We start from the raw sequence: 57,671 nt of genomic DNA on the forward strand, positions 1-57,671 counted from the left end.
AGTGATCCGTGGCGCCGCGGCATGTGCCAGTGTTGCGCCTGTTGCAGCTAAAAAATTTCTCCGGTTCATCAAGGCTCGCTTCGTGCTCGAGAGCTTATTCAGGGACGTCTTAGAGTAATAGCGTCTGGGGTTGGGATTGTCCAGTCTGGTTGCGGCGGGGGGTGCTTTGCGTTGGTTCCGACGCTCCTGGGACCTGTTTGAGAACTCTTGTAGCACTGCAGGTCCGTGGCCTGATTTTTGGGGAAACAAGCAACAGCAAAAGCGAAGATGCGGGGGTCTCTCCACTCCGCCATGCGATGAGACCGCACGGCTCCGGTCGAGATGACGCATCTTTTATCTCTTATCTGTGGAGTCTATGGACAGTTTCTTATTTCCAGAGGGAGTCGGCTGGTATGCGAATATAGGATCACATTTCCTACTTTGATGGACAAGGACTACCCCTTGAGATCGATTGCCGCTTGTCTGATTTCTGTTGCTTTGACTTCTGCGCTGTTTGCTCAGCCGAACCAGTTGCCGGTTGCCGATAAGGCGCTCGCGCGTGAGATCTTTCAGCAGCTGATCGAGACGAATACGACGGACTCGGTTGGCAGTACGACGGTGGCGGCTGATGCGATGAAGAAGCGGCTGCTGGATGCCGGGTTTGCGGAGTCGGACGTGGTGGTGATGGGGCCGAATGACAGGAAGGGCAATATGGTGGCGCGGTATCGCGGACGCGCGGGATCTACGCTGAAGCCGGTTTTGATCATCGGGCATATTGATGTGGTCGAGGCGAAGCGGTCGGACTGGACGACGGACCCGTTTCAGTTTGTTGAGAAAGACGGTTATTTTTACGGGCGTGGGACGCAGGATATGAAGGACAGCGATGCTGCTGTGGTTGAGAGTTTTATTCGGATGCGGCGTGAGGGCTTTGTTCCTGATCGCGATATTATTCTTGCTTTGACCGCTGACGAAGAGGGCGGGAGGTCAAATGGAGTGGATTGGCTGCTGAAGAATCATCGCGATCTGATTGATGGTGCGTTTGCGCTGAATCCGGATGCAGGCGGACCTGAGTTGGAGAAGGGTAGAGCTGTCAGCATGGGTGTTGAGGCTACGGAAAAACTTTACGCGGACTATCGAGTGACGGCGACGAACCCTGGCGGGCACAGCTCCCTGCCCCGGCCCGATAATGCGATCTACCATGTCGCTGATGCGTTGGGGCGATTGGAGAAGACGCCGTTTCCACTGGAGGCGAATGAGGTAACGCGAGTTTATTTTGCCAGCGTTGCGAAGACGGAAAAGGGGCAGCTGGCGGAGGATCTGAAGGCTGTGTCTGGAACTGTGCCGAATGCGGAGGCTGCGCAGCGGTTGTCGAAGGACCCGATCTACAACTCACTGCTGCATACGACCTGCGTTGCGACGATGATGTCCGCTGGCCATGCGCCAAATGCATTGCCGGGAAGCGCGGTCGCGAATGTGAATTGCCGCATCTTTCCTGGCCATTCGCAGGAGGAGATTCGGCAGGAGCTGATTCGGATCTTTGCCGATCCGACACTGAAGGTGCAGTATGTCACCAACTCGGGCGAGGTGATGGAGAAGGGGTCCGATCGTAAGTCGATGGCTCCGCCGCCACTGGATCCGGTGGTGTTCAAGCCGCTTGAGGCGACGGTAAATTCGATATGGCCCGGAATTCCAGTGATTGCGGAGATGGAGACGGGCGCTTCTGACAGCGTTTACACGATGGATGCGGGGATTCCGAGTTATGGGTTCTCAGGCATGGGTGTGGATCGCGATGATGTTCGTGCTCACGGGCGGGATGAACGTATTCGTGTCGTCGACTTTTTTGCCGGAGTTGAGTTCGAGTATTTGTATCTGAAGGCACTGACCTCACAGTAGGGCTAGTTGAGGGCGGGCTTCTCGCTGCAAGACTTCTTTATTTTTTTCTGGGGCGTGCGGGAAAGCCGGCGTGCCTGAGCAACCACGCCTCTTGTTGGCGATAGACGGGCGTGGATAAAACCATGCTGGTGGTGGGCATTCCGTAGGGGAGCAGGCGCTCGATGAGTGACTCGAGTTCATCGATGGAGGAAAGGCGAACTTTGATGAGGAAGGCTTCTCCGCCGGTGATGTGATGGCACTCCTGTACGGCGTCGATGGTGGGGAGGAACTTGAGGAAGGGGCGGTAGTGGGTGTTGTCGCAGGTGAGCCGGATGAAGGCCATGACGGAGTAGCCGAAGGCCTTTTCGTCGAGCAGGGCGCGGTATGCCAGGATGACTTTGGCGCTCTCGAGCTGATGGATTCGCTCGGCTACGGCGGAGGGGGAGAGGCCTACCTTGCGGCCTAGCTCCGCGTAGGATGTTCTGGCGTCTTCGGCGAGCATGCGGACGATGTTGTAGTCGATGGGGTCAAGATCTTGTGCCATGGTTTACTCCTGTGTTTCCTAGCAATTAGACATCAGAATGGACAATTTGTTCGTTCTATGTCACGACGGTATCCGGTGTGATACCTGTTGACGATGATTGATTCGTTGGATTTTGATTTGTTTTTTTGGTGTTTCCTCTGATTTTTGGGTGAATTTCCGGATGGTTTCCATGGCTTACTCGACTGCGCTCCTCTATGCTGCTGGTTATGGTTGAACTAGATGGAAGATCGTTGACGATTGATGAAGTTGTTCGTGTCGCGCGGAGTGGCGAGTCCGCTTCGATTGCAGGGGCGGCGCTGGGCCGCATGAAGATCTCGCGCGGCAAAGTGGAGGAGGCGCTTCAGGGTGAGACTGCGGTGTATGCGCTGAACACTGGAGTGGGGCTGCTGGCAAATGTTCGGCTTGAGGCCGATGGGATTGAGCAGATGCAGTTGAACCTGGTGCGCTCGCACTGCTGCGGGGTGGGAGAGCCTCTGGCCGAGGATGTGGTTCGGGCGATGATGTTGATCAGGGCTAATATTCTTGCGATGGGCTTGTCGGGGATTCGGCCGGTGGTTGCGGAGCGGCTGTGCGACCTGCTGAACTGTGGCATCACTCCGGTGGTTCCGATGCGTGGAAGCGTTGGCGCGAGCGGGGATCTGGCACCGCTTGCTCACATGGCTCTAGTGTTGATTGGGGAGGGCGAGGCCTTTTTTGCTGGCGAGCGGCGGCCGGCTGCGGAGTGTTTGCAGGGAGCCGGACTGCAGCCGTTGAAGCTTCAGGCGAAGGAGGGGATCTCGCTGCTGAACGGAACGCAGGCGATGCTCGCGATCGGATGTCTGCAGCTGCGTGACCTTGACGAGTTGTTTCAGTCGGCACAGATTGCCGCGGCTCTGACACTGCAGGCACTGCGAGGCACGGCGGCGGCCTATGATGAGAGGCTTCATGCAGCACGTCCTCATCCGGGGCAGGTTCATAGCGCGGCTTCGCTTCGCGACCTGCTTGAGGGATCGACGCGGCATCGCTCGAGTACGAGCGTTCAGGATGCCTATTGCCTGCGCTGCGTTCCGCAGGTCCATGGGGCAGTGTGGGACTCGTTGCGTCAGGCAGAGCGGGTGTTCGCGATTGAGTTGAATAGCGCGACGGACAATCCTTTGCTGTTTGAGGATGACTTTGTCTCAGGCGGAAACTTTCATGGAGCTCCGCTGGCGCTGGTGCTGGATCAGCTTGCGATTGCTCTCTGCCAGTTGGCAGGCATCTCGGAGCGGCGGACCGAGAGGCTGATGAATCCGAGTCTGAACGAGGGGCTTCCTGCGTTTCTGGCTACGCGGCCGGGGATTGAGTCGGGATTGATGATGGCCCAGGTGACCTCGGCTGCGCTGGTGGCGGAGATGCGGGTTCTGGCTACGCCGGCCTCTGCGTGCTCGATCCCGACGAGTGGGAATCAGGAAGACTTTGTGAGTATGGGGATGACCTCGGCCCTGAAGCTGATGCAGTCGGTGACACACTGCCGGATGGTGCTGGCGATCGAATGGCTGACGGCTACGCGGGCGCTTGACCTTCGCGGGGATCGTTCCGTCTCGTTGTTGCTGGATGCGGCTCGCGATGCTTTTCGAGTTGATTGCCCCGCCTGGGAGGGAGATCGCGTTCTGTCCGGGATAATGGCTGCGGCGGATGCGTTTCTTGCGAAGATCCATTGGGCGTCGACGTTGAACACGCAGGAGGTCGCTCACGCATGAGCGCTTACACCCCTATTCGTGCACCGCGTGGAAATGTACGCACTGCGCAGGGCTGGATTCAGGAAGCGGCCAAGCGCATGCTGATGAACAACCTCGATTCGGAGGTGGCTGAAAAGCCGGAGGAGTTGATCGTCTATGGAGGGCGCGGGAAGGCGGCGCGCAACTGGGAGGCCTACCATACGCTGGTTCAGACGCTCGATCGTCTGAAGAACCACGAGACGATGCTGGTGCAATCCGGGAAGGCGGTGGCGGTACTGGAGACGCATCCGCTGGCTCCGCGGGTGCTGATTGCCAATTCGAACCTGGTGCCGCACTGGGCTAACTGGGACGAGTTCGACAAGCTGGATCGTGCGGGCTTGATGATGTACGGGCAGATGACGGCGGGCTCGTGGATCTATATCGGGACGCAGGGGATTCTTCAGGGGACCTACGAGACTTTTCTTGGCGCGGCGCAAAAGTACTTCAACGGCTCACTGAAGGGAACGATTACTGTGACAGCCGGCCTGGGGGGCATGGGAGGCGCGCAGCCTCTGGCGGTAAAGCTGGCTGGCGGAGTGAGTATCTGCATTGAGGTGGACGAGAGCCGTATTCAGCGCCGCATTGCTACGCGGTATCTTGATGAGGTAGCGAGCTCGCTGGAAGATGCGATTGCGCGGGCAACGGTGGCACGCAAGGAGGGCCGTGCGGTTTCGATCGGACTGCTCGGGAATGCCGCTGCCATTTTGCCGCAGATCGTGCGGTCTGGTTTTGTGCCTGATGTTGTTACAGATCAGACGAGCGCGCATGATCCGCTCTATGGCTACTGGCCGATTGCCAAAGAAGATGAAGATTTGACGGCACAGCGTAGTCGAGAGCCGGAGCGTTATCTTGAGCGTGTGCGCGCCGATATTGCACTGCATGTTCAGGCGATTCTGGAGCTGCAGCGCAGGGGCGCGATCTGTTTTGACTACGGCAACAATCTGCGGGCGCAGGCGAAGATCGCCGGCGTGAACGATGCGTTCGACTATCCGGGATTCGTACCTGCGTTTATTCGTGACTCTTTCTGCGAGGGACGAGGACCGTTCCGGTGGGTTGCCTTGTCGGGTGATCCGGCTGATATCGCGGCTACTGACGCGGCGCTGCTGAAACTTTTTCCTGACGATGCGCGGTTGAATCAGTGGCTTCCGTGGGCCGGAGAGCATGTCGCTTATCAGGGTCTGCCTGCGCGCATATGCTGGTTGGGGTATCGGGAGCGGGATAAGGCCGGCCTGCTGTTCAACCAGATGGTGCGGGATGGCCGACTGAAGGCTCCGATTGTGATCGGTCGCGATCATCTGGATGCCGGGTCGGTTGCGAGTCCGTACCGCGAGACCGAGGCTATGCTGGATGGTTCGGACGCTGTCTCCGATTGGGCGTTGCTGAACTTTGCGACAGGAATCGCCAGCGGGGCCGGGTGGATGAGCTTTCACCATGGGGGCGGTGTCGGCATGGGATACAGTCAGCATGCCGGACTGGTTGCTGTGGCTGATGGCAGCGAGGAGGCGGATCAGCGGTTGCGGCTCTGCCTTACCAACGATCCGGCGATGGGCGTGATTCGCCATGCCGATGCGGGGTATGAGAAGGCTCACAGGATCGCGGCTGAGCGTGGCCTCGATAGGCCGGGTGTGCAAAGTGCAGATGTCGTCAGTGCAGATGGCGTCGGGGCGAAATGAGCGAGTTGCTTTTGACTGGGATCTCGCAGGTGGTTACTCCGTTTGGACACGGGCCGAAGCGTGGGGCAGCGATGGGGCAACTGCGGATCATTCCAGAGGCGGCAGTTGCTGTTGATGCGGGCGTGATCTCATGGATTGGGCCGGAGCGTGAGTGGCGCGGCTCTGCTGAGTCGGTGATTGATCTTGGCGGTCACGCGGTTGTTCCAGGACTTGTCGATCCACATACGCATGCGGTGTGGGCGGGCGATCGTCTTGCTGACTTTGAAGCGCGGAGTACCGGAGCGACCTACGAAGAGATTCTCGCGGCGGGCGGCGGGATATGGCATACGATTCGTGAGACCGCGGAGAAGAGCAGCGAGGAGATGGCGGCGCTTGCGTTGCCTCGCATCGAGGCGCTACAGCGTTCGGGCGCTACGACGATCGAGGTGAAGTCTGGATATGGGTACACGCTCGAAGCTGAGTTGCGGATGCTTGAAGCTGTTCGCTTACTTCAGGAGCGTACGCAAAGCCGCTTGGTACCTACTTTGCTGATCCACATTTGTCCCGAAGGACTTGCGGAACGAGAGACCTATCGCGAGATGGTTTGCAAGGAGTTGATACCGGAGGTTGCGAGGCGGCGTCTTGCTTCTGCGGTGGACATCTTTGTTGAGCATCATGCGTGGAGCGCGGAAGATGCGAGGATTGTGCTCGCTTGTGCGCAGGCGGCCGGGTTGAGTATCAAGCTGCATACGGAACAGTTTCAGCAGGTGGGTGGCCTGGAGTTGGGAGTGAAGATGGGAGCTCTGAGTGTCGACCATCTTGAAGTGTGTTCGGTCGAGCAGTGTGGGTTGGTCGCGAGGTCGAAGACGATTGCGACGATTCTGCCCGGCGTGAGTCTTCACCTCGGACTTGCTGCTGCGCCGGGAAGGAAGTTGATCGATGCTGGCGCTGCGGTGGCGATCGGCACTGACCTGAATCCGGGGTCCAGTCCGCTGTTCTCTGCGGCGGCGGCAATGGGCCTGGCGGTGCGGTTGAATGGACTGACGGCGCCGGAGGCTCTGACCGCGTGCACGGTGAATGCTGCGGCGGCGCTTGGGCTTGCAAATGTTGGGAGGCTGGAGGTTGGGATGCAAGCAGATCTGGTGGTGCTGGAGAGCTCCGATTGGCGAGACCTGCCTTATACTCTCGGACAAAATATCGTGCGTGAGATCTGGGTTGCCGGACGAAAGCAGGCAGCATGAGCGTGTCTTACCAGCCGGATCTTGTTTATGTCGACGGACGATTTCGGAGCGGCTATGAAGTTGTTGTCGCGGATGACGGAACGATCTTCTCGGTTGGTCCGACGAAGACGGACGGTGGCCCCGATGTTCGGCGCTTGCCGGGTCGGGCGCTGTTGCCGGGAATGATCGATATCCATTCGCACTCGTTTCAGCGTGCGTTGCGCGGCAAGGCGGAGTCGAGGCGCAGGAGTGGGCCTGACTTCTGGTCGTGGCGGAACATCATGTATCGCTGTGCGCTTGCGCTGACTCCGGAGGAGATTTACCACGTTGCCCGTATGGCGTTTCTTGAGATGACGCTTGCGGGGATCACTACGGTTGGGGAGTTTCACTATCTTCATCGCACGCCGGCGGGGGAAGCGTATGCCGATCCGAATTTGCTGGCGAAGCAGGTGATTCGCGGTGCGGAGAGCGTGGGGATACGGATTGTTCTGCTTCGGTGCGCTTATGCTCGTGCGGGCTTCAAGCTTCCGCCGGACTCTGGCCAGATCCGCTTTATTGAGCCGGATATGGAGAGATTTTTGCGTGATTCGGAGACGTTGCGGAATGAGATTGCTGTGATGGCTTCGACCATTAGCTTTGGGCTTGCTCCGCATAGTGTCCGGGCTGTTCCGCGTGATTATCTCAAGGCTATTTCGGGCTGGGCGCAGACACATGGTTTGCCGCTGCATATGCACGTTGCGGAACAGCCTGCGGAGATTGAGGCTTGTGTTGCTGAGTATGGAGCGACTCCTTTTGAGTTTCTCGATGGGCTTGGGCTGATGACTCCGGACTTTACCGCGATCCATGCGATCCATCTGCAGGCTGGCGAGATGGAGCGGATGGGGCGTGGAAAGATTACGGTGGGGGCTTGTCCTACGACGGAGCGAAATCTTGGAGATGGGATTCTTGATGCAGATGCTTTGATCGATGCGGGGGTTTCGATTGCGCTCGGAACGGACAGCCATACGCAGACGGATGCGCTGGAGAATGCTCGCGAGCTGGAATCGAACTTGCGCCTGCGACACCTGCAGCGCGCGGTTCTCGATGGTCGACAGGGTGAGGCTTTGCCGGTTCTGCTCTTCGACTTTGCGACGCGTGCTGGTGCTCGGTCGCTGCATGTCGAGGCTGGGTCGCTGGAGGCAGGTAAGGCTGCCGACTTCTTTACGGTCGATCTCTCCGAGGCTTCGATTGCGGGAAGTCTGCCCGATGAGTTGCTGACGAATATTGTCTTCAGTATGTCTCCGAGAGCGATCCGAGATGTGGTCGTCGATGGTCGGGTCGTCGTCGACGATGGGCGGCATGCGATGCAGGGTGAGATCGTGGAGGCCTTTCGCAGCGTGCAGAGGCGGCTGGGGACTGAGCTATGACTCGTCCGCAGGTACTGCTGCAGGAGTTGGTGGCGATCCCTAGCGTGTCCTGCATGAGCAACCGCCCGGTGGTGGAGTGGATTCAGAGGTTTCTTGAGCCGCTGGGGTGGCATTCTCGACTGTTTTGCTATGACGATGCAGCGGGCGTCGAGAAGGTGAATCTTGTTGTCTCGCCTCAGCCAATGGGAGACGGGCGGATCGAGACGGAGCTTGCCATTGTCTGCCATACGGATACGGTTCCCTTCGGCGCTGAGTGGGTGGACGCAACGACGCTGCATGAGCGGGATGGGATGCTGCACGGCTGCGGCGCTTGTGATGTGAAGGGTTTTCTTGCGTGTGTGCTCGCCGCGGCTTCCACGGTGGATGCTGGGGAGATGAAGAAACGGCTATGCCTGGTGTTTACGGCGGATGAAGAGGTCGGTTGCCGGGGGGCTCGCTTTCTTCTTGAGCGAGACGCGATTCGTGCGCGGTACGCGATCGTTGGGGAGCCTACGTCGCTTACTCCTGCGCGTGCGGGGAAGGGCTATTGTCTTGCTTCGATCAAGGTAACGGGGCGCGCTGCACACAGTGCTTTTCCTGAGGCTGGCCGGTCGGCCATCTTTGCTGCGGCGCGGTTGCTGCGAGAGATCGAGGCGCTAGCGCAGGAGTTGATGGTGGACCGCAATGATGCTTTCTCTCCGCCGTGGACGACGTTGAACGTTGGTGAGATTCGCGGGGGGACGGCCAAGAATGTTGTTCCAGCTGAGTGCTCTTTCTTGTTGGAGTGGAGACCTGTTCCGACGCAACGACCAGAGGTTGTTCTTGAGCGGCTGCGTGAGGTTGTTCGTCGTTTCGAGGAGGAGAGCCGGGACGGGTTTGAGATACAGGTTGAGGCTCTGAGGATGGAAGGCGGGTTCGAGACTCGAATCGATAGTGCTGTGATTCAGGCTGTGATGAAAGAGGCTGACTCGAAGATCCAGACAATCGCCTTTGGCACGGAGGCACCGTGGATGGCTCGGATGGGCGCTGAGGCGGTGGTGATTGGGCCGGGATCCATGCTGACGGCGCATAGCCCGCGCGAGTGTGTGCCGATTGCGGAGCTCGAGGAGTGCGTTGCGATTCTGCGCCGGGCGATCAAGGAGCTTTGCGGCTAGTCGCGGATTGAGCGCGTTCGTTTGTTTGATCGCTTCGTCGAGTGTTCTCTATGTGGTGGGTTAGCGGGCTGCCTGGACTAACGCAGGACGGGTCGTGGCTAGGTTGGCGACGAGTTCGCCAAATAGCGAGTTGGCCCAGGCGAACCAGCTTCTCGTGAACTTTGTGGCGTCGTTGCGATTGAAGCTCTCGTGCATGAAGCCTGATCCGGCGCTGGCATGTTTCAGCATGGCGAGGGCGTGGGCGATCTCGTTGTCCGATTGACTGGTGAGGGCGTAGGTGGTGATGGCCATGGGCCAGATCATGTCTTTGCCTTCGTGGGGTCCACCGATTCCCTCGCCTGCACTTCCCTGAAAGAACCATGGATTGCGATCGCTCCAGACGAAGCTGCGAGTGCGGGCGTAGAGCGCTGCGTCAGGCGAGCTGTTAATGTACGGAAGCGCGAGGAGGCTCGGTACGTTGGCGTCGTCCATGAGCAGTTGGCTATCGTAGCCGTCCACCTCGTACGCCCAGATAGTTCCCTCGGCGGTCTGCGCCACGGCATGTTGTTGGAGCGCCTTCTTTACCTCGCCTGATAGTGCGTCGGCCTGGTTGGCGAGAGCTGAGTCATGCAGGATCTCGTTGGCCATCTGTGCGAGATAGCCGAGGGCTGTGACGGCGAAGAGATTCGACGGGACGAGGAATGGAAAGGTGCAGGCGTCGTCCGATGGGCGAAAGCCGGATGCGATGAGGCCGACTGGGCGCACCGGAGCGCCGTATCCGTCGCCAGGCAGGGTTTCGGTGGGGGTCTTTGAGGTGCGTTGAAAGTGATAGGGGCCGGGACTTTGCCTGCGCTGCTGAACGCGCATCGTCTCAACGACCAGCTTCATCGCGGCGCGCCAGGTTTTGTCGAAGGGAGAGGTGTCGCCGGTTGCGCGCCAGTATCTGTGGGAGAGACGGATCGGATAACAGAGCGAGTCGAGTTCCCACTTGCGCTCGCCGACGCCGCGCTTCATCTCGGTCGCATCGGTTCTACTCCACTCGAGCGGGGGCGCGTCGAGGTTCGCCATGAACGCATTCGCATAGGGGTCGATGAGGATGCATCGGGCCTGTCGACGGATGATGCCCTCGAGCATCTGACGGAGGTGCGCGTCGTTCGCAGCCAGAGGGAGATAGGGCCACACCTGGGCGGAGGAGTCGCGCAGCCACATCGCGGGGATGTCTCCTGTGATGACGGCTGTATCCGGCTTGCCTTCGAAGGTGCCGAACTCAACGGTCGTGTCGAGTGTGTTGGGATAACAGTTTTCAAAGAGCCATGCCAGCTCGGGATCGCCGATTTTGCTGCTTATGTTCGTAAGGTAGGCTTCGACGGCTGTGCTTTGAAATTTTCTGTCCTGGAGGGCTGGGCGTTTGGAGGGAGATGAGAAAGGCGTTGCGCCTGCGAAGACGGTGGAAGGGCGAAGCGTGATCGCTACTGCGGCTCCTGCTGTCATTCGCAGCATCTCTCGGCGGCTGGTTTTCCCGTTTGTCATCTTTGGTCTGGTCTGGGGTTCCGGATGTGAGGTTTTTTGACGGCTTAATGAAAGCAAAAACTCAATTTTGCCAGAGATATTTCAGTATGGTGACTTTTTGAGAGAAGATCAGTCAATATTTTGATCGAAATTATCTCTCTATTCAGTTTAGTCTACGTCAATAGAGTAGGTGTCTGCGCGACACTTGTCTTTGAGGTTCGACTTTCAGATTTTGTATCAACTTAATATCAATGGAGCATCAGTGATTTCCAGAAGAAGATTCCTTGGCGGTGTCTCGGCTGTGTGTGCGGTGGGTGCGTCTGAGAGCAGCGCATTCGGCAAAGTGATCCACGAGTCCACAAAGACGGATGCGACCTTCGACGCCGCATCGCTGGTTGATATAAGGATTGGCACGGGTGGACATGGGCATACGTTTCCCGGAGCTACAGTACCTTTTGGTGCGGTCCAGCTCAGTCCGGATACCTTCAACGATCAATGGGATTGGTGTTCGGGCTATCACATCTCCGACACGTCGATCATGGGCTTCAGCCATACTCACCTGAGCGGCACGGGCTGCGGCGATCTGCTCGACTTTCTGGTGATGCCCGGCACCGGCGAGTCGAAGATAGTTCCGGGGCCGCGCAGTAATCCGGATGCAGGCTATCGCTCGCGCTTCGACCATGCAGACGAACATGCCGAACCGGGTTTTTATTCTGTTCTGCTGAAGGACTATGGAGTTCGCGCGGAGCTGACCGCGACGGAGCGTACCGGGCTGCATCGCTACAGCTTTCCTACGGGCAAGGATGCTCCGAAGTCGGGTCATATCATCGTCGACCTTGAGCATAGCTACGCGTACAACGGGCAGTCGGCTGTGGTCACCTCTTCGCTCGAACGTACGGCACCGGATACACTCGCGGGAGGGCGTACTACCAAAGCGTGGGGCGATGGGCGGCAGATCTACTTCACGATGAAGTTCTCGCAGCAGCCGACTCGGATTGTCTTCTATCAGGAGGGGACGGAGGTTCCGGCGGGGACGCAGCCGTTGACTGATAAGTCCTTGAAGTGCGTATTGTTCTTTGATACGGCGAAGGATCCGGTGATTCTGGTGAAGACCGGGATCTCTGGTGTCAGCTCGGAGTCTGCTGCGAATAACCTGAAGGCTGAGCTGCCGGGATGGGACTTTGAGAAGGTTCGCCGTAGCGCACGAGAGAAATGGAATCAGCAGCTCTCGCGCATCAGGATCAAGACTGAGAATGAGACTCATCAGCGGATTTTTTATGCTGCGCTGTACCACGCTTGTGTTGGGCCTTCGCTGTTCGATGATGTGGATGGCCGCTATCGAGGGATGGATAAGCAGATTCATCAGCTTCGTGATGGGCAGCGAAACTACACTGCATTTTCACTGTGGGATACCTATCGCGCTACTCATCCTCTGTACACGCTGATGTCGGCGGATCGCGTGCCGGACTTTGCGAACGCGCTGATTCGTATGGCGGAGGAGAGCCCCGCGGGAATGCCGGTGTGGCCGCTGCAGGGTTGTGAGACCGGGACGATGACCGGCTATCACTCCGCTGCCGTGATCGCGGAGGCGTGCAACAAGGGCATTGCAGGTGTGGACTATGGACGCGCTTACAAGGTGATGATGAAACGCGCCATGGTGGATGACTATCGTGGGCTTGGGTATTACCGCTCGAAAGGGTATATTCCTTGCGATCTTGAAGAGGAGTCGGTCAGCAAGACGTTTGAATATTGCTACGACGACTGGTCGATCGCACACGTGGCGAAGAAGCTTGGCCACTCGGACGATGCAACAATGCTGGTGGAGCGTTCGCGCAACTATCGCAACTACTACGACCGCTCGATGAACTTTGCACGGCCCAAGCTGGCGAACGGGGAGTGGGCTGCGCCGTTTGATCCGATCGAGATGGGCACCTCGAAGAAGTGGCGCGACTTTACCGAGTCGAACTCGTGGCAGACTACGTTTGGGATTCAGCACGATGCCGCGGGGTTGATTGAGATTCTTGGCGGACAGAAGCAGTTTCTCGAGAAGCTCGATGAGTTATTCGATCAACCTTCGACGCTGCCTGCCGACGCACCGCCGGATATCGCCGGGCTGGTGGGTCAGTATGCGCATGGCAACGAGCCGTCGCATCACATCGCTTATCTTTATGCCTATGCAGGCCAGCCTTACAAGACACAGGCGCGGGTGCGCATGCTGATGGAGAAGATGTACGCTGCGCTTCCGGATGGTTTGCAAGGCAACGAAGACGTGGGCCAGATGTCGTCGTGGTACATCCTGAGTTCGCTGGGTTTTTATTCGGTTGACCCTGTGAGTGGCAACTACATCTTTGGGACGCCCTTGTTCGATCAGGTCAGCGTGCAACTAGGCAACGGCAGGCAGCTTGAGATTATTGCGCATCGTCACTTGGCGAGCGATCAGTATATTCAGTCGGTCAGCTTCAATGGAAAGCCGTACACGAAGTCCTGGTTCAATCATCGGGATATTGCGAATGGTGCGCGCATCGTCTTTGAGATGGGAGACAAACCGAATCTTGAGTTTGGATCTCAACCTGCGGACGTGCCGCCTTCTTTGACCCTTGAGAGCGCCTAAATACCCGACTTATCGATCTTGCTTTCAGCCATGTGAGGGGTCTTAATGACGAAGCTTCTGCTCTGCCTTCTCTTTGTTGTGCCAACGGTCTTCGCGCAGACGAAGACGCTGTTCTATATGAGCGATCATCCGGATTCGGTGCGCGACTTCATGGAGCACCAGACCAAGATCGATATCATCGTTCCGACCTGGTACGGCGTTGATTCGAACGGACTGGTGTACGGTGAGCCGGACCCGAGCGTGATGCGTGTGGTGAAGCAGCGACACATCTCTCTGTTTCCCATCATCGCTATCTTTGACAAGACCGGCGTGCATTCGTTGCTTACCAGCGATCAGGCGCAGACGGCGTTGATTGGTTCGCTAATCTCTGAGTGCAAGCAGAATGGTTATGACGGCTTTCAGCTCGACTTCGAGAATATCTCGTGGACCGATCGAGATACTCTCTCGGCTGCTGCAAAGCGCATCGCCGATGCCATGCACCGAGAGCATCTGCAACTGCAGATCGCGGTGGTTCCTAATGCGCCGGGACATCCGGGCCATAGCGCCTTCAGTAAGTGGATCTTCGCGGACTGGCGTGGTGTCTTCGATCTGAAGGCGCTTAGTGAGTCGGTCGATCTGATCTGTCTGATGACCTACGACCAGCACACGCGATGGACTACGCCTGGGCCGGTCGGGGGATGGGTGTGGATGAATGAGAATCTGGATTATGCGCTGAAGGTAGTTCCCAGGGAGAAGCTATCACTCGGCGTTGCACTCTATGGATACCACTGGTACGCCGGCGATCCGGGGCTGAACGACAAGGAACAGAAGCCAAACATCACGGCAGATTACATCAGCGCTGTAGACGCACAGACTCTGCGCGATACCTACGACGGCCACGAGCAGTGGGACCCGCAGGATCACAGCGCTTATTTTTTCTTTTATCGGGATCAGATGCGTGAGTGGATCTTTTATACCGAGAAGCGTGGATTTGCTGATCGCTACAATCTGGCCAAGGAACAACACCTGCAGGGGATTTGCGCCTGGGTTCTTGGTCAAGAAGATGATGCTATCTGGAGCGTTTTGCCAGAGCGGCGATAGCGGTGAGGATCGGCGTCGGTTCGATACCTTGTGAACCGACGCCTTTGTGGTAGAACTCCTGAGTTTTTGTAGCCGTTGATGGAGCGGATTAGTGATCCGCCCTAGTTGGGGGGAAGTTGAACGGAGTTCCAGCCTCCTCCGAGCGCCATCTGCAACTGGGTGCTTGCTACAATTCGCCGAGCAACCAAGGATGCAGCAGCTCTTTCATCGGTCAGTTCTATTGTCTGATTGGTGAGCACTTCGAGATACGGGGCGAGGCCTCGTTTGTAGCGAAGCGTTGAGAGCTCAGTGCTCTTCTGCGCTGCACTCACTGCCTTATCCTGTACTGAAGCCTCTTGCTCCAATACTCTCAATGCAGAGAGTTGGTCTTCTACATCGCGAAATGCGGAGAGCACCTGCTCGCGATAGAGAGCGGTGGCCTGCTTACGCTGCGCCACGGCAAAGTCCATCTGTGCTCTTCTGCGACCCGCATCGAAGAGAACCTCGCTGGCGGAAGGCCCCGCGCTCCATTGCGTGCTGGACGAGTTGAAGAGGTTGCTGATGGTGGAGCTTTGCACGCCGGCCCCTGCGCCGAGGAGGATCGTGGGATAGTAGGCAGACTTAGCGACGCCAATCAAGGCATTCGCAGATGCGACGCGACGTTCGGCGGCCGCGATGTCGGGGCGCCGCTCGAGCAACTCCGACGGAACGCCCGTGGGGATGCTGGGGGGATCGCCTGCGATGGGACGCTCGGCGATGTGAAAGCCAGTTGCGGATTCTCCGACGAGCACGGCAATCGCATGCTCGAACTGCTCGCGCTGCACCCCGAGATCGATGAGCTGGGCCCGGGTTTCTTCTAACTGCGCCTTCGCCTGCTGAACATCGCTGTCAGAACTCAAGCCACCTGTCAGCCGGTCTTCTGTGAGTTGAAGTGTTTCGGTATATGCGTCGAGCGTCGATCGAAGGAGCTGCGCCTGAAGGTCAAGTCCTCGCAGTTGAAAGAAAGTGACCGCGAGAAGACCTTGCAGGCTTAGTCTCGTGTTGGCCAGATCCGCAGAGGTAGCCTGCGCATTGGCTGCGCTCGACTCAATCTGTCTGCGAATGCCACCCCACAGATCCGGCTCCCAGGAGATGTTTAGCGGAATGAGAAAGTCCCAGTAGGATGAGGCTACGTTTGATGGTCTCAAGGGTGCATTGTTTGAGGCACGGTTGCGCGATGCCGATCCACCGAGCGAGACGGTTGGGTACAGAGATGATTTATTCTCGCGAACGAGATCGTGGGCTTGCTCGTAGGCATGAAGAGCGGCGGCGATGTTCTGATTTGCAGCCGCACATCGCTGCTCCAGATTGTTTAGCTCGTCGTCCTGATAGATCGACCACCATAGCCCGCGGTCTACTCCATCGGCTGGCTTGGCCGTGGACCAGTCGCCGTTGTGGCCGTCGTCCGTGTAAGCGGGAGGAGCCGGCATGGCAGGAGCCTTGTAGTTCGGTCCAACTTTGCATCCGCTCAGCAACGAGGCGCCGAGCAGGGCTCCTGTAAGCGATAAGACGCGAGCCTTCATCGCTTCCCCTCCGGCGCCTGGCTCTGATTGTTGCCGTTATTGATGACGCGGACTTCCTCTCCGTCAGTGAGTGAATCGGGCGGGTTGCCGATGATGGATTCTCCTGGCTTGAGGCCGGCTAAGATTTCGACAGTTGTACCATAGTCACGCCCGGGCGTTACACGCGCCATGTGAACGCGATGATTGGCATCCACCGTTGCAATCCGCAAGCCGTCCGGCTCCAGGATCAGAGCACTCACCGGCACGATCAGAACAGGTACAGCGCTCGACACACTAAGGTGAACTTCGGTGTAGCTGCCCGGAAGCAGCTCGCCGGAGCGGTTGTCTACATCCACTTCTGCGAGCAGGGTTCGCGTTGCAGGATCGACGGAGTCCGACGAGCGAACAAGCTTGCCTTGAAAGGTGCGACCTGGGTACTGCGGCAAGACCAGCTTCGCAATCATTCCGTTTTTGGCATCCGGCGAATAGATCTGCGGCACATTAATAAAGACGCGGAGAGTGCGGATGGCAGAGATATCGAAGATCTCCTTGTTTCCCGAGATTGCTCCGCCGGAGGTCGAGGTGCTTCCCGTAGCCGTGATGAGCTGTCCGATGTCGAGGTTGCGCGCGGTAACAATACCATCAAAAGGCGCTACGATGCGTTCGAATGAGACCAGCTCCTCCAACCGCTGTACATTCGCTTGAGCCGAAGCAATCTCTGTATTCCTCGCCTCCAATGCCTGTACGGCGTTGTCGGTGTCCTGTTGCGAGACGGCATTGCGGCCTATCAGATCGTTGTAACGATCCGCCGTTATCTTCGCGATACTGGCGTTGCTCTTTGCTGTTGCAAGGTCCGCCTTCGCGGAGGCGAGTTGTTGATCGAGCTCAGGCGTTTCGATTACGGCAAGCAGCTCGCCCTTGCGTACAGGTGTTCCAATGTCGTGATACCAGGCCTTGACGTAGCCGGTCGTTCGCGCATAGATCGGCGCCAGGGTGAAGGCCTGAATGTTGCCTGGAAGCACGACCTCCCGGGCATTCTGCTGCATGACCGGTTGCTCCAGCGTCACGGGAGGAGCAGAGGTATTCTCCGTGTACTTCGCCAGTTCCGCGCTTGCATGTTTGCGCGAGACGATGCCAAAGACCGCAACAATCACAGCCGCTACCAGCACGATCACGACAACAGACAGCAAGGATCCGCGCGAAACCTTCGGCGGCTCAGGCCTTGCCTGCTGAGCGTCATGCTTGGCTGGCTGCTCTCCAGCTACGTCTCGACCTCGATTTACTTCTGATGTCTTCTGCGCGTCGGGGTTCTCGGGGTTCATTGCCATCTCTCCAAATGCGCTGTGGGCGCGGCGTTCCATAGGTTGAACGATCCTGAATGACTCATAGTGATTCTTCCGAATCTTGTGCGACGGGAGGAGGATCGTTTCGATGCATAAACGAAAAGAAGACCGGAACGAAGGTTAGCGTTCCAAAGGTAGCCAGTAGAAGTCCTCCAATGACAGCACGGCCGAGTGGCGCGTTCTGTTCGCCACCGTCGCCGAGTCCGAGGGCCATTGGCACCATACCGATGATCATTGCGAGGGCCGTCATGATGACTGGACGGAAGCGAGTGAAACCGGCTGAGAGGGCGGCATCAAGAGCGTTCAATCCCAGGTCCATCTGCTCTTTCGCGAAGCTAACTACGAGAATCGAGTTCGCCGTCGCTACCCCCACGCACATGATTGCGCCTGTCAGCGCAGGGACGCTGATGTGAGTGCCGGTTAGAAACAGCAGCCAGACGATTCCGGCCAAAGCCCCGGGTAGTGCGGCGATGATGATGAATGGGTCGAGCCAACTCTGGAAGTTCACTACGATGAGCGCGTAGACGAGCACGATCGAAAACAGGAGTCCATAGACGAGCCCTGTGAAGGAGGTGTGCATCGTCTGAATCTGGCCGCGAACGTAGATCTCTGTTCCACGAGGCAACTTGCCTTTGCTGTCTTTGACCATCTGCTCAATTCTGGTCGAAACGCTTGCGAGATCTGTCCCTTCAACCGCACCATAGATGTCGATTACCGGCCGTGCGTTGTAGTGGCTTACCGTGCCCTGTTCGGCTCCTCTTCGAATTGACGCTAGATTCCCAAGAATTTGAGGTTGCTGCGTCGAGCCATTCGTCGCGATCGGGAAGTTTTCCAGCTGCTGCAGGCTCTGCACGTTGTACTGCGGCGTCTGAACGGCGACGTTGTAGCTGACGTGATTCTGAGGATTGAGATAGAACGTGGGGTTGGTCTGGAAGCTGCCGCTGAGGCTGGTGAGCACGCTGACTGCTACATCGCGCTGGCTGTAACCAACCTGCTGCGCGCGCGTGCGGTCGACGTCGATGGTCCATGTCGGAAGATTGAAGGGTTGTTGAATTCGCAGGTCGGTCGTCCCGGAGATGTGACTGATCTGCTGCATCAGCTGTTCGGCCAGGATGCGATTCTGTGCGACCTGCTGCCCTACAACCTGGATGTCAATCTGTGCCGGCAGACCGAAGTTCAGGATCTGGCTGACCATGTCGGTCGGCAGATAGTAGAACTCTGTGCCTGGAAACTGCTGGGTGAGCTTGTCGCGCAGTTCGTGGGTGTACTCGGCTGTTGGGCGATGCTTCTCGTCGAGCGAGACCAGAATGTCTGCGTCCGCGGTACCGACAGGAGCGGAGTTCGAGTAAGAGAGATTCAGGCCGGAGTATGGGATACCGATGTTGTCGATGACCGAGATCAGCTCTGCGGCGGGGATCTCGCGGCGGATCACACCTTCGATCTGATCGCATAGTCTCGCTGTATCTTCGATGCGGGTTCCAGTGTGTGCGCGAACATGCAGCTTGAACTGCCCTCCATCCACCGAGGGAAAAAAGTCCTGTCCCAGCCATGGATAGAGAAGCACCACGGACGCGATCCAGAAGGCACCAATCGAAAGAAGAAACGTAACGCGATACTCCAGGCAGAAGCTCAACAGACCGTGGTACCAGTTGCGAAGTTTTTCGAAGTAGCGTTCAAAGGTAAGTTGAAAACGAACCAGCGGATTGCGGCTGACATGCGTCGTGTGCTCCTGCTGATGCGGCTTCAGGAGATATTTCGCCATGGTCGGAACGATGGTTCGCGACAGGAAGTATGAGGCGAGCATTGCAAAGACCACCGCCTCGGCCAGCGGGACGAACAGATATCTCGCCACGCCCCCAAGAAAAAACATGGGGACGAAGACGATGCATATCGAGATCGTCGAGACAAAAGCCGGAACTGCGATCTGAGCAGCACCGTCTAGAATCGCCTGTTCGACCTCCTTGCCCTCTTCAAGATTTCGATTGATATTCTCAATCTCGACGGTTGCATCATCGACAAGGATACCGACCGCCAACGCCAATCCGCCAAGCGTCATGATGTTGATCGTCTCGCCCAGAGCGGCCAGCATCAGCAAAGAACAGATGACGGACAAAGGAATGGAGACGGCGATAATGATGGTGGAACGCCAGCTTCCAAGGAATATCAGGATCATCGCCGCGGTGAGACAGGCAGCGATCAGGGCTTCGCGAACGACACCGCTGATTGCTCCACGTACAAAGACGGACTGGTCGGCGATAGGTTGCATCTTCAACGCGGGCGGCAGCTGCGCAGCGATGAGCGGAAGTTGAGCACGCACGTCCGAAATGATGTTCAGCGTCGAAGCGTTCCCAGTCTTCTGAATGGTCATCAACGAGGCACGCTGTCCATCCACACGCACGATGTTTGTTTGAGGAGGAAAGCCATCGCGAACATTGCCTATATCGCGGAGGTAGGTGGTTGAACCGTTTACGGTCTTGATCGGCAGATTATTCAACTCAGCAATTGAGCTTGGAGCGCTGTTGGTCTCTACCTGGTAATCGACGTGCCCCATCTTCATATCGCCGGCCGGCAAGATGATGTTTTGAGTCGATATGGTGTTTACGATGTCCGAGGCAGAGAGCCCATAGGCCTGCAGCTTCTGCGTATCGACATCCACCTGTATCTGGCGCTGCTTTCCTCCATAGGGGAAGGGCATGGAGGCGCCCTGAACGGTCGCCAGTTGGGTGCGGATAAAGTTGGTTCCAAAGTCGTAGAGCTGCTGTTCACTCAGGCCGTTTCCGGACAAGCCAAGCTGCAGGATGGGGACACTCGACGCGCTGTACTGGATGACCAGGGGTGGCTGCGTACCCTGAGGATACTGGCGAAGCGCTGTCTGGGAGATAGCTGTTACCTGTGCCACCGCCTGGGAGATATTTACCGACGGGCGGAAGAAGATTTTGACTACCGAGACGCCGTTGAGTGTCTGGGACTCCGTGTGCTCGATGTCGTTGACCACGGTCGTCAGGTTTCGCTCGAAGGGCAGGACAATTCGATCGCTCAGTTGTTCGGGCGACAGTCCCGCGTAGTTCCATACGACCGAAACGACCGGGATATCAATGTTCGGAAAGATATCGACCGGCGTCCGCAGCATGACTACGGGCCCGATAATGAACAAGAGTAGCGACAAGACGACAAAGGTGTAAGGTCTCCTAAGCGCGAGACGAACGATCCACATCAAAGCTCCTTGGAACGATACTTTCTTATTTTGCTAATGCACCAGAGGCTCTATGGGTGCCAGTGTAAAAACAGCTTCGTTGGAGTCATGTAAAACGATACGTTTAGAAATAAGATGCTGTGACTGTGGAACAAGACTCATCGTTGCCCATTTCGGCGTTTTACGAGAGAGCCGGCCTTCTTCCTAGGGCGCTGATAATCAAGTCGCCTTAAACCTCCGAACGCAGCTTCCACCATTGCCTCAGACTCTGAGTTGTTGAGTGAGCCGTGGCCGGCGAGCAATCGAAAGATGGTGGGCCCATAGATCAGGTCGAGAACGATCTCCCCGTCGACAGCGCTGCGAATCTCGCCACGGTCTACGCCGCGGCGCCACATGACACGCGCAGCATCTCTGCGGGCATAGAGGAAACGTTCTCGAAACGAGGCCAGAAATCCCGGATCACTCTGCCCTTCCGCAATAAACTGGCAGAAGAGCCGCCCTAGCGTAGAGGTATAGAAAGCGGTCAATGACTTCAGCTGCTCGGTAAAATCTTCTTCGGCCGACCCCGTATCGGGCGTTGGAACCCTGTCCGTCATTCCGGCCAGATAAGCGTCCAGGGCCACCATGCTCTTGTTCGGCCACCACTTGTAGATCGTGGCCTTGCTGACACCAGCCCGTCTTGCGATTGCATCCGCGGTCACTTTGCGCAGCGACTCGCGCTCCAGCAACTGAAGTGTCGCTTTCAGAATGGCTGTCTTTGCCTCGAGGCTGCGGTGTCTCCCGCGTTTCCTCGGCTTCTCCGCGAGTTCCGGGGTTTGCTGTTTTCTCATACGTCGGTTCTCAACAAAATCATTGTAAACTAGACGTTCAGTATAGATAATCGACTGCCGATTCGTCGACTAACAAATCTTGCCACCACGACTCTTCAAATCACCGATGACTTGCATTATTTTACGAACCAATTTCAGCAACGACCTCGCCGCAACGTTCGAGAATTAGAGTTTTCGGTGCTACAAAGGGCTCTTGCCCGGAGTAAGGATCTTGCCTAAACTGTGAGTTTTTTCATGTAGTCGGCGTCGATCTTAAGCGCCTCCAGGGGCGGGATGTCATATGCTTCCTGCTCGACAAAGTAATGTCTCAGGTTTGCTTTCTTCGCCGCCTCAAAGACTGGACGGTAATCCAGGGTTCCCTTCCCCAATTCAGCCGCGGGAGGCGGTTCCATGACAGACACCGACTTATCGGTGTGCTTGAAGTCTTTGACATGAAGCATGGAGATTCGAGAAGGATAGCGCTGAAGATAGTCCACCGGATTGGCACCGCCAACGATGACCCACCCGCAGTCCAATTCGAAGGTCACCAACTCAGGATCGGTCAGGCGGATCATCTCGTCGAGTGGAACGACACCACCCTGTTTGCCAAACTCCATAGTGTGGTTGTGATAACCGAACTTCATGCCGGCGGCCTTCACCTTTTCGCCAAACTTGTTGAACTGATCGGCGTTCCATCGATAGTCCTCCAGGGTGAAAGAGCGAATCATTGTGGGATAAGACGTGTCTTTCAACCGCGATGGGTCTTTGATACCAGGGAAGGCGCAGATGATGTACCGCACGCCCAGCTCTCTGTTGAAGGCGACGATCTTATCGAAGTCTTTGCTCAGACTCGAGTAGGAGTAGTGAGCGCTGACGCACTTGAGACCGGCTGCCGACATCGCGCTCTTGACCTGCTCGGGCGAGCGGTCGAAGTAGCCTGCCGCCTCAACCTCCTGATAGCCAAGCGCGGCGATCTGTTTGAGCGTTCCCTCGTAGTCTTTTGCGAGCATCTCGCGGACGGAATAGAGCTGGAGGCCGATCGGCAGGCCAAAGGGGGAAGCCCATAATCGATCACTCTTCAGAAAAGAGGAACTATAGACGATCGCGGCGGTGGCAGACTGGAGGAAGTTTCTACGTGTATGACAGGTCATCCGGATCCTCTTCTCCTCGACGAACTAAGGGTTAGGTCAAATAGTCTCTATTGTTGGACCGCAGCGTGGCTCCTCTGCGGCCACGCGTGAATCAACAACGACCAAAGTGCATCACTAAGCGACTCCCTGATAATACTTGCCGGAGTGACGACGGCGAATCGATTCGATCAGATTCCGTCAGGAGAGAAAGGCGCGAGCCAGTTTTTCCGCTGCGAGAACAAGCTCCTCTTCGCTGCGAGCCGCGAAGGTAAAGACGAATTGGACGTGGCCGGGGCGCTCTACCTCGGAACATGCCGGCCAATAGACGCGCTCTAACCGCACCCCGGCGGCGAGTGCGCGGTCGAAGGCCTCCGTTTCGGAGAGGTCGATCTGGAAGTCAGCCAGGAAGTGCATCCCTGCATGGTCTCCGTAGATTGTGACTCTGCGGCCGAAGTGTTTCTGCAAGGATTCGACCAGCACGGCGCGGCGGTTGCCGTAGATGATCCGCATCTTTCTGACATAGGGTTCGAGATGTCCCTCAGTGAGAAAGTCTGTGAGGATGCGCTGGTCGATCGAAGAGCTTTGAAGATCGCAGAGCAGTTTGGCCCCTGTAAATACATTCTGAAAGGCACGGGGCACGACGAGATAACCCAGCCTCAAGGTGGGGAACAGCAGTTTCGAAAAGGTACCGACGTAGAGTACCGGAGCATCGGGCACCATCCCCTGAATGGAGGGGAGCGGCCTCTCGTTGTATCGATACTCGCTGTCGTAGTCGTCCTCGAGGATCAGAGCGCCTGCTTGTTTTGCCCATGCCAGCAGGTCCATACGGCGTGGGATCGAGAGTGAAACTCCTCGGGGGTACTGATGCGAAGGGGTGACATAGACGAGCTTCACCGTCTTGTCGGCGTGCCTTTTGAGTTGCGAGACCTGCATACCGTTGCGGTCGACTGGAATCGGCAGGAGGGTGGCTCCCTGGGAGGAGAAGATTCGTCCGGCGAAGCGGTATCCCGGCGCTTCGATCGCGGCGAAGTCGGAGGGATCGAGAAAGATTCTTGCGGCTAGGTAGATGGCCTGCTGGGATCCGCTGGTGATGATGATCTGACTCGGATCGCAGACGACGGCGCGGGACATGCGCAGATAGTGGGCCACGGCTACGCGCAGGTCGGTGTTGCCGCTGAACTCCTGGGTATATTGCAGGAGGTTTAGGCCGTCCTCCTGCATGCGTCGAACCAGGAGCCGGGTCCAAAGCTTTCGCGGAAAGGAGGCTACGTCCGGTCCGTGCGAGTCGAGGCGAATGATACCGGGGGGGATGGGCGGTCGGATCGGCGCGTTGATGAGGTCGCCATAGGCGGAGAGCCGGATGGGTGCAGAACTCTGGGGCTCTGGATCGATCTCTACGGTCACGCTGGAGGCGTACATATCCGTTTCGGGCAGCAAGGAACAGACGAAGGTTCCCGAACCGCGACGGGTTTCGAGATATCCCTCCGAGATCAGGCGGTCGTAACACTCGGTGACTGTGATTCGCGAGACACCGAGCGAGGTTGCGAGAGCTCGTGAGGCAGGCAGTTTGGCGCCAGCCTCGAACCTTCCTCCGACGATTCCGCCGCGCAGGCCATCGTAGATCTGGCGATAGAGAGCTATCCGGGAGATGGGATCGAGATTTAAGGCTACTTCCATGGCATCGGATGAGAGGACTTACGTTCTGGACCGGGCCCTTGTTCCCTTACTCTTGTTCCCTTACTTGTTCCCTGCTTGTTTCGTTAGACGTCGGCCGGCCTCGGTGGTCTGGTTCCATGGTGCGGAGCCTTGCCCGGATTGGCAAGGCTCTTCGGTTTTTTTCGGCAGGCTACTAGGCTACGGGGCTACTACTTGGTTATTGGGCTACTACTGGGCAATTACTGATCGACGGCTAGGTCCCGGCCCGATCTGGTTCGGGCGAGGGTGCGTACGATGGAGGCGGCGGTGGGTTCGATGGTGACCGAGCGGGCGTTGGTGGAGGCGAGCTGGAGGCCATAGAGAAGGACCGCTGCCCGTTTAGAATCAATGCGATTGCGGGCGAGGGCGGCGACGAGCAGGGAGATGGAGACCTGGATGGACTCGACATCTTCCAGCGGCGGGAGGTCGAGCTCTAAGGGGACGGCTTCGGGCAGATACTGGGGCGCTCCAGTGGCCGTGGGCGGGGTGTCCGGCTGGCTTGCGGGCAGGGAGGGCGCGGTTGCGAGAAGAGTTCTGTGGCGGCGGAGGAGGCGGGAGTGGAAGTAGCAGAAGGCGGAGAGGCCGAGAGAGGGTGATTTGCAGCGGCGTCCGTTGGTCTTGATGTGACGGCAGATGGCGGTTTCCATTTTTTTGGCTCCTTGGTGGTGCGGTTGGTACCCCCCTCCCCCCTGGGGGGTATTTTAGGGGTAAGTGAAATGGATGCAATGGTTTAGCGGCAGTGTGTGTCGCTAAACCATTGCATCCATGTGGGTTGTGCCTAAAATATTTATTTTGTTTCAGTTAGCTGGCTTTTTGGTGCGGGTCCTCCTCCTTTCGTGGTTCTTTGGGTTGCGTGATCGATGTTGCGTTCCATGGTGTCTCGGTGGTTCTTTCGTGGTGCGTTGGTGGTGATTTGGGTACGGGTTAAAGGTGAAGGGCTGCCGCAGCTTTCGCCGCAGGCAGCCCTTGGGTTTGATCTCTTATTTAATTGTAGCGAATTGGATATAACTCATACGCCAAATTTGGCGAAGATTTTTTGAATTATTTTTTCGATGTTGATCGAAGCTCTGTCCTGCCGGACGGGCGCCCTGCGCGGGCAGCGGTCACTTCGTGACTTGTATACCCCTTCGGTTGGCGCTCCCGTTGGTCGCGAGCCGGAGTTCGTGCCGACCAACGGGAGGACCGTGGATGTTAGGTGCTGCCTAGACCGGTATACGCGTCACGAAGTGACCGCTGCCCACGCAGGGCGCCCGTCCGGCAGGACACGAGCGGGGAGCGGTGAAAGAAGAATGGCTTTGGAGCGGTTTCGGGTGCGATGATTGGGGACCACAGCTTCAGGTCATCTTTTATTTTCTCTGCGGGTGAGAGCGATCTCGCGCAGAGCCTGGCTGCCGAGGTAGTCCATGCTGCTAAATCTGAGTTCGCGCTTTGTTGGAAACGTCTACCTGGTTCAGTGCAAGGGCCGTATTGTTCTGGGCGAGGAGGTGAAGGCGCTGGAGGCTGCGCTGGACGAGGGGGCGCGTGAGTTCTCGCAGCTGGTGGTGGAGCTGAGCGAGGTGAGCCGGCTGGACAGCATTGGGCTGGGGCTGCTGGTGCGATTCTCCGAACGGATGCGCCGACGCGGGGGCGATCTTCGGCTGGCTGGTCCGCCGAAGTTTCTTACGGACCTGCTGAAGTCGACGAAGGTCTCCGCTTTGCTCGGGAGCTATGCGACCGAGGAGGAGGCGATTCAGTCGTATTTGAAGGAGCAGCCGACGGGGGCGGCGCAGAAGCAGCAGGGCCCGCGAGTGCTGGTGGTGGATGAGTCGGCCGACCTTTGCGTGTTTGTGAGGACGGTGCTGACGCAGCATGGATATGACGTGAGATCGACCTGCTCGTTCCGCGATGCGAAGACGCTGCTGCAGGTGGAAGGGATGGAGTATCTGGTGGTGGGGCCGAGCACTCCGCGTCTGTCTGCGGAGACGGTGATGCGGTCGCTGACGGCGCTGGCTCCGCGGGCGAAGGCGCTGCAGCTTGATCCTGAGTTCAAGATCCGGGATGTGCAGGAGGCTAGTGCTGCTTTGTTGCAGTTGTTTGCGAATGGTGGGTAGTAGTGGTGGGGTCTCTCCGCTGCGCTGTTGGTGGTGAGGCCGTGGACAGCTTCGGTTGAGATGGCGATTTTTGTGGGTGTTGGGTTGGAAGGTTCGAATGGTATGGGTGGGTGTAAGGTGTCGGGATCCTTCCCCATTCGAGTTCGCTCAGGTCAGGATGACGGCGAAGACAACTGTAAAAGCAAAAGCAACTGCAACTGCAACTGCAACTGCAAAGACAAATACGGGGATCCTTCGGCTGCGTTGCTCACAAAAAGCCGTGAGCAACTTCGCTCAGGATGACGTGGTTTTTGTTTGCAAGATGAGAAGAGACACGCGAAGACAACAACAAAAGCAAGAGCGACAGCAACGGCGAACTTTGGGTTAGAAGCGGTAGCCGAGGGAGAACTGTAGCTGGCGGCCTGCGAGGGCGGCGGTGGGGTGCTCGAAGAGAGACGAGCTGAGAGAGCCGATGTAGCTGGTGTAGTTGGTGCGGTTGAGGACGTTGAAGGCGGAGATGCCGGCGGAGAGAAACTTGGCGTTGTCCCCCTTTTCTTTGGTGAGACGGAAGTCGTGGTTGTAGAGGAGGTCGAGCGAGGCGACGCCGCCTGCCTGGAGGGTGTTGCGTCCTACGCCGGCGGGACGGGCGTTGCCGAGGCCGGTGTGGAAGTCGTCGTTGCCGGTGGTCTCGGTGTAGGGCGTGCCGGAGTAGAGGGTGGCGATGACGCCGAGCGAGAGCCAGTGGTCGGGGTTGATGTTGCCTACAAGGTTGAAGCGCTGACGGCGATCGAGATCGGCGCGACCCCACTCGTTATTGGGGTTGTACTGATTTTGCGGGAAGGCGTTGATGCCTCCCGTGTTGTTGTCGAAGCGGGAGAGGGTGTACTGGGCCTGACCGGAGAACCAGCGCCCGGCCTGTCCGCGGAAGGAGAGGTCGAGGGCGTTGAGAAGATTGCGGCCGCCGGATTCGACCTGCTGAATCTGTCCGTAGTTGAGATCGGGGCGCGGGTAGTTGTCGGAGAGGTTGGGGTCGGGCGGGAGGATGGGGGCGTTGGCGTCGCGGGAGCGGAAGGACTTTACGCCGACCTGTCCGCGATAGGCTGCGGTGACGGTGACGGTCTTGTGGATCTGGCGTTCGACACCGAAGCTGTATTGGATGGCGTAGGGCGTGCGGCTGTGGGGGGCGAAGCGGACGAGGTTGGTGGGGATGGTGCCGAAGTCGAAGCCGGGCGGGATGGGGTAGGTGGGGTTCTGGATCTGGATGGAGTGGAGGACGACGCCGTCGTGGAGGACAACGTTGGCGGGAAAGTCGCCGCCAGTGCGGTCGTAGAAGATGCCGGTGCCGGTGCGGAAGATGGTCTTGCCTTTGCCGGGGGCGTAGGCGAGGGAGATGCGAGGGGAGAGGTTGTTGTTGTCGTGGAGGAAGGTCTGCCAGTCGTAGCGGAGGCCGAGTGAGGCCTGGAGATGCGGGGTGAGCTTGACCTGATCCTGAATGAATGAGCCGAGCTCGTTGATCCAGTAGAGGCCGCGCCCGATGCCCTGCTGCGCGGTGAAGACGTAGGGCTTGTCTGCGGCGTAGTTGGCGAGGGAGGCGAATTTGGCGGTGCCGAGGCGGTTGGTGTGGTCGTCGACGGCGCGGCGGCTGAACTGCGGGAGTTGAACGCCGACGCGGAGGTAGTGCTTGCCGTGGCTCCAGGTGAGGATTTCGTTGACGTGGATGGTGTTTTCGGTGCGTGCGATGTCGGCCTGCGCGCCGCCGCCGATGAAGGAGCCGCTGATCTGGAGGGAGGGGGCGTCGGTGACGGATTTGGTGACGTCCTCATCCTTCTCGAAGGTGACGAGGAGCTGGTTGATGAGGTTGGGGGTGAGGATGAGGCGGTCGTTGAAGATGGCGTCGTCTTCGCGGGAGTTGAGGTTGTAGCCGGCCTCGGGGAGGGTGATGCCGCCGACTCCGGCGTTGGTGCTGGCGGAGCTCTCGAAGTTGTAGCCGATGGAGAGGCGATGGGCGGGGGAGAAGTCGTGGGTGAGGCGCATCGAGTACTGCGAGTTGCGGTTGGGGGTGAGGACGTTCTCGCTGATGGGGCCGCTGGGGCCGATGGCGTTGACGACGGAGGCGGTGTTCTGCTGGCGGTAGGATGCGGAGGCGATGAAGCTGGTGTGTCCACCGTGTCCGAGGGGACCGCCGAGGTGGCCTTCGTAGATGCGGCGGGTCTCGGGCGGGCGGACGGGAGAGAAGTAATTCTTGGCGTTGAAGACGGAGTCGCGAAAGATGAAGTTGGCCTCGCCGTGGAAGGTGGGGGAGCCGGGCTTGGTGGTGATCTCGATGCGGCCGCGGCCGGGGCGGGTGAACTCGGCGGAGTAGGGGTCGTTGTTGATGCGGACCTCCTGGATGGCGGAGGCAGAGACGCCGACGGACTTCATCTCGACGCCGTCGACGATGATGGTGGTGCCGCCGGAGGAGCCCGCGGAGGAGTCGAGGAAGGGAGTGAGGGTGGCGACGATGTCCTGATCGAAGACGGGGAGTTTGCGGAGGTCGTCGCCGGAGACTGCGACGGTGTCTCTGTTGGCGGAGGAGTCGGTGGAGAGGGACTGGTCGCTGTCGCCGACGTTGACCTCCTGATTGACGGACTGAGTGAAGAGGGTGATCTTTACGTTGGCGATGCTGGTGGTGAGGTGGAGCGGGGTAGCGTGTGCAGCGAAGCCGGAGTAGGCGGGGACGCTGAGGGAGTAGGTGCCGGGGGAGAGATTGCTGAGGATGAAGTTTCCTCGGTCGTCGGATGCGGATTGGGCGGCGAGAGTGCCGGAGGTGGTTTCGAGTTGCACCGTGGCGCCGGGGATGGCTGCGCCTGTGGGATCGAGGATAGAACCGCGGACAGAGAGCAGAGTCTGCGCGAAGGAAGAGCAGGAGAGTGTGAGCAGCAGAAAAAGCAACAGGTGACGCGGCGACATGCGCTTATGTTAACGAGTGAAGCTTAAGACATGCTGAACGGGTTTCTTGAGGTGAGTTCGAGGACGTCAGAGCTTTTCTTAAGGTCCACTTAATCCTCGATTTGTAAGCTCTTCTTCATGGCAGATGCCCGCGGCTCCCTTTATCGAATCAACCGGGCTCTTCTCTTCTCGGTACTGAGTGTTGGGCTGGGATTCTATGGCACGAGCTTGCGGGCGCAGAGCAACGAAAGTCTTTCGAATGTGGTGAGGTCGGTTGTCAGCGCAGAGCGAGAGGCTTCCTCGCAGCGGCCGCCGTTTCTCTACACTTCGATCGAGACCTCGGACCGGACGAAGGGCCATGTGTGGACAGAGCGTGTCGCGGATATCTGGGAGGGGAGGCTGCGATACCTGATTGCGGAGGATGGTCATCCGCTCTCTGCCAGCCGGCGCGCGGAGGAGATCGCACGGATCAGGTCGATTGCAGCTGATCCGAGTTCACTTCGCAACAGCAGACAGGAGCAGCAGAGCGACGAGAACCGCGCGCGCCAGATGATTGATCTGCTGCCTCGAGCTTTCGTGTTCGAGGACGGCGGCCGCGAGGGGGATTGGGTTCGCATCAACTACAAGCCCAACCCGAACTACGTTCCGCAGACCTTCGAGGAGCGGGCGCTTCATGGCATGAAGGGGACGCTGATCGCTGACAGCCGATCCCGGAGACTGCATCAGCTCAGCGGCGCCCTCGACGACGACGTTTCGTTTGGATACGGTTTGCTGGGCACCATTCATCGGGGGACGAACTTTACGACGACGCGCGATCTTGTCGGGCCGAATGTCTGGAAGACTACTGTGCTGGACGTAAAGATCGACGGACGGATCGCATTTTTTAAAACGATAGGGCGGCGACAGCATTCCATCCATCGAGACTTTCAGGCGCTGCCTCTGGACATCTCGCTTCCGCAGGCGGTCGCTCTGCTCCTGCAGTGAAGAGTTTGAGTTAGTTTCAATATTTCAATCGGAACGCTTCGCCTGCGGCGTTACTCAGGATGCGCTAGTTGCTTTCCTGTGGGGCCGACTTGAACTTCGCCTTTTTGATGTCCTTCAGGGTTGCTGCTTCGTAGGCGACGAGAGTGCCTTGTTTGGTTAAGGATTCCACCTTGGTGATGACTGCGCCTGTTGCTTTTTTTCGCAATGCTGCTTGAACTTCGGGAGGAAGAGAGTCTATGGCGACTTCTTCTTCGATCTCGTTGAGAGTTCCATCCTTTGCGATCTGGATGTCTTTTGTATGGCCGTCCACTGTCATCTCGGCTTCGTAGACGGTCTTTCCGTTTTCCCGTTCCGTGACAAATCTTTTGATGGTGGCTCCCTGGGATTGGGCCTGAACGGTCTTCTCGACGGCGGGTGGAAGTTGCGAACGGCTCAAGGTCTTCTCTTGTCCAAACCCGATCAAAGAGGAGCTGCTTAGCAGAAGCGTGGTGGTTAAGAGTGGCAGATTTTTTTTCATGGCTTGCTCCTGTGGTCTTCTAAGACCGCCGACAGGATGCCATCCAATTCTTAAATGGGCATGAAGGTAGAAACACTGCGACAATTTGGTCCCTGTGTGCGCCTTTGACCCCAACGTCTTTGCGATCCGTGCGTCTTAATGTTCAGTTAAGTTTTGAAGTTCATCATGGAGTATGGATTTGCGAAGACTCCCCTTGTGTTCCATGGCGTTTTTCGCCAGTATCTGCACAGCTCAAAGCTTTACCGTTCCCGCAGGTACACCCTTCCCGGTCCAGATTGAAGATCATCTCCCTATGCGGGTCGGCCAGGCGATAAACGCAGAGCTTATTTACCCGATCTATGTTGACAGCACGGAAGTCCTTCCAGCCAAGACCGTTGTCTCCGGTACAGTCGTAGGTCTGCACGCGAACCACTCCCGCCGTGTTAGCGCTCGGCTGCGGGGAGACTTTACTCCGTTTCGAACTCCTGTGGTTCGCTTTACGAGCGTCACGCTGGCCGATGGGACGACGGTCCCTCTTGTGACCGGGGTCGCCACCGATGGCGCGCCGATCTATCGTCTGGTTGCGCCGCCACCACGTAAAGGGGGTTTCGTCCATCAGCAGTGGGACAATGGTGTCCAGATTTTGAAGGACAAGCTCACGATTGTGACCGGGCCGGATAAGGGCGACCGCCTGAAGCAGTTTCTTTACACGCAGCTTCCGTATCACCCTCAGCGGATTGAAAAGAAGACGGCCTGGACGGTTGAAACCTCCGAGCCACTGTCTCTTTCGCAGACAGTTGTGGACACGGTGGCAAAGGCGCAGCCCGTCGCCGTGCCCCCTGCGCCGCCAGAGACGGACAGCAAAACGTGGATCATCCAGGCTTATCTTGGCGAAGCACTGAGCTCCGCTACCTCAAAGTCCGGTGAGGCGATCAAGGCGACGGTGGCTGAACCTATCTACAACCCGGACCACACGATCGCCGTGCCCGAAGGCGCCACCATCGTCGGAGCGGTGACCGAGGCGAAGCCTGCCCGCAGCTTCGGTCGTGGCGGAACGCTGCACTTCGACTTTAAGAAGCTGATTCTTCCCAGCGGTATGACGCAGAATGTTCAGGCGTCGCTTACCGGAGCCGATTCGGCCGCACCAGACAAGCTTGCGCTCGATTCAGAGGGCCAGGTGAAACCAAAGCCGCAGGATAAACTTCTGGTTCCCTTCACGCTGCTGGTGCTGGCTGCGCGGCCACTCGATGTAGACAAGGGCGAGGGAGGGGGCGGCGGATTTGGCAAAGACGCAGTTGCCTCCAACAGCCTTGGCGTTATCGGCTTTATCATCGGAACGGCTTTGCAGGAGCGAAATGTCGCTGCAGGAATCGGCTATTATGGAGCGGCGATTTCGATCTATGAGCGATGGATCAAGCGCGGACGGGATGTTACCTTCGCTCGCGATACTCGTCTGGTGCTTCAGACGACTCCACGCAACTCGACGGTGTTGCCCTCTCCGAAGCTTTAGGGGCAGGAGCAAGTCAGCGAGTCAGCAAGTCAGGGAGTCAGCAAATTGCGGTGAAGTAAGTTAGCAAAAAGCGGATCTTTGCAACTGCAAAGGCGAAATACAGGGATCTCTCCACTGCGCCGTGCGATAAGACCGCACGGCTCCGGTCGAGATGACGCGTCAATAATAGGGATGCTTGACATCTTAAATGACACATCAATAAAGATGCTTGGCATTCATAAAGACGCATCTTTGAGAATGTTTAGCATCCATAACGACGCATCTATGAGCATTCATAACGATGCATCCGTGAAGATGGTTAGTTGACGAAGTTCATTCGCTGAAGGAGGTTTTGAAACTTCGGGTCGTTTCTCAGGTTATCGAATCGGGGATCGACGTCGGTGAAGACCATGCTGTTGGAGCGGTCCGCGTAGGCTCTCTCGAGCCACTCCATCGTGTGATTTTCATCTTTCAATCCTGCGTAGACGAGGGCGATGTAAAAAGGAGAGACGTAGCCAGTGCGTGACTCGGACTGGAGCTCGTCGAGAATCTTGTGGGCATCAGCTGGTCTGCCTGCGACGGCGTAGACGTGACCGAGAGCTGCGATGACCGGGGTACTCCGGTGCGACATGATCGCAGTCTTCTCCAACTCGGCTATCGCCTTCGCATAGTCTCCCATCTGTTCGTAGGTCTGCCCCAGCACGATGTGAGGAAGGACGAAGGATGGATCCATCTCGATGGCATCGTTCAACTGCACGAGGGCTCGATCGTACTCACGCGCCATATACAGTCGCCATCCGAGGCTGAAGTTCATACTGACGGAGAGGGGGTCAAGGGAGCGAGCGCGCTCCATCTCCTGCAAGCTTTCGCTGCGACGTCCCATGGCGGTGAGGTAGAGGGAGTATCGCTGATGGGCGGTCGCGTAGTTTGGGTTCAACTCGATGGCCCTGCGGAAGCCTCTTTCGGCGGCCTTCCAGTCCCACTTGTAGTTGAACTGGACGGTTGCGAGGGCGGTCTGGGTCTCGGCGAGAGAGTCATCGAGCTCGACGGCCTTCATGGCAGCGGCTTCAGCCTTCGGTGCGACCTCAATCGTAGGAACGGTGCCTACGATAGCTGCGCCGAGAATGCCGTAGCAATCGGCCAGGCCGGCGTAGGCCAGGGCATACTGCGGGTCTTTGACGATGGCCGATTGAAAGTAGTCGATGGCCTTGAGGAGATCTTCCCTGGATCGCTTGTTCCAGTAGAACAACCCTTTCAGGAAGTCCTCGTACGCGTCGGGCTTGACGAGACGCCTGCTGGCGAGGCGAGTTTTGTCCTGCGGGGTGAGTTGGATGCGGATCTGATCGACGATTGCCGAAGCGACGCGGTTTTGCAGGGTGAGCACGTCATCGAGGGGGCTCTCGTAGGTGTCGGCCCAGAGATGCCTGTCGGTGGAGACTTGAATGAGCTCTGCGGTGATCCTGACACGATCGCCAGAGCGAAGAACGGTGCCTTCGACGACTGCATCGACGCCGAGGTCACGTGCGATCTTTCCAAGCGACTCATGCGAGTCTTTGTACTCCATCGCTGTGGTTCGAGAGAGAACGCGGATGGAGCTGATTCTTGCCAGGCTTGCGATGAGCTCGTCGGTCATGCCGTCGGCGAAGTACTCCTGGCTCTTGTCGCCGGAGAGATTCTCCATGGGCAGCACGACTAAAGACGTGATGGGCTTCGATGACGCGCTCGAAAAGATGCTATTGGGTCGGAGTCTGAAGAAGATCGACGAGAGGATCGCTGTCAATAGAACCAGAGCCGCGACAAGAGCCAGCGCGTGAAACAACGAGATCTGAAGGTTTTTCCTGACCCAGGTGGCAGGAGCGGAGGTCTCGTCAGTGGCGATCGGATAGAGGTCCTTCGATTCGTTACCGGGCGGTAGACCAGCGTGATTCACGTCCTGAGTGACGACGACGATGGAGTCTGCTGCGGTGTCGGGTCTGACGTGGTGGACCGGGGCGACGAACCGGTATCCCTTCCGTGGGACGGTCTCGATGAAGCGGGGATTCTCGGAGGAGTCGCCCAGAACCTCTCTGAGCCGCATCATCGCGGTATTGAGGCTGTGGTCGAAGTCGACGAAGGTGTCTGGCTGCCAGAGTCGATGACGCAGCTCTTCGCGGCTTACGATCTCTCCGGGACGTTCGATCAGCACTCTTAAGATATGCAGCGGCTGATCCTGAAGCTTGATGCGCAGACCCTTCTTTCGCAGCTCGCAGGCTTCCAGATCGACCTCGAAAAGGCCGAATCGTACGATGCGGAAGGGGGTTTCGACTTGCTCCGAGATCATGAGAGATAAGCCCGCGTTTGGAAAGACTTGAGGATAGCGTCGAACTATAAGCCCCCGTTCTGTGTCGTGTCAATTAGAAAGGCGCGGGCTGGGGGCTGTTACCCGCCGCCGAAACTCCTTCAATTCAAAGGAGTAGTAGCGTTATCTCCAAATGTTTCGCAACTGATACGCAAGCTATTGCCTGTGTGATGGCCAGAGTGGAATATTCACGCACTTGCAGAGTCCTAAACTGTGCCACGAGCACAGAAAATTATTTTCTCACTGAGGCAGTTGGAGGCGCTATGACGGTTGGAATCGACTTTAGAAAGCTTGGGTCACGTTTGCTGGTTGGCACGTTGAGTGCGCTACTCGCCTGTGGAGTTTTTGCGAAGCCGGCCGCGGGACAGGTATCGGGTGCGACACTTTCGGGGGAGATCTCTGACAACTCAGGCGCCGTGGTGGCGGGAGCACTGGTGACCGCGCAGAATATATCGAACGGGTCGAGCCGATCCGCCACGACCAACGATGCCGGGTTCTATGTCATCCCGAATCTTCTTCCCGGGAACTATAACGTCAAGGTCGAGGCGAACGGCTTTAGCACAGTGCTGCAAAAGGGGCTGGTGCTGACCGTGGGCGCACAACAGACCTACGATGGAAAGCTGTCGGTCGGCAAGGTCTCGCAGACGGTGATTGTGACGACGATTCCGCCGTCGATTCAATCCTCGTCGTCTGGGCTGAGCGCGACGGTGGATTCGAGGACGGTGCGGGAGCTGCCGCTGAACGGTCGAGACTGGACCTCGCTGGCGACGCTGGAGCCGGGAGTTGTCAGCATTCCGAACCAGGCGACTACCGGCTTTAGCGCCAACAAGGGAAATCGTGGGTTTGGCAATCAGTTGAGCGACGGCGGTCATCGTGCCAACGAAAATACCTATCGGGTGAACGGCATGGTGACCAATGACTACTCGAACGCGGCGCCGGGCGGGGCAACGGGAGTGAACCTTGGCGTTGACGGGATCGGCGAGTTCTCCGTGCTGACGGCCAACTACACGGCGGAGTATGGGCGTACCTCTGGCGCAGTGATCAATGCGATTACGAAGTCGGGCACGAACGAGATTCATGGGACGGCGTACTTCTTCGATCGCGACAGCATCTTCGATGCCCGCAACTACTTTGATGGACCTAAGATTCCGCCGTTCCGCCGCATACAGTTTGGCGGTTCCGCGGGCGCGCCGATCGTCAAAGACCATTCTTTTATCTTCGTAGACTACGAAGGGATTCGGCAGAGCCAGTCGAGCTCCGGCACGATCCACGTTCCGGACGCTGCCTCGAGAGCACTCGCGGTGCCTGCGATTGTTCCTTACCTTGCGTTGTGGCCGGTTGCTCCTGCGGGCGCGCCCGACCTGAACGGGATTCAATCGATCAATGTGTCAACGCCTACGCATGCCTCGGAGAACTATGTCATCACCCGCTTCGATCAGAAGATCTCGAACCGGGACAATCTTGATGCGACTTATTTCTTCGATTCCGGGCCGCAGACTCAGGCCGATCCGCTCAATAATGCGGTCCACAGTGTCTTCTCTCGGAGGCAACTCTATTCCGCGGAAGAGACCCACGTCTTCAACCCTTCGTTCGCCAACACGGTGCGAGGCGGCGTCAGCCGAATTATCGGTAAGATCAATACGCCCGTCTCCGGCAACGCTGTAGCGACGGATGCGGCGCTTGCGATTGCGCCGGGGGCGAAAGCGCCGCCGCAGCTACCGGTCGCCGGCCTTACGACGGCTTATGGGCTCAATGGATTTAATAAGTTCAACCACGCCTGGACTTCGGGTCAGATCTATGACGACGCCTTTCTGACGAAGGGCACCCACTCGATCAAGCTGGGCTTCGGGTTTGAGCGGATGCGCTACAACGTTCTCGAGCAGCTTAGTCCAAATGGAAGAATGAACACGTATTCCACGCTTGCGAAGTTTTTGAGCAATCAAGCCGATCAGTTGAATGCGCTTGCTCCGGGTGGGTCGACCGAGGTGGGCCTGCGGGAGAGTCTCTTCGCGGGCTATGTTCAGGACGACTGGACCGTGAGTAAAAACTTCACTCTGAACCTGGGGCTGCGTTACGAGGCGACGACCAAACCGACCGATGCGAATAAAGTCCCCGGTTATACGGTGAATGGTTACACGGTGGCAGCCGCTGGCTTCCAGGAGATTACGACGCTGGTCAACTGCGGGGCCAGCAGCACGGCATGCGGACCGGTGGGCGTGGACAGTCCCATCTCGTCGAACCCGACGACCAAAAACTTCGAACCGCGCGTGGGATTTTCCTGGGATCCGTTTCACGATGGAAAGACCGCTGTACGCGGAGCCGCTGGGATGTTCGACGTGCTTCCTCTGCCTTATGAGTTTGGGTTGAACACGGCTGCGACCGCTCCATTCCAGATTATTGGCGCCGATCCTAACGCAACCTTGGGGACCGGTGTGATCGACGGCAACGTTAATTTCAATCGTCAGAAGATTCGGAACCGTTATATCGATATCCACCCGAAGCGCGCAGCTGTTTATAACTGGAACCTCAACGTTCAGCGAGACTTGGGAGAGGGTTTCATGGTGACCCTCGGCTATGTTGGCTCTCGCTCGCTCCACCTGTCAGCGGCAGCGGACGATGTCAATCTTGTGCCGGGGACCGTGGTGAGCGGGGTCGGCATCGTCTTCCCCTGTGACCCGTCTTCGCTTGGCGCAGGACACACTTGCTCCGACACCCAGACTGGGACGCGGGTCGACTCCAACTGGGGCGGCGGCGCTGGGATTCGTCCTGTGTTGTTCGATGGGGCGGCTACTTATGAGGCGTTCCAATCTCAACTGAAGCGAACGCTGGATCATGGCATTCAGGGGCAGTTGTCTTACACCTTCAGCAAATGCCGCGACCTTAGCTCCTCTCCGGTTACGGGTGACACCTATTTGAATTCGATTGCTGTTCCTCTTCTGTCCTTCAAGCAGGCGAGGGTTGGGGCTTGCGACTTCGACATTAGACAGGTGTTGACCGGCAACTTCATCTGGGAGATTCCAGCTCCGAACTTCTCTTCTTCGTTTGCAAACGTCGCACTCCACGGGTGGGAGATTGGAAGCATCGTTACCGCGGAGACGGGCGCTCCTTTCACAGTGACGACGGGAGGAGGAAATGATCCGCTCGGCACGGGCTTCAACGGCGACTTCTCCATGGACTTTGCAGACTTGCTTCCTGGTTGCAAGCCCACCGGGGGGAAGGGATTGGCCTACATCAATACGAATTGCTTTACGCCACCAACGGCGCCACTATCGCTTGGCATCGCGAGTGCGGCGAATCCGCTGGGATGTGCGCCGAACTCTTTCCTGAACTACTCGGGACCTCCGGCTCCTTCGGGGCGTCAATTCTGCTCTAACGTTGTCGGCAACTCGGGACGCAACAGCTTCTATGGTCCGCATCTGACGACTGTAGATTTTTCCATCTTCAAGAACACCAAGGTGCCGCGAATATCGGACGCCTTCAACGTGCAGTTCCGGGCGGAGTTCTTCAACATCCTCAACCACACCAACTATCTTTCGCCAGGCTTTCTGAACACCTTCGGCCAAAACAACTCTGTCTACGATTTTGACGGCAGCGCTCTTCCCACTGCTCTCAATCAGACCTCGTCGTCATCCCGGCAGATCCAACTTGGAGCGAAGTTTGTCTTCTAACCTGAGCGTGATGGCGGGCAGCAGACGGCATCGCGCTTTGCTCCTCTATGCTTCTTCTCCCCACCTTCTGTTGAGAGTAGAAACGCAGTTTTAGCTCAGAAGTCTGCTGGGGTACTGCAGATGCCTGCAACATCCATGCCAGCGAGGGCCTTGCATGCATATTGAAGACGAATTGACCTCTTTACAAGAGGAGCAGAACACGCCCGGCTGGCAGTTCGCGGTAGCCTCCGGTCTTCTGGGCTGGGTTCTGGACGCGTTCGACTTTTTTGTCATCGTCTTTCTCTTCGACACTCTGGCGAGCCACTTCCAAGTGGAGAAGCGAGCCATCGTCTGGACGATCTCCATCACGCTGGCGATGCGCCCGGTTGGCGCGCTGATCTTTGGAGCGCTGGCTGACCGGTTTGGACGCAGGAAGCCGCTGATGTTGTGCGTCGTCTACTTTTCGATTGTCACGGTTTTGAGCGGCTTCTCTCCTAACTATGGATTCTTCGTCGCGATGCGGGCTCTGTATGGGATTGGCATGGGCGGCTATTGGGGTATCGGGGCTTCGTTCGCGATGGAGAATGCGCCAAGAAAGTTGCGCGGCTTGCTCTCCGGGATGATGCAGGGAGGCTATCCGTTCGGATATCTTCTGGCCGCGGTGGGGATGTTGACGATCATGCCGCGTCTGGGTTGGCATGCTATGTTCCTGGTGGGGACCTTGATGGCGGCGGTGATCGTCGTCCTAACCACGCTGTCGCCGGAGTCTGAGGCATGGAAGCTGCACCGCATGGGCTCGGTTACAACGATCTTCAAGACTCTTTTTCAGCACATGGGGAGTTTCTCGTACCTGTTGCTGGTGATGGTCGTGATGTCTTGTCTGTCGCATGGGACGCAGGACCTTTACCCCGACTTTCTGAAGAGTGTTCCCTCGATCGGGAGCTCTCTGGTGCTGGGCATGAAGCCGCTGTACGGGATTCCGATTATCTATAACATCGGGGCCATCACGGGAGCCGTCTTCTTTGGATATATCTCCGAAAGAGTGGGAAGGCGATATGCGATTATGATGGCGCTGGTGTTGAGCCTTGCGGCGATTCCGGCGTGGGCGTTTGGCGGGACGATTCTGGTGCTGGTGGTTGGATCGTATCTGATGCAGACCGGGGTGCAGGGAGCCTTTGGAGTGATCCCGGCACACCTGAACGAACTCTCACCGGATTCGGTGCGCAGTCTGTTCCCCGGCTTTGTGTATCAGCTTGGGGTGCTGATCGCGTCGCCAGCGGTCTCGATCGAGTTTCTCCTGCGCGACCACCTGGGGTATCCTTTAGCACTTACGATCTTTGAAGTTGTGGTGATTGTGATGCTGCTGTTCATCTTTGCACTTGGGCCGGAGAGACGTGGAAGAAGCTTTCGAGCCAAGGCCGGTTGATCGGCCTCCAGGCTGTCAAGAACCATTCGGCCGACAGGCGGCTTAAGGCTGACTTAAGCTTTGTATGTTGAGATCTATACATGCGCGTACTACTGGTTGAAGACGAGATTCGCCTGGCTGAAAACGTGGCGCACGCGCTGCGCGATGGGCCGGGCTTCGCGGTGGACCATGCCGAGGATGGGCAGACGGGGCTGGATCTGGCTGAAAATCTTTGCTACGACCTGATCATTCTCGATCTGATGCTGCCGAAACTGGATGGCTTGACGGTTCTTCGCCGGCTGCGCGAACGAGGCGATAACACTGCGGTACTGATCCTGACGGCGCTGAGTGAACGATCTTCCATTATTCAACTGCTGAACAGCGGCGCGGATGACTATTTGAGCAAGCCCTTCGATCTGGGAGAGGTGATTGCGAGGGCGAAGGCGCTGATTCGCCGGGGCAAGGGTATGGCGAGTCCGGCGCTGCGACTGGGCGATCTGGAGCTGCACACTGGGGACCAGAGCGTCTTCCGCGCGGGCAATCCGATTGTGCTTTCGCCGATGGAGTATCGGATTCTCGAGTACCTGATGCATCGCCCACGCGCCATCGTCTCCAAGCGAGAGTTGCTGGAGCATATGTACGACTTCAACTGGGTGCATCACTCTAATGTGATCGAGGCGCATGTTTCGAATTTGCGACGGAAGCTGGGGGAGGGGACGAATCCGCCGACGATCGAGAATCTGCGCAATCGGGGTTACAGACTTGTGCTGGAGTACGGCAACTACAAGGATGCCGGGGACGAATCGGGATGAAGACCTACTCCCTGACGCGGCGCCTGATCACGGCTGTACTTCTGGTGGAGCTCTGCTCCTTGCTGGCCTTGATTGGGATCGCCAGTGTTTATGAGGGGATTTCACACTTTCGAGCTTTTGATGTGATGCTTCGCGGCCGGGCAGATTCAGTTCTTGGTGCTGTGCAGGACGCAGAAGACCCAGAAGACAACTTGATGCTTTATGGCACCGAGGGGCTCGCTCCACGGCGAGACATTTATGTCGTGCGCGACGACCGTGGCCGCGTGATCGGATCGCAGGGGTGGCCGGGCGGCGAACAAGCGTTGGCCAGCAGTGATGCGAGGGAGTTTCGCAATCTGACGGTTGGAGGGATTCGGTATCGAGTGATTCGCAGGCCCGGTCTGCGGATCGTCGATCCGGGGGATGCGAAGGGCGGCGTTGCCCGGCATGTCATTATTCTTTACGGCTCGCGTACTCATCCGGTGTGGGAGCGAGTCAGGAACGCCATTGCTTTCTATGCGCTCTCGGGTCTTCTCCTTCTCGTGGTAACCGGCGTGGTTCTTCGACATCTGTTGCGTCGTGGGCTTCAACCTCTATATGAACTGGCCGAGCAGGCAGGGGGGATCTCTGTCACGTCGTGGAACCTGGGTCCTTCCAGTCAGGCGCGTTATGTGCGAGAGCTTGAACCGCTGGTCTCGGCGATTGAGTCGGCGCTGCTGAGGCTCGAGCAGTCGTTCGCGCAACAAAAGCAGTTTGTCAGCGATGCGGCCCACGAACTGAAGACCTCGGTGGCGGTGGTGAAGTCTTCTCTGCAGCTTTTGACGATGCGGACGAGGTCTGCGAAGGAGTATGAAGAGGGGCTGGAGCGAGTGACGATCGACTCGGAGCGCATGGAGGAGCTTGTCGCGAAGATGCTTACTCTGGCGCGGCTTGAGGATGGCGCGGAACAGCCAGAGTCGTATCGAACGGTCGAACTTGGCGATGTTCTCCGTGACGTGGCGGAGCACTTTCGGACGCTGGCGAGCTTCCACCGGATCAGCCTGGTGATCAACGCGGAGAGTCCGGCCTTCGTCTTTTGCGATCCCGACCAGCTTCGCCTGCTTTGCTCGAACCTGATTCACAATGCGATTCAACATAGCGCAGCCGGCGCCGAGGTTCGCGCGATCGTCAGCAGCCGGGACAAGGTGGCGCGATTGGTTATTGAGGACGATGGGGAGGGGATTCAGGAAGACGTGCTTCTTCACGTCTTCGATCGGTTCTATCGAGGAGACCCGTCGCGCAGCCGGCGAACGGGTGGCACGGGCCTGGGACTGGCGATCTCAAAGGCGATCGTCTTGCGATACCACGGCGCGATTCGCCTGGAGAGTAGACCTGGGCACGGCACGAGCGCCATCGTTACTCTGCCCTTGGTCGAGACCACCTCAGAAAGAACGGATCTTGGGGTCGCAAGGAACCTTGAAAAAGGAGTTGTGAGCTCTTAAGCGTACGTTAAGCGAGTTCTGCGATATTTGTAGGGAACAAATTTCTTCAACTCTGGAGTGTTTTTGACATGCCGAATACAAGCAGACGAGTCGTCTCTTCTCTCCTCTTTGCCGCATCGACGCTGGTTCCCTTCTTTACGACAGCGTCTGCTACGGCTCAAAAGCCATTTCAGATTGAACAGCGATGGACCATCGGAGGCACGGGTGGTTGGGACTACCTGACGGCCGATCCGACGACACACCGCCTTTACATCGCCCACCTGACGCGGGTCGACGTCGTCGATACCACGACCGGAAAAGTGATCGGAGCCGTTGAAGGATTGACTCGATGCCACGGCGTCGTCATCGCTCCCGATGGCAAGACCGGCTTTGCTTCCGATGGCGGATCCAACAACGTCGTGGTCTTCGATACTTCCAACTTTGCTACGCTGACGAAGATTCCGACCGGAACGAATCCCGACGGCATGGCTTACGAAGGCTCCACCAATACGCTCTGGGCGTTCAATGGAACAAGCAAGAACGCCACGGTGATCGATGTAGCCAGTCGTAAAGCGATTGGCACGGTTGCGCTACCCGGCAGACCGGAGTTCCCTCAGAGCGATGATCAGGGAACGGTTTTCGTGAATATCGAAGATAAAAACACTCTCGTCCGACTCGACGCCAAGGCTCAAAAAGTTACAGCCGACTGGCCGCTGCCCGGGTGCGACTCGCCGTCGGGGCTGGCCTTCGATAAGGAGGGCGGACGTCTGTTTTCGGTCTGCGACGGCAAGAAGATGGCCGTCACCGATTCGCACACCGGCAAGTCGCTGGCTATGCCGACCATTGGCGATGGGCCTGATGCCGCGGGATATGACGCGAGCAAGAAGTTGGCGTTCTCTTCCAATGGCGACGGTACGTTGAGCGTCGTCGATGCCAGCAAAGCAACGTATCCGGTGATACAGACGCTTCCGACGATGAAGGGCGCGAGAACGATGGCGTTCGATCCGTCTACCGGAAAGATCTACACCGTAACGGCCAAGTTCGGTGCGACCCCGCCTGCAACCGCCGCGACTCCTCGCCCGCGACCCTCTATCCTGCCCGACAGCTTTACCGTGCTGGTGATCGGCCAAGACTAGCCGCGGGATATTCCGCGCAATGGGCGTGTGTAAAGCAGACCATGAAACGAACCTTTCCACTCAATACGATCTTCGCGTTTGGCTGGGTGATGGCGCTTGTCATCGCGCCATCACCGGCTGAAGCGTGGCAGACAACCACTTCCGGGATAGCTGCGCCGGAGCTACCTGGGCCGTCGCAGAGTGCTGCCCCGCCGATCGATGCTGCAGCCACGCAAGCGAACGGTGGAGTAGCGGCGCAAGGAGTCGTGCAAGGTGCGAACCAGGCTGGTCAGGAAATTACGCTAGACCAGGCGCTGTCGCTGGCAAGAACGAATGAGCCCGCATTTGCCGCGGCGGTGGCAGCGAGCAAGACGGCACAGCTTGACCGCTCGATCGCCCGAGCGGCTTTGCTCCCGTCCGTGGTTTACCACAATCAGTATCTCTACACTCAGCCGAATGGCCAGACTGGCTCGATCGGGTCACAGCCTGCGCCCAGATTCATCGCCAACAATACGGTGCACGAGTACATCAGCCAGGGCGTCGTTACCGAGACGATTGGACTTGCACAGTACACGGCTCTGGCTCGCGCGGGCGCGGCTGCTGCGATCGCCAGTGCGGAGATGGAGATCAGTCGAAGGGGTTTGACCTCGACGGTCATTGGACTTTTTTACAATTCAACCGCTGCGCAGGAACGGATTGTCATTCAACAGCGCGCCACCAATGAGGCTGCTGACTTTGAGAAACAGACGGAGCAGCGCGAAACTGCAAGAGAAGTGGCCCATGCGGATGTCATCAAGGCACAACTGACGCTGCAACAGCGGCAGCGAGATCTTGGGGACGCTCAACTGCAGGCGCAGAAGGCTCGTCTTGATCTTGGCGTGTTGTTGTTTCCCGATCCGCGCTCGCCGTACAGTGTGACGCTTCCTGCAGCAACTCCGCTTCCGGAGCGAGCTGTGGTGGAGACGCAGGCGGCCGCGAATAATCCCGAGTTGAAGAGCGCCCTGGCAACGCTGCGAGCGAAGGATCTCGACATTACTACGGCACGGGCTGCTTACCTGCCTGACCTGGTGCTCAACTACTCGTATGGTATCGATGCCCCGCAGTTCGCCAGAAACGGCCCTGACGGTGTTCGCAACCTTGGCTACTCCGCTTCGGCGACGCTCGACATTCCGGTGTGGGACTGGTTTGCGACGCAGCACAAGATTAAGCAGACCCACATCCTTCGCGATGCTGCCAAGGTGGCGCTGACTTCTACGCAGCGCACACTGATCGCTCAGCTTGATGAGTTCTATGGAGAGGCTTCGCTCGCTCACGATCAGCTTGCTTCGCTTGAGCTGAGCGTACAGACGGCGCGGGAGAGCCTTCGCCTGACCAGGATGCGCTACTCCGCCGGCGAGGCAACTGTTCTCGAGGTTGTTGATGCACAGAACTCTTTGACCAGTGCAGAGCTTGCTCATCAGGACGGCACCATTCGCTATCAGCTTGCGCTGGCAAATCTTCAACTACTTACGGGGACGATTTAACCGTGGCCAACAAAATGGTAACTACGACGACTCAACGTGCTGGAACACCGGCATTGGCCGCATCTTTGATGTTCCTGTCCGCTTCCATGCTGCTTCAGAACGGCTGCAAGAAAGCGGACGATACGGCCGATAAACCCGTGGTCACAGTGCAAGCCGTCCATCCCGGAAGCGGCTCGATCACCGAGGAGATTGACGCAGACGCTACTCTTGCCCCGGTTGCACAGGCCGCGATTTTACCTAAGGTGACGGCGCCGGTGCGTAAGTTTTATGTGCAACGGGGCGACCATGTGAAGGCCGACCAACTCGTGGCAACGCTTGAAAACGAAGATCTCGCCGCGGCCGCGATGGATAACAAAGGGGCCTTCGATGCAGCGCAAGGGGCCTATGCGACGGCAACGCAGTCTGCGGTCCCCGAAGAGCAAACTCGATCCCGGCTTGATCTCGAACAGGCCAAGGCCACCCTCGATCTCGACAACAGCATTCTCGAAGCCCGCAAGCAGCTGCTGTCTCAAGGAGCGATCCCGGGCCGGGATTACGATACTGCGCGAACGACTGCACTGCAGGCACAGGCAGCTTACGATATTGCGAAACAGAGGTACGAGGCTCTTAGCAAGGTTGGCACCAGCGCTTCGCTGGAATCGGCCAAGGGGACACTCGCCTCTGCGAAGGGAAAGTACCTGGGTGCGCAGGCGCAACTTAGCTACACCAACATTAGAACTCCGATCTCTGGCGTTGTAACGGATCGACCACTCTTCGCAGGGGAGACCGCCGCTGCGGGAACTCCTGTCGTGACGGTGATGGATACCTCCGCCATGATCGCGAAGCTGCACATCGCTCAGATTCAGGCGCAGCGGCTTAGCGTGGGTTCTGCCGCAACGATTACTGTACCGGGAATAGAGGAGCCGATAGACGCCAAGGTTTCGCTGATCAGTCCGGCGCTCGACCCTGGCAGCACCACGGTTGAAGTATGGCTCCGAGTACCGAATCCGAAGGGCAAACTGAAGGCCGGTACTACGGTGCACGCCACTCTGAAGGGAAGAACTGTAGAGAACGCGCTGTTGATTCCGACGGAGGCGGTTCAGCGGTCGCCAGAGGGCGCGGGCAAGATCGTCATGGTGGTCGGCGCGGACGGCGCGGCTGCGAAGCGGGCTGTCACTGTCGGCATACAGACGGATGAGTCAGCGCAGATACTTAGCGGACTCAAGCCGAGCGATATGGTGATTACGACTGGCGGCTATGGGCTGGACGAAGGCACGAAGGTGAAGGTGGGACCGGCAGAGGAGAAAGGTTCGGCGGGCAAGAGCGACGACGACGCGGGAGGCAAAGAGTGAGTCTGCCGAATCCCCCAGCAGTCGACGAAAAGCGCTTCTGGCTTTCGCGTACGGCCAAGCCGATCTTCTTCTTCCTGATCGTGCTCACGATTGCCGGCATCTACGCGGCATTCCAGGTGCCCATCTCGGTCTTTCCGGATACGAACTTTCCGCGTGTGGTGATCGGCGTCGATAACGGTGTGATGCCGGTTGAGCAGATGCAGGTCACGATCACGAAGCCCATTGAAGATGCCGTCAACAGCGTCCCCGGACTTGTGACGGTTCGCAGCACGACCAGTCGTGGGTCCGCTGAGGTGAGTCTGTTCTTCGACTGGAACGTGGACATGTTCCGCACGCTGCAGCTCACTGACTCCGCCCTGGCGAAGATACAGTCGAGCCTGCCCAGCACGGCAAAGATCACGACGAATCGCCTGACCTTCGCGACCTTTCCTATTGTGGCGTATGCGCTGACGGCTGATGATCGTGGGCCTAACACCGTATCGCCCACGGCTCTATGGCAGATCGCGACCTATGATCTCAAACCTCCTTTGAATCGCGTCACTGGTGTGAGCACGGTTGTGGTGCAGGGCGGTAAGGTTCCCGAGTTTCACATCGTCCCCGATCCTGCGCGTCTGCAGACTGCGGGCATCACCGTTCTCGATCTTGTGAACGCGGTGCAGACGTCGAATATCATTGATTCTCCCGGACTGTACGAGGCCGATCACCAGCTGATTCTTGGGCTGGTGGGTGCGCAGGCGCATGATGTCGAATCGCTCGGACGCCTCGTCGTCAAGACTACGGCTGCCGGTGTTCCGATTCGCATCTCGGATGTAGCGACCCTGGGGCCGGCTACTCTTCCCGTCTACACCACCGTCGACGCCAACGGCATACCGTCTGTGTTGCTCAACATAACGCGGCAGCCTTCCAGCAACACGGTTGCCGTGGCTGCTGCGGTCGCCTTCGAGATCGCACAGCTGAGCAAGACTCTACCCCCGGGGGTTCATCTCACACCTTTCTATGATCAGTCGGAGCTCGTTCGCGAGAGCATCGCCAGCGTTCGAGATGCCATTCTCATTGGTCTGTTGCTTGCGTGCGTCATTCTGTTTCTATTTCTGCACGACTGGACTTCCTCGCTGATCGCGGGCATGGTGATACCTGTCACCGTCGCAGTTACAATTCTTTTTCTCTGGATTATTGGGCAGAGCTTTAACCTGATGACGCTTGGCGGTCTTGCCGCCGCTATCGGACTGGTGATCGACGACGCCATTGTGGTCGTGGAAAATATCGTCGTGCATCGGGATCGTGGACAGTCCCGTGTCGATGCGGTGCGCACCGCTCTGCACGAGATCACGATTCCTCTCATCGGGTCTACCGTCACGCCTGTGGTCGTCTTTCTTCCTCTGATTGCCGTCACAGGGGTGACCGGCAGTTTCTTCCGGGCGCTGGCCGTGACCATGACTGCGGCGCTTCTCACATCGCTCCTGTTGGCTTTGACCTTCACGCCCGCACTCTCACTTTCGCTTCTGCGCGAGCGTCGCGACGATGCACCCTCGAAGCCGTCTGCGGATAACTCTATCGCGGACCATGACGAGAACGGCCCTTTCATGCGCCGGGTCCTCAGCTTTCACAGCCGCGTGCTCGGCTGGACGATTCGTCGAAGCTGGGCGCTGGTAGCTATCTCCGGAGTTCTCATCGTAGTTGGCTACTTTGCCTACAGCGCACTCGGGTCGAATCTGTTGCCAGCGATGGATGAAGGAAGCTTTATCCTTGACTACATCATGCCCGCGGGCAGCTCTCTTGCGACGACGAATAAAGCGCTCGATCGAGTGGAAAAGATTCTCCGCGATACGCCGGAGGTTTCGATTACAACGCGCCGCACCGGTCTTCAGCTTGGTCTCGCTGCCGTCACAGAGGCCAATACCGGCGATATCTCGGTTCGCCTGAAGACGAAGCGATCACGCGCTATCGATGAGATTATTTCGGACGTGCGACAGAAGATCAAGGAGCAGGAGCCTGAGCTTGATGTCGAGTTTGTGCAGGTTCTTGAGGATATGATCAACGATCTCTCGAACTCTCCCGAACCGATTCAGATTAAACTCTTCTCGAACGACACCACACTTCTGCATGATCTGGGGCCGAAGGTACAGGCGGCCATCTCGGCGATTCCGGGGGTTGTCGATACACAGAACGGTGTCGACAACACACTGAGTGGGCCTGCGACGACCTTCCAGGTGGATCCAGGACTGGCGAGCCGCCTCGGCTTTACGGTTCAGGAGGTAGCAGAAGACGCAACCTCGCTGCTGGATGGTCTGCCTTCGACTGATCCGGTGATTGTGGCAGGCCGGCCTTACACCGTCCGCGTGCGCATGTCAGACGAGCATCGCGCGTCGTTGAGCGCGATCCAGAACACGGTCTTCAACTCTGCGACGGGGCACACCGCGACGCTGGGTGCACTTGCCGAGATAAAAGAACTGCCTCCGCAGAATGAGATCCGCCGCGAAAATCTAGAGCAGGTTGTGCTGGTAAGCGGGCGACTGGAGGGTTCCAACCTGGGCGGCGCCATGGTCAAGGTGAAAGATGCTGTGGCTAAGCTGAATCTTCCGGCGAGTGTTCGGGTCGAGTACGGCGGCACGTATCAGGAGCAGCAAAAATCTTTTCATGAACTCGTCCAGGTTCTCATACTTGCGCTTGCGCTGGTCTTCGGCGTGCTGCTTGCTGAATTTCGAAACTTCTCCGCGCCGATTGCAATTCTTACGAGCTCAGTTCTTTCCATGGCGGGAGTCGTTCTGGCGCTGCTGATCACGCGAACAGACTTCAACGTCGCAAGCTTTATGGGCTTGATTATGGTGATCGGGATCGTAGCCAAAAATGGCATCCTGCTGCTGGATGCGGATGAACGTGCGCGGACCGACGGCGCAGAGGCGCTGGATGCGATGATGCATGCGGCGCAGAGGCGGCTGCGGCCGATCGTGATGACTGCGACGGCGGCGATGTGTGGCATGCTGCCACTGGCGTTTGCGCTAGGCGCCGGGTCGCAGATGCTGCAGCCACTGGCGATTGCCGTGATTGGCGGCCTCTTGATCTCGGTGGTTCTGAGCCTGATCGTTACGCCTGCGATGTATTACCATCTGACTTCCAAAGGCGAGCGGGCAGGGGTGGAAGAGCCACAAGCGACTGTCTGAGGAATTGATTGCAGCCGCAAGGTTCTCACGAACTTTTTAATTTGATGGTAGTTGTTGTCTTTTTTGCGTGCAGGCTTGTGTGTTTGCGGACGACGGTCGCGGAAGAGATTGCATCTTGACTCTGGGTTTGATGGATGGGTGCCGGAGGGCATGATTAGCGCTCTCCGGCACCCTTTCCTGGCTATCTTTCGCGGGTTGGAGACCATCGGAGGCCGCCGCCGAAGGTCTGTTTGTAGAACTCACGCTGGATCGGATTCACCGTGCTGCCATTGTAGAAACCGAAGACCTCGTTGTTCAGGTTCAACGCATAGGCCACCGCGGTGAAGCCCTTCGGCAGCCTGTAGGTTCCCTGTAGATCGACCTGCAGGTGCCCGTACAGATACGTGTCCCCATTCGGCCCTTTGATGCCGCCGCCCGAAGCGATGTAACCGGTGTTTGTTGTAGGGTCTCCTCCTGCGAACACAATCGGACCGGCATTGCTGTCGCTGTACTGATAGGAGAAGATGTTCGCCGCGTTGTAGCTCAAGCCCAGCCGAACCGACAGATTCCGCTTGTCATACGTGGGGCTGATGTTCCAGGTATGCGGAGCCTGTCGCAGCAGGTCGGGCTTATCGGTCCGCGAAATCCCGGTCGGAGTACCATCCGGATAGAGCAGTCCCGGGAAGGTGATCTGCGACGCAGAGTAGCCGTAGTTCGCCGACAACCCTGTGCCATTGAGCAACCCCGGAAGATACGTGAAGTGCTGTTGGAACGAGATCTCGAACCCGTACACATAAGCGCTTCCTGCGTTCTGCGGCTGGGTCTGAAAGGTTCCATCCGACAGCCTCGTAGTCAGCGGAATGATCGGGTCCGACAGGTGCTTGTAATAAACACCCGCCTGCAGCAGTCCGATAGGAGTGAGGCTGCGCTCATACAGCAGGTCCACGTTATCCGCATGCTCCGGCTTCAGGTTAGGGTTGCCGACACTCGAGGTCGTCCGCACACCGCCTGGGGAGATGGACGCAAACGAGACGAGGTCTGAGAAGTTAGGTCTCGACAGACCGCGTCCGTACACCAGCCGGATGCCGCTCGACGGCGTAAGCGAGTAGCGCACCGACCCACTCGGCAGCACATCGAGATACGACCCGTTCCGAGCCACGGGAGGCGAATCCGGCGTAACGTTGCCCTTGTCGGCGTCGCTCGTGTTTTCAAATCGCACTCCCACAATGATCCGGAACTTGTTCAAAGTTACCGAATCCATGAGATACCCGGCCGAGACCTTCTCTATCAAGTTGAAGTTGTTGGTCTGAACGTTCAAGTGTTTTGGATTAGAATCGGGCAGCTGGGGCGCCGACGCAACGTACGCCTGCACTTTTTGGTAGTCCACTGCCGGCCCAAATTGATACGTCTTCCCGTAGTAGTTCGGGTCTTTGAAGTCGTTCAGGAAGTTCGTCATCTGGAGAGATGGGTCGTTGGCGGCCGCCGCCGGAACTGTGTAATTCACATCCTCATTGGCGAACTTGTGCACGTTCCGGAATCGGCCTCCAAACTCGAAGGTCGACGCATGGCCGAAGAGCGTATAGGACGTTGCCAGGTCCGCACCGAAGCCCAGATCCACCTCAGGGTTGTAGTAGTGGTCCACCCTCTGGCCCGCATAGTAATACTGCGTCGGATCGTAGATATTCACGTCACTTGGGGCCACCAGCTTGGGCGTTAGAGGTTTGGAGTTATCGAGCGTGAACTGGATATTTCCATTGAGCACCGAGTCAGCTCCGGGATTGAACGTCGCATCCGAGTAGCCCTCGTCGCGCGTCCGTCCCACCGAACTCTCCACATCCCACGCCAGCAGCGACCGCCGGATCACGTGCCGCCCTCCAAACTGGACACTGCCAAGGTCCTGCACAGGGCGACGGATCTCCGCGCCGAACGCAGTATTACCCGTACCGTCCGGCTGTCCATCCGCTGTATACGTGGTCCCCACGTTGTAGTCCCAGCGATTGCCGAAGTTGTGAAACAGCGAGTACAGGCCCTTCAGATAGATACTCGATGTTTCATTGAACCGATAGTCCACCGTGCCCGCGTAGCCTGTGCGGTTGCGGTAGTACTGGTAGTCCCGGATATCATATCCGCCCAGCAGGACAGGCCCGGGCTCGACATCGTTGATGCCGCGTCCGTTCCAGTCGTACGATCCGCCGAACAACAGACCCAGCTTGTTTCCCTCCAGAAAGCGCTTTCCCAGCGTGCCATCGAACTGGTACACCGGCCGCCCACCGATGATGGGCGTGTACCCTCCGGTCGACTCCAGCGCCACGGTCGGCCGGTCGCCCGCACTCTTTGTGCGCAGGTCGACCGACCCACCGATACCGTCCCCAGGCATGCTCGCCTCGAGCGTCTTGTTGATCTGAACGGACTCGACGAGATCGGCGGGGATAATATCCAGCTTGATCTGGCGGACCGTCTCCGCCGAGGCGATGTTGACCCCATCGACCGTCACATTGGTCAGCCGCGGCTCGGTGCCGCGCACCTGCACGTACTTGCCCTCGCCCTCGTCCCGCTCGAGCGTCACGCTCGCCAGCCGCCCGATCGCATCCGCCACGTTCGCATTCGGCAGGCTCTTGATCACGTCCGCAGGCAGCACGTTGATGATGTTATCCGCGTTGAAGGTGCGGTTGATCGACTCGATCTCTCCGCCCTCGCGACCCGCATACACCTGCACATCCTGTTTGTTTGAGGCCACAACGAGCGACGCCTCCAGCCGCAGGACCTGCCCGGAAACCACGGTCACCTTTTTGGTGAAGAGCGAAAATCCTGCATACGAGACTGTCACCTCATGGTCGCCAGCACTTACACCATTCAACGTGAACTGCCCCTGTGCATCGGAGAGCGTCGAGGCCGCCCCCGGATTGATTTCTACCTTCGCGCCCTGTAGAGCGCCTCCCTGGCTATCGACTACCGAACCTGATATCAGTCCGATTCCGGTCTGCGCCGCTGCCGGGAGCGCGCAGACGAGGACGAGCATGAACATAGACACCGCGAATTGCTTCGCATAATTTCCAAGAGACATCGCCAACTCCGTTTCTTAGTGACTGGGAAGATCGCGCCCGAGGATGTGCTTTGGTTTGACGCACTGCTGTAGGAGGCACATTGCACTTTAGGGCTTCCAGTCAAACTAGGGGGAGGGTTTTGCGGAGGTGTGAACGTAGCGTAACAAGCGCGTAAAGCGGTCTTAAGGGTGGCTTAATCTTTGATAATCCAGGATTTTTGAGCGTGGACTACGGTGCCACTGAAATCTTCGGCGCCTGAGTCATTCCGCATTGTCCGCTGAGATCAGGGCCATCGTTGAAGGCTAAGACATCGCCGCCGGAGTTGACTGAAGGAAATCCCGCGTGCGAGCCATTACTATCTGCAAGTTCATACTTGAAAGACACAACGCTAACGATCCCGCAATAGGTTTAAAGCGGGACCGTTATGGCTGGCCTATCGTTCTACCGTTATCACTCTTTGGAGTGTCATGCGTAGCTGCTACGGGGCGGCTTTGAGATTTCGATCGAGCCACGGAAGGATGACCTGCTTGAAGATGCGAGGATCAGGCCAGACTCCTACCTGTCGGCCGAGATGTCCGCCCTGGGGATTGATCCACGCGTCCTTCGGGACATCGCCGCTGTCGAGGAGCTTATAGACATCGGCGATCGGGACCTGGGTGTCTTTGGTGCCAGCGAGAATCAGCATGGGCGCGGTTGGCTTGCCCAGCAGATGCTGATTGACCAGAGACATCTTCGAAAACTCGTCGATCACCTGATCCAATGTAGTTACATTTTCGAAGATGGACATCAGGGCGGGCATCTGATCGAAGAGATACTCGCGGTTGCCTACCAGAGAGTTCACGATAAAGTCTCTCTGGAAGAAGAGGTCGGTGGGTGGGGATTGGACGCTGACGCACTTGAGGCGATCTTTCTCGAGGATTGCCATCTTGGTGCCCCAGTAGGCTCCCCAGCTGACGCCGTGCATGGCGATGCGGTGGGGATCGACTTCGGGCCGGGTGTCGAGGTAGTCGATGACTTTGGAGAGGGCGCGGCCTGCGGTGGGGCTGGCTTTGACGGGAGATTGCCCGGTGCCAGGGCCGTCGACAGCGATGTAGCCGATGCCGTAGGGGAGGATGGCGGAGAAGCTCTCAGTGAGGTCTTCCTTGCGGCTATCGAGTCCGTTGACGGCGATGACCATGGGGATGCGGCCGGTGGCGCCTTTGGGTAGCCTCAGGTAGCCGATGATCTCCTTGCCTTCGAAGGGGATGTGAACCACCTCGACCGGTGGATCCATCATGCGGGCATGAGCAAGAAACGCTTCGATGCCTTTGGCGTAGGAGATTTTTTTCTTCGGTGACGAGTCGGTGGGCCAGCGGCCGAAGAAGTAGAGATGCCAGGCGCGGATGTAGTCTGCGTTGGCCTTGGCAGGATCGGTCTTTTCGAGGCTTTTGCCTTCGGCCATGTAGCGATCGGCGACTCCCATGAAGCCTTCGGCCCACTCATCCTTGTCACGGGTGTGGATGGACTTGAAGGCTTCGCGGACGTCGTTGGGATCGAGGCCGATGAGAGGATATCCGCCGACCTCTGCACGATGGACGGCCTCAACCTTGATCTCGTCTAGAGTGCGCTCCGGCGCTCCCTGGGCCAGGAGGCCGGTTGAAGAGAGCCCGGCGCAAACCGTGAGTAAAGATACGATGGTCTTGAAGTCCCTGAATGCCGAGTGCCTGGTCTTAAAGTTCCTGGTTGCCGAATGCCTGGTCTTGAAGCTCCTGGTTGCCGAGTGCATGGTTGCCACGATAGAAATTCCTCTCTTCCACAGTTTTCAAAGCAGTTGAATTTCGATGTTCGCCCTTGAGCCGAGGCCGAACGCTAGAAGGAAAGCTTGAGACCGAGCTGCACAGCGCGACTGCCCCCTGAGCCGATGACAGGATTTGAGGCAGCTACGTCTGGCGTCGCGCAACCGCAGCCGTACTGACCTGGGACGGAGGGATCGTTGTGACCCCAGCCGTTCTGGCCTCCGAAGGGATTGGCGAAGTTGGGATGGTTGGTGAAGTTGAACAGCTCCGCGCGGAACTGCGCTGCGTAGCGCTCGTGGAAGTGCCAGTTTTTATCGAGGGAGAAGTCCCAGTTTTTGTAGCCGGTGTCGCGGAAGGTATTGCGGCCCATCGTGCCGAAGGTTCCGAGTGCGGGTGGAGTCATGACGGAGTTGCCCGATCTGTAGCAGCCGGCGGTGCCCAGAGTGTCGATCGAACGCGCATGGGCCAAGCAGACTTGATCGTTGACAGCATCTGCGCCTGCCAGATAAGGGATACCGACTGCGCCTCCAGACTTGAAGTCTTTGGGATTGCCGAAGAAGTCCCAGCGGTCGACTCCTTCTCCGGTCTGACTGAGGTCGTTGCCGGTATCGATGGGACCCCAGGGTTGCGCTCCGTAGAGGCTGACGATCGAGTTGACCTGCCAGCCTTCGAGAGATTGAAGGAACGACCTTCGGCCGGGGATAGCGTAGCTGGTGGTGAGGGTGAAACGGTGGCGGATATCAAAGTCGCTGCTGGCGTACTCGCGTTGGGGATGGGCGCTGTCCTGGGGGATGCCGGACCCGGCACCGAAGTCCCAGTTTGCGCCTACGTTATCGAGCGAGTGAGAGTAGGTGTAGCCGGCGACGGCGGTGAAGTGGTGGTAGTTGCGCGCGGTCATGGTCATCTGCAGGCCGTCGTAGTTGGAGCGGTAGATGTTGCCCATCTGATAGATGAAGCTGAGATAGGGATAGAGAGCGTTGAAGGGGCGGCCGGACTGTTCGTCGTGGTTGAAGTCCGCCGAGGGAACGTTCTGGTTGATGTCGTGGATGCCGGAGAGCTTTTGCCCGTGGTTGCCTACATAAGCGGCCTCGAGCACGAGGTCGGGCCGGAAGGAGTGCTGGACGTTCAGGTTCCAGCTATAGACCTGCGGGGTGCGGAAGTTTTGCACCATGCCGAGGATGCTGCAGGGATTGGCGCCGCAGTTGATCTCGCCGCTGGGGAAGACCGTGGAGGCGCCACTGTTGTAGCCGGCGTTCCAGTTGAGGGCGGAGCCGTTGAAGTTGACGGTGCCGACGTCGATCGAACCGGCTCCCTTGCCGCCGTTGGGACCTACGCCCAGCGCGCCGGTGGGGATGGTGCTGATGCCGAGGGAGTTGTTCAAAGCGAGGAATGCCTCCCAGTTGATGGTCTCGTAGATGAGCCCGGCGCCGCCGCGCAGCACGGTTCTGCCGCTTCCTGTGATGTCCCAGGCGAAGCCCACGCGCGGGGCGAAGTTGTAGTGCTCGCCGTTGTAGGGGCCGTTGATGCCCTGCCCTACCTGGACCAGCCCTACGTTGGGATCGAAGTTGCCGAGCAGGTTGTTTGCCTCCTTGACGACGGTATTCAGTTCGTAGCGTAGGCCGAGGTTGAGGGTGAGGTTCTTGGTGAGCCGCCAGTCGTCCTGACCGAAGCCGGCGAATCCCCAGTTGTGAATCTGTCGGGTGGGATCGCCGGTAAGCAGGCTGCCGGATGCGGGCACACCGGCGAAGAAGTCCTCCAGCGGCGTGGCGCCGGGGAAGGCGTCGGTGCCGAAGCCGAACTTGATGCGTCCGCGGCCCCCGGCGTAGGCTCCGCCGGAGAAGCTATCGCGGTGTATCTCGCCGCCGAACTTGTAGGCATGTTTGCCGACGGTGTAAGAGACGTGATCGATGAACTGGAATCGGCGATCGGGACCCTGAATCTTCGGCCAGTTGAATCCGCCCAGTTCGTTGAGCGCGGGGAAGAAGTCGGAGATGTTGATGCGCGGCAGACCGAAGTACAGAGGATTGGTGACGCCGGTGTTCAGGCCGTAGGCAGAGGCCGGTTTATTGCGGTCATTGGTGAAGGTGGGCTGGTAGACGGTGTTGTAGCCGAAGCGGGCTTCGTTGAGCCAACGTGGGTTGATGATGAAGGTCCAACTCGCTCCAACGACCTCGGCGCGAGTATGGATCTGGGTTAGCCAGGCCGTCTGTAGCTCGTTGGCGTCGGAGACGGTTCCGTTGTTGTTGCCGAAGAAAAAGAGACCGCTGACCGAGTGACGCTGATTGATCTGATAGTCTGCTTTGGCTACGGCGTTGTCGGTGGTGACGTCGTTGGGCAGGCCGTAGTTGATGAACTCAGCGCCGGCGGCACTAGTGCCGTTGTTGGTGGGAAAGCCTGTGCCGTTGCAGACGATGGGCGGACCCACGGTGCAGCCTCCAATGGTGAGGCTGGGAGTGCTGGGGACGATGCCAGCCGCTTCGACCCCTGCGATGGCGTCGACAACACTGTTCTTCGGGTCGCCATTAAGCGAGACGGTGACGGGAGTGTTCAACTGGCTGATGCTCGCTACCTGATAAGTTTGCCGCTCATATCCTCCGAAGTAGAAGAGTTTGTCCTTGAGGATTGGGCCTCCAACGGTCCCGCCGAACTGCTCCAGGCTGCGGGGATTCTTCTCCCCTCCTGAGATGGGATTGAAGTAGTTGCGCGCATCCAGCGGAGTGTTTCGGCCGAAGGCATAGGCGGTTCCGTGGAGTGTATTGGTCCCGGATTTGAGCGCGACGTTGACCATGGCGCCGGGCTTCCAGCCGTACTCCGCAGGAGGATTTTCAATGAGGTTGAACTCCTGGATCGCGTCGACGGGGAGGATGGTTGCGGAGTCTCCCGCAATTCCGGCTCCATTGATGATGCTCTGTCCGGAGAACGGCTCGCTGTTGAACAGCCCGTCAATAATGTAGGCATTGTCTTCGGCGCGCAGGCCGTTGGTGCTGGTGGTGGAGAAGCCCCCGCCGGGATAACGCACGATGCCGGGACGAAGCTGGAGCAGATTCTCATAGTTGCGGCCGTTGAGTGGGAGATCGTTGATCTCCTTGTTTCCCAGCGTGCCCCCGAGGCTGGAAGAGGTCGTGTTGATGAGCGGCACCTGCATCGTGACTGTGACCGTCTCCGTGGCTGCTCCCGTCTCCAGAACAAAATCTACCTGGGCGTCGGAGGCAACTTCGATCTGAATATTCGTGCGCTCGGTCGCTTTGAAGGTTGGAGCTTCGACCCGCACCGCGTAGATGCCGGGCAGGAGGTCGGGGGCCACATACTCACCCGCCTGAGAGGTCACCAGGGAGCGCTTGGTTCCGCGCTGGACATCGGTAATCGTGACCTTGGCTCCGGCGACCAGAGCTCCGGAGGAGTCGCTGACGTCGCCCAGGATGCGGCCCGTGTTTGTCTGGGCGCCCGCGGAGATGGAGAAAGACAGGACCACGAGGGCGACAGCGACCCCTTGGATGGTTCTGGTGACAAGGCCGGCTGCTCTGTGAAGGTTCATTGCGTGTACGCCCCTTAAATTTTGGTACGACAGCTTTACCACCGCACCGCAACGCCGGTCAAGGATATTTGAAAAATAAATTATTTCTTGAAGCCGCTTGACAAACCAACTCGGACTTGCGGTATAACTGTCAGACCACAGATGCCTCTTCCCGAGGCACCACGAGAAAGGTCTTTCGAGATGGGTATTG

At 58.1% G+C, this 57,671-nt stretch carries 36 protein-coding genes (2 of these 36 cut by a window edge); 20 read left to right on the forward strand and 16 right to left on the reverse strand.

Annotation, left to right across the window (positions count from 1 at the left end; genetic code table 11):
* Positions 1 to 69: the beginning of a multicopper oxidase family protein gene (locus HDF09_RS18955; protein WP_183769038.1), read on the reverse strand. Its footprint begins 1,320 nt before the window's first position; only the first 69 of its 1,389 coding nucleotides appear in the window; it begins with the start codon at positions 67 to 69; the stop codon falls past the left edge of the window.
* A gap of 372 nt (positions 70 to 441) precedes the next feature.
* Here HDF09_RS18955 and HDF09_RS18960 point away from each other — a divergent pair, with 372 nt between their 5' ends.
* Positions 442 to 1,872 carry a M20/M25/M40 family metallo-hydrolase gene (locus tag HDF09_RS18960; protein WP_260181803.1) on the forward strand — a complete coding sequence of 477 codons (1,431 nt, stop codon included), beginning with the start codon at positions 442 to 444 and terminating at the stop codon, positions 1,870 to 1,872.
* 37 nt (positions 1,873 to 1,909) lie between these two features.
* On the opposite strand, the gene HDF09_RS18965 is transcribed toward HDF09_RS18960, so the two are convergent.
* Positions 1,910 to 2,395, reverse strand: a complete 486-nt coding sequence (locus HDF09_RS18965; protein ID WP_183769039.1) for an Lrp/AsnC family transcriptional regulator — start codon at positions 2,393 to 2,395, stop codon at positions 1,910 to 1,912.
* 206 nt (positions 2,396 to 2,601) lie between these two features.
* On the opposite strand from HDF09_RS18965, the gene hutH reads away from it, so the two are divergent.
* Genes hutH through argE form a run of 5 tightly spaced genes read left to right on the forward strand, consistent with a single transcriptional unit; the run spans position 2,602 to position 9,542 of the window.
* Positions 2,602 to 4,113 (forward strand): histidine ammonia-lyase, encoded by a 1,512-nt coding sequence (gene hutH / locus HDF09_RS18970; RefSeq protein ID WP_183769040.1) that lies wholly within the window; start codon positions 2,602 to 2,604, stop codon positions 4,111 to 4,113.
* Complete coding sequence (gene hutU, locus HDF09_RS18975; RefSeq protein ID WP_183769041.1) at positions 4,110 to 5,804, forward strand: urocanate hydratase; 1,695 nt, start codon at positions 4,110 to 4,112, stop codon at positions 5,802 to 5,804. Before hutH ends, hutU begins: the two co-directional genes overlap by 4 nt.
* Positions 5,801 to 7,024 (forward strand): imidazolonepropionase, encoded by a 1,224-nt coding sequence (gene hutI, locus HDF09_RS18980; protein ID WP_183769042.1) that lies wholly within the window; start codon positions 5,801 to 5,803, stop codon positions 7,022 to 7,024. Before hutU ends, hutI begins: the two co-directional genes overlap by 4 nt.
* Positions 7,021 to 8,409 (forward strand): formimidoylglutamate deiminase, encoded by a 1,389-nt coding sequence (locus HDF09_RS18985; protein WP_183769043.1) that lies wholly within the window; start codon positions 7,021 to 7,023, stop codon positions 8,407 to 8,409. Before hutI ends, HDF09_RS18985 begins: the two co-directional genes overlap by 4 nt.
* Positions 8,406 to 9,542, forward strand: a complete 1,137-nt coding sequence (argE, locus tag HDF09_RS18990) for an acetylornithine deacetylase (protein WP_183769044.1) — start codon at positions 8,406 to 8,408, stop codon at positions 9,540 to 9,542. Before HDF09_RS18985 ends, argE begins: the two co-directional genes overlap by 4 nt.
* A gap of 60 nt (positions 9,543 to 9,602) precedes the next feature.
* Here argE and HDF09_RS18995 read toward each other — a convergent pair whose 3' ends face one another.
* Positions 9,603 to 11,051: a glycoside hydrolase family 125 protein gene (locus tag HDF09_RS18995; protein WP_221270213.1), complete on the reverse strand. Its 1,449-nt coding sequence runs from the start codon at positions 11,049 to 11,051 to the stop codon at positions 9,603 to 9,605.
* Between the two features lie 241 nt (positions 11,052 to 11,292).
* Between HDF09_RS18995 and HDF09_RS19000 the strand changes: the two genes are divergently transcribed.
* Positions 11,293 to 13,641, forward strand: a complete 2,349-nt coding sequence (locus HDF09_RS19000) for a GH92 family glycosyl hydrolase (RefSeq protein ID WP_183769045.1) — start codon at positions 11,293 to 11,295, stop codon at positions 13,639 to 13,641.
* 45 nt (positions 13,642 to 13,686) lie between these two features.
* Complete coding sequence (locus HDF09_RS19005) at positions 13,687 to 14,721, forward strand: glycosyl hydrolase family 18 protein (RefSeq protein WP_183769046.1); 1,035 nt, start codon at positions 13,687 to 13,689, stop codon at positions 14,719 to 14,721.
* A 101-nt stretch (positions 14,722 to 14,822) separates the two neighbouring features.
* Here the strand turns inward: HDF09_RS19005 and HDF09_RS19010 are convergent, their stop codons facing one another.
* The 7 genes from HDF09_RS19010 to HDF09_RS19040 form a co-directional block, all read right to left on the reverse strand.
* On the reverse strand, positions 14,823 to 16,262 hold the full coding sequence (locus tag HDF09_RS19010) for an efflux transporter outer membrane subunit (protein WP_183769047.1): 1,440 nt from the start codon (positions 16,260 to 16,262) through the stop codon (positions 14,823 to 14,825).
* The gene (locus HDF09_RS19015; RefSeq protein ID WP_260181805.1) at positions 16,259 to 17,563 is read right to left on the reverse strand and encodes an efflux RND transporter periplasmic adaptor subunit; all 1,305 of its coding nucleotides are present in this window, start codon (positions 17,561 to 17,563) and stop codon (positions 16,259 to 16,261) included. Before HDF09_RS19015 ends, HDF09_RS19010 begins: the two co-directional genes overlap by 4 nt.
* Before the next feature lie 61 nt (positions 17,564 to 17,624).
* The gene (locus HDF09_RS19020) at positions 17,625 to 20,798 is read right to left on the reverse strand and encodes an efflux RND transporter permease subunit (protein WP_183769049.1); all 3,174 of its coding nucleotides are present in this window, start codon (positions 20,796 to 20,798) and stop codon (positions 17,625 to 17,627) included.
* A 137-nt stretch (positions 20,799 to 20,935) separates the two neighbouring features.
* A complete protein-coding gene (locus HDF09_RS19025) occupies positions 20,936 to 21,607 on the reverse strand; it encodes a TetR/AcrR family transcriptional regulator (RefSeq protein ID WP_183769050.1) in 672 nt (223 codons plus the stop codon).
* Positions 21,608 to 21,822: 215 nt separating this feature from the next.
* Positions 21,823 to 22,737 (reverse strand): sugar phosphate isomerase/epimerase family protein, encoded by a 915-nt coding sequence (locus tag HDF09_RS19030; protein ID WP_260181806.1) that lies wholly within the window; start codon positions 22,735 to 22,737, stop codon positions 21,823 to 21,825.
* A 177-nt stretch (positions 22,738 to 22,914) separates the two neighbouring features.
* The gene (pdxR, locus tag HDF09_RS19035; RefSeq protein ID WP_183769051.1) at positions 22,915 to 24,393 is read right to left on the reverse strand and encodes a MocR-like pyridoxine biosynthesis transcription factor PdxR; all 1,479 of its coding nucleotides are present in this window, start codon (positions 24,391 to 24,393) and stop codon (positions 22,915 to 22,917) included.
* Between the two features lie 218 nt (positions 24,394 to 24,611).
* Complete coding sequence (locus tag HDF09_RS19040) at positions 24,612 to 25,058, reverse strand: hypothetical protein (protein ID WP_183769052.1); 447 nt, start codon at positions 25,056 to 25,058, stop codon at positions 24,612 to 24,614.
* A 756-nt stretch (positions 25,059 to 25,814) separates the two neighbouring features.
* Here HDF09_RS19040 and HDF09_RS19045 point away from each other — a divergent pair.
* Positions 25,815 to 26,501, forward strand: a complete 687-nt coding sequence (locus HDF09_RS19045) for an STAS domain-containing protein (RefSeq protein WP_183769053.1) — start codon at positions 25,815 to 25,817, stop codon at positions 26,499 to 26,501.
* Positions 26,502 to 26,864: 363 nt separating this feature from the next.
* Here HDF09_RS19045 and HDF09_RS19050 read toward each other — a convergent pair whose 3' ends face one another.
* Positions 26,865 to 29,429 (reverse strand): TonB-dependent receptor, encoded by a 2,565-nt coding sequence (locus tag HDF09_RS19050; RefSeq protein ID WP_183769054.1) that lies wholly within the window; start codon positions 29,427 to 29,429, stop codon positions 26,865 to 26,867.
* A 117-nt stretch (positions 29,430 to 29,546) separates the two neighbouring features.
* Between HDF09_RS19050 and HDF09_RS19055 the strand changes: the two genes are divergently transcribed.
* The gene (locus tag HDF09_RS19055; RefSeq protein WP_183769055.1) at positions 29,547 to 30,392 is read left to right on the forward strand and encodes a hypothetical protein; all 846 of its coding nucleotides are present in this window, start codon (positions 29,547 to 29,549) and stop codon (positions 30,390 to 30,392) included.
* A gap of 64 nt (positions 30,393 to 30,456) precedes the next feature.
* On the opposite strand, the gene HDF09_RS19060 is transcribed toward HDF09_RS19055, so the two are convergent.
* The gene (locus tag HDF09_RS19060) at positions 30,457 to 30,909 is read right to left on the reverse strand and encodes a hypothetical protein (RefSeq protein ID WP_183769056.1); all 453 of its coding nucleotides are present in this window, start codon (positions 30,907 to 30,909) and stop codon (positions 30,457 to 30,459) included.
* A 292-nt stretch (positions 30,910 to 31,201) separates the two neighbouring features.
* On the opposite strand from HDF09_RS19060, the gene HDF09_RS19065 reads away from it, so the two are divergent.
* Positions 31,202 to 32,398 (forward strand): hypothetical protein, encoded by a 1,197-nt coding sequence (locus HDF09_RS19065; RefSeq protein WP_183769057.1) that lies wholly within the window; start codon positions 31,202 to 31,204, stop codon positions 32,396 to 32,398.
* A 298-nt stretch (positions 32,399 to 32,696) separates the two neighbouring features.
* Here HDF09_RS19065 and HDF09_RS19070 read toward each other — a convergent pair whose 3' ends face one another.
* Complete coding sequence (locus HDF09_RS19070; protein WP_183769058.1) at positions 32,697 to 34,697, reverse strand: winged helix-turn-helix domain-containing protein; 2,001 nt, start codon at positions 34,695 to 34,697, stop codon at positions 32,697 to 32,699.
* Between the two features lie 281 nt (positions 34,698 to 34,978).
* On the opposite strand from HDF09_RS19070, the gene HDF09_RS19075 reads away from it, so the two are divergent.
* From HDF09_RS19075 to HDF09_RS19110, 8 genes are all read left to right on the forward strand, one after another.
* Positions 34,979 to 38,383 (forward strand): TonB-dependent receptor, encoded by a 3,405-nt coding sequence (locus HDF09_RS19075; RefSeq protein ID WP_183769059.1) that lies wholly within the window; start codon positions 34,979 to 34,981, stop codon positions 38,381 to 38,383.
* A gap of 172 nt (positions 38,384 to 38,555) precedes the next feature.
* Positions 38,556 to 39,788, forward strand: coding sequence for an MFS transporter (locus tag HDF09_RS19080; RefSeq protein ID WP_260181807.1), 1,233 nt, complete (start codon positions 38,556 to 38,558; stop codon positions 39,786 to 39,788).
* A gap of 80 nt (positions 39,789 to 39,868) precedes the next feature.
* Positions 39,869 to 40,579 carry a response regulator transcription factor gene (locus HDF09_RS19085; RefSeq protein WP_183769061.1) on the forward strand — a complete coding sequence of 237 codons (711 nt, stop codon included), beginning with the start codon at positions 39,869 to 39,871 and terminating at the stop codon, positions 40,577 to 40,579.
* On the forward strand, positions 40,576 to 42,039 hold the full coding sequence (locus HDF09_RS19090; protein ID WP_183769062.1) for a sensor histidine kinase: 1,464 nt from the start codon (positions 40,576 to 40,578) through the stop codon (positions 42,037 to 42,039). The genes HDF09_RS19085 and HDF09_RS19090 overlap by 4 nt, the downstream gene beginning before the upstream one ends.
* Positions 42,040 to 42,107: 68 nt before the next feature.
* On the forward strand, positions 42,108 to 43,154 hold the full coding sequence (locus HDF09_RS19095) for a YncE family protein (protein WP_260181808.1): 1,047 nt from the start codon (positions 42,108 to 42,110) through the stop codon (positions 43,152 to 43,154).
* Between the two features lie 41 nt (positions 43,155 to 43,195).
* Complete coding sequence (locus HDF09_RS19100) at positions 43,196 to 44,656, forward strand: TolC family protein (RefSeq protein ID WP_260181809.1); 1,461 nt, start codon at positions 43,196 to 43,198, stop codon at positions 44,654 to 44,656.
* Between the two features lie 2 nt (positions 44,657 to 44,658).
* Positions 44,659 to 45,987 carry an efflux RND transporter periplasmic adaptor subunit gene (locus tag HDF09_RS19105; RefSeq protein WP_311720029.1) on the forward strand — a complete coding sequence of 443 codons (1,329 nt, stop codon included), beginning with the start codon at positions 44,659 to 44,661 and terminating at the stop codon, positions 45,985 to 45,987.
* A gap of 2 nt (positions 45,988 to 45,989) precedes the next feature.
* Entirely contained in the window at positions 45,990 to 49,148 is a 3,159-nt protein-coding gene (locus HDF09_RS19110; protein WP_221270226.1) for an efflux RND transporter permease subunit, read from the forward strand.
* Positions 49,149 to 49,329: 181 nt separating this feature from the next.
* Here HDF09_RS19110 and HDF09_RS19115 read toward each other — a convergent pair whose 3' ends face one another.
* From HDF09_RS19115 to HDF09_RS19125, 3 genes are all read right to left on the reverse strand, one after another.
* Positions 49,330 to 52,191 carry a TonB-dependent receptor gene (locus HDF09_RS19115; protein ID WP_183769064.1) on the reverse strand — a complete coding sequence of 954 codons (2,862 nt, stop codon included), beginning with the start codon at positions 52,189 to 52,191 and terminating at the stop codon, positions 49,330 to 49,332.
* A 458-nt stretch (positions 52,192 to 52,649) separates the two neighbouring features.
* A complete protein-coding gene (locus HDF09_RS19120) occupies positions 52,650 to 53,936 on the reverse strand; it encodes an alpha/beta hydrolase family protein (RefSeq protein ID WP_260181823.1) in 1,287 nt (428 codons plus the stop codon).
* Between the two features lie 83 nt (positions 53,937 to 54,019).
* A complete protein-coding gene (locus HDF09_RS19125; protein WP_183769066.1) occupies positions 54,020 to 57,481 on the reverse strand; it encodes a TonB-dependent receptor in 3,462 nt (1,153 codons plus the stop codon).
* A 180-nt stretch (positions 57,482 to 57,661) separates the two neighbouring features.
* Here HDF09_RS19125 and HDF09_RS19130 point away from each other — a divergent pair, with 180 nt between their 5' ends.
* Positions 57,662 to 57,671 carry the start of an NAD-dependent succinate-semialdehyde dehydrogenase gene (locus tag HDF09_RS19130; RefSeq protein ID WP_183769067.1) on the forward strand. Its footprint extends 1,358 nt past the window's final position, so 10 of the gene's 1,368 nt are visible here — the first part of the coding sequence; its start codon is at positions 57,662 to 57,664; its stop codon lies beyond the right edge, outside the window.

The sequence above is a fragment of the Edaphobacter lichenicola genome, from assembly GCF_014201315.1.
Classification (GTDB): Bacteria; Acidobacteriota; Terriglobia; order Terriglobales; family Acidobacteriaceae; genus Edaphobacter; species Edaphobacter lichenicola_B.

Coding starts and splice junctions, on each gene's coding strand:
- hutU (WP_183769041.1), top strand. CDS start 4,110: ATGAGCGCTTACACCCCTATTCGTGCACCGCGTGGAAATGTACGCACT.
- HDF09_RS19115 (WP_183769064.1), bottom strand. CDS start 52,191: ATGTCTCTTGGAAATTATGCGAAGCAATTCGCGGTGTCTATGTTCATG.
- HDF09_RS18995 (WP_221270213.1), bottom strand. CDS start 11,051: ATGACAAACGGGAAAACCAGCCGCCGAGAGATGCTGCGAATGACAGCA.
- HDF09_RS19090 (WP_183769062.1), top strand. CDS start 40,576: ATGAAGACCTACTCCCTGACGCGGCGCCTGATCACGGCTGTACTTCTG.
- HDF09_RS19075 (WP_183769059.1), top strand. CDS start 34,979: ATGACGGTTGGAATCGACTTTAGAAAGCTTGGGTCACGTTTGCTGGTT.
- HDF09_RS19100 (WP_260181809.1), top strand. CDS start 43,196: ATGAAACGAACCTTTCCACTCAATACGATCTTCGCGTTTGGCTGGGTG.
- HDF09_RS19060 (WP_183769056.1), bottom strand. CDS start 30,909: ATGAAAAAAAATCTGCCACTCTTAACCACCACGCTTCTGCTAAGCAGC.
- HDF09_RS19040 (WP_183769052.1), bottom strand. CDS start 25,058: ATGGAAACCGCCATCTGCCGTCACATCAAGACCAACGGACGCCGCTGC.
- HDF09_RS18965 (WP_183769039.1), bottom strand. CDS start 2,395: ATGGCACAAGATCTTGACCCCATCGACTACAACATCGTCCGCATGCTC.
- HDF09_RS19010 (WP_183769047.1), bottom strand. CDS start 16,262: ATGAAGGCTCGCGTCTTATCGCTTACAGGAGCCCTGCTCGGCGCCTCG.
- pdxR (WP_183769051.1), bottom strand. CDS start 24,393: ATGGAAGTAGCCTTAAATCTCGATCCCATCTCCCGGATAGCTCTCTAT.
- HDF09_RS19020 (WP_183769049.1), bottom strand. CDS start 20,798: ATGTGGATCGTTCGTCTCGCGCTTAGGAGACCTTACACCTTTGTCGTC.
- HDF09_RS19030 (WP_260181806.1), bottom strand. CDS start 22,737: ATGACCTGTCATACACGTAGAAACTTCCTCCAGTCTGCCACCGCCGCG.
- HDF09_RS19055 (WP_183769055.1), top strand. CDS start 29,547: ATGGCAGATGCCCGCGGCTCCCTTTATCGAATCAACCGGGCTCTTCTC.
- HDF09_RS19095 (WP_260181808.1), top strand. CDS start 42,108: ATGCCGAATACAAGCAGACGAGTCGTCTCTTCTCTCCTCTTTGCCGCA.
- HDF09_RS19065 (WP_183769057.1), top strand. CDS start 31,202: ATGCGGGTCGGCCAGGCGATAAACGCAGAGCTTATTTACCCGATCTAT.
- HDF09_RS19015 (WP_260181805.1), bottom strand. CDS start 17,563: ATGAACCCCGAGAACCCCGACGCGCAGAAGACATCAGAAGTAAATCGA.
- HDF09_RS19025 (WP_183769050.1), bottom strand. CDS start 21,607: ATGAGAAAACAGCAAACCCCGGAACTCGCGGAGAAGCCGAGGAAACGC.
- HDF09_RS19050 (WP_183769054.1), bottom strand. CDS start 29,429: ATGTCGCCGCGTCACCTGTTGCTTTTTCTGCTGCTCACACTCTCCTGC.
- hutI (WP_183769042.1), top strand. CDS start 5,801: ATGAGCGAGTTGCTTTTGACTGGGATCTCGCAGGTGGTTACTCCGTTT.
- HDF09_RS19005 (WP_183769046.1), top strand. CDS start 13,687: ATGACGAAGCTTCTGCTCTGCCTTCTCTTTGTTGTGCCAACGGTCTTC.
- hutH (WP_183769040.1), top strand. CDS start 2,602: ATGGTTGAACTAGATGGAAGATCGTTGACGATTGATGAAGTTGTTCGT.
- HDF09_RS18985 (WP_183769043.1), top strand. CDS start 7,021: ATGAGCGTGTCTTACCAGCCGGATCTTGTTTATGTCGACGGACGATTT.
- HDF09_RS19085 (WP_183769061.1), top strand. CDS start 39,869: ATGCGCGTACTACTGGTTGAAGACGAGATTCGCCTGGCTGAAAACGTG.
- HDF09_RS19125 (WP_183769066.1), bottom strand. CDS start 57,481: ATGAACCTTCACAGAGCAGCCGGCCTTGTCACCAGAACCATCCAAGGG.
- HDF09_RS19045 (WP_183769053.1), top strand. CDS start 25,815: ATGCTGCTAAATCTGAGTTCGCGCTTTGTTGGAAACGTCTACCTGGTT.
- HDF09_RS19070 (WP_183769058.1), bottom strand. CDS start 34,697: ATGATCTCGGAGCAAGTCGAAACCCCCTTCCGCATCGTACGATTCGGC.
- HDF09_RS19120 (WP_260181823.1), bottom strand. CDS start 53,936: ATGCACTCGGCAACCAGGAGCTTCAAGACCAGGCATTCGGCAACCAGG.
- argE (WP_183769044.1), top strand. CDS start 8,406: ATGACTCGTCCGCAGGTACTGCTGCAGGAGTTGGTGGCGATCCCTAGC.